The sequence below is a fragment of the Bacillus sp. B1-b2 genome (assembly GCF_009183415.1).
Taxonomy (GTDB): domain Bacteria; phylum Bacillota; class Bacilli; order Bacillales; family Cytobacillaceae; genus Niallia.
On record NZ_WEHU01000013.1, the window covers coordinates 1 to 57,671 of the forward strand.

Below are 57,671 nucleotides of genomic sequence, written 5' to 3' on the forward strand. Positions count from 1 at the left end.
TGCGCTTAATAAAAGAAGAAACCTTCTCCATGAATAAGTGGAACGATTTAAGAAACGATAGACCGCGTCTTTAGCTGGAATATCGGTAGATTTCTTACTTTCAAGTGTTCGAAACCAGTTTTTATTTTCGAAGATCAAACAGAAAATGAGCTGAAATAAATAAGCGCAGGTAAAGCCAAAAGACTTGGTAATTCCAGCTTTTCTAAGATGTTTCAATACTTTTAATTCTTTAAAGGTAGATTTTATTTCATTTGGTAGTTGCTTAGTTTGGTCATTATTCGCTATCATATAGAGGACACCTCTTCTGTATGGAATGTTTGATTCTAGACAAATCAACTATACCAAACGGATAGGTGTTTTTTCATGTGTTTTTATTGTGTCAATGATCGTACTTGAATGACATCAGCAACTACTGCTTGTTGAACTTATCCCACATTTTTCGATGCGAAAGTTGAGTTACTAATTATTTAGTGAATTATAAGAAAGGAAATGCAAAGGCTATGATATATTTAGACAACAGTGCAACAACTATGCCATTTCCAGAAGTTATTCAATCATACGCGACTGTATCGCATAAATATTTCGGAAATCCCTCCTCCATTCATCGCATAGGAATGGAAGCAGAGAGGCTATTAATACAGGCTAGAGAACAAATAGCTAAAATGCTTGAAGTGAAAAGTAATGAAATCTACTTCACTTCTGGTGGAACAGAGGGAAATAATACGGCGATAAAGGGCATTGCCTATCTTAACAAAAATAAAGGCAATCATATTATTACATCTTGTATAGAACATGATTCTATTTATAAAGTAATGGAACAGTTAGAAAAAGACGGCTTCTCTATTACTTATTTACCTGTAAATGAATTTGGTCAAGTAACTTTAAGTGATCTACAGCAAGCAATACGAAAAGATACGATTCTTGTCTCCATTATGCATGTGAATAATGAGATAGGCTCTATACAACCAATTGAAGAAATAGGAGCATTGCTTCAGAACTACCCAACTATTTTTTATCATGTAGATGGAGTACAAGGTATAGGAAAAAAAGAATTAGCCTTAAGTAAAGCAAATATTGATGCATATACCATATCTGCTCATAAATTTCATGGGTTAAAAGGAAATGGTGTATTGTATGTAAAAGATGGAAAAAGACTGCCTGCTTTGCTGTTAGGTGGTGGGCAGGAAGGTAACTTTAGAAGTGGAACAGAAAATGTAGCGGGAACTGTTTCTACAGCCAAAGCACTTCGAATGCAAATGGAAAATCAAAAGAATAAGTTGGAGAAGGTGCGCGAGCTTCAGTTATTCATGCGGAAGCAGCTTGCGAGTATGGAAGGAGTAACCATCCATACTCCTAGTGAGGATAAGAGTATCCCTCATATCCTTAACTTCTCTATAGATGGTATGAAAGCGGAAGTGTTTGTACACGCATTAGGGGATAAAGGTATTTTTATATCTACTACGAGTGCCTGTTCTTCAAAAACAAATAATGTAAGTAAGACGTTGTTGGCGATGGGGATACCAATCCCTCTAGCAGAAAGTTCCTTCCGAGTAAGCTTTTCGTATGATAATACAATGGAAGAAATGAAAATGGTAATAAAAGAAATCAAACAAGTAATGGAATGGCTAAGAGGTGTAACGAAGTGAATTATGATCGTATATTAATTAGATATGGTGAATTATCTACAAAAGGAAGAAATAGAAAACAATTTGTTGATAAATTAAGAAGAACAATAGCGCTAGCTTTAGAAAGCTTTCCTCAAGTAAGGATAGAAGCGAAAAGAGAAAGAATGTATGTGTTATTAAATGGGGAGAAGAATGTAAAGGATATTACCAAAATTCTTACCAATATATTCGGAATTCAATCCTTCAGCCCTGCTATAAAGCTAGAAAGAGATTTAGACAAGCTGAAAGAAGTTTCCTTGGAGTTAGTTTCAAGTGTATTTTATGAAGGAGCATCCTTCAAAGTTAGTGCTAGAAGAGCAGATAAAACATTTGAATTAGATACAAATGAGCTTAACCATTTGGTAGGTGGTTATCTACTGAAAAACATGTCTACTCTAAAAGTCGATGTCAAAAAACCAGATATCAATCTACAAGTAGAAGTTAGAGAAGAAGCGATTTATTTATCATGCGAGAATATCCAAGGTGCAGGAGGATTGCCTTCTGGGACAAGTGGAAAGGCAATGTTAATGCTATCAGGTGGTCTAGATAGTCCAGTTGCAGGCTACTTATCCATGAAAAGAGGATTAGAGGTAGAAGGAGTTCACTTCTTTAGTCCTCCTTTCACGAGTGAGAGAGCTAAGCAGAAAGTAATCGATCTATCAAGCAAGTTAGCTCAATTTAATGGCCATTTTGTTCTGCATATTGTGCCTTTTACGGAAATACAGCAATTAATTCATAAGCAAATCCCTGAGAATTATACGATGACAGCTACAAGAAGAATGATGTTAAGGATTACAGATGAATTAAGAAAAAGACAAGAAGCACTTGCTATTATAACTGGAGAAAGTTTAGGTCAGGTTGCAAGCCAAACGATTGAAAGTATGTATGCAATAAATGATGTAACTAGTACTCCTATTATTCGACCATTAGTTACATCAGATAAAACGGAGATTATCGAGATTGCAAGACAAATTGATACACATGATATATCTATTCGTCCATTTGAGGATTGCTGTACAGTTTTTGTGCCAGCCTCGCCAAAAACAAAACCCAAAAAAGAAAAAGTGCAGTTTTATGAAAGCTTTGTGGATTTTGAGCCTATGATACAAGAGGCAGTAAAGAAAGTAGAAACAATGATCCTTAAAGGAAACACAGATTCATTAGAAAAAGAAATAGAAAACTTGTTCTAATTAAGCGTTAGTTTTTATTGTACTATAGGAAAAGTGCCTGCCACCAGTTTTTCCCTATAATAATGTGAACAATTACCAGTCAATATAGCGAATGAATGCCATGTGTATTACACATTCTATTATCAACAAGGAGGTGATACACATGGCAAACAACAACAGTTCAAACCAATTATTAGTTCCTGGTGTTTCTCAAGCACTAGATCAAATGAAATATGAAATCGCTACTGAATTTGGTGTAAACCTAGGTGCTGAAACAACAGCTCGTGCTAACGGTTCAGTTGGTGGTGAAATCACTAAACGTTTAGTTCAAATGGCTGAACAACAATTAGGTGGTTATACAAAATAATTGAATACTTGGCTACAAGGAGTAAGGCAACTGCCTTACTCCTTTTCTTCGTTTATATTCATGCTAGTAGTTAAAATTAATGGAAGAAAAATAACCATGTGTGTAAACGCTAGAGCTCTTTAATAGATAGGTATGAAAACGCTGTATTATATCCGATGAATCTCGGATGAAAAGTAAAAATATTTCAAAAATAATAGGTAAAATAGTATAATGATAAAAGTATTTTTACTGAATTTGAAATAGGGGGATTCACCATGTTGAATCAAGAGGATTTAATTGCTCCAGAACAATATAATTTTGTATCAGAAATTGAAAAATATGCCCAAAATCCAGATAGATTGGCATTAAAATGGGAGAATGAAGAAGGCAATATAAAGGAAGTTACATATGCTTCCATTATGGAACAAGCAAATAAAATAGGAAATGTATTAAAAGCGGAAGGATTAAAAAAAGGTGATGTTGTACTAGTTGTAGTACCCCGTATTGTGCATGCATACGAAGTATATTTAGCTGCATTAAAACTAGGTATGATTATTTTGCCAAGCTCAGAAATGCTGCGTGCAAAAGATCTTCAGTTCCGAATCAAACATGGAGAAGTAAAAGCGGTAATTAGTTATTACCCATACATAGAGGAATTAAATTTAGTGGAGGAAGTAAGTACAATTAAGCGCTTTGTTTTAGGCAAGCCTTTAGATGGGTGGATTCATTTAGAGGAAGCTGCAAATAGCGCATCTAATCAATTAGAGATTGAACCTACATTACGAACGGATACGGCTTTTATCTCTTATACATCCGGAACAACGGGTAATCCAAAAGGTGTAGTGCATACACATGGCTGGGCATATGCTCATTTACGCACAGCTGCTCCTAATTGGTTATGTATTGAAGAGGGTGACTTAGTTTGGGCTACTGCAGGCCCAGGATGGCAAAAGTGGGTTTGGAGTCCATTGTTATCTGTTTTAGGGTCAGGGGCAATAGGTCTTGTCTATCATGGTAGATTTAATGCACGTAAATACTTGCAACTTTTAGAAAAATACGAAGTGAATGTTCTTTGTTGTACACCAACAGAATATCGATTAATGGCAAAAGTAGAAGATATACATACTTTTCGTTTACCTAGCCTTCATAGTGCTGTTTCTGCAGGGGAACCATTAAACAGAGAAGTTATTGATGTTTTTAAAGAGCATTTTCAATTAGATGTTAGAGATGGATATGGTCAAACAGAAAATACATTACTATTAGGAATTACAAAAGGGATTGATTTGCGTCCAGGATCAATGGGGAAACCTACTCCGGGAAATATAGTAGAAATTGTGAATGAAGACGGAGAAGTATGTGCAGTAGGAGAAGTTGGAGACATTGCTGTTCATAAAGATACTCCGGCATTATTTAAAGAATATCTAAAAGAGCCTGAAAGAACGAAGAGTCAATTTAGAGGAGACTACTATATTACAGGAGATCGTGCGAAGAAAGATGAAGAGGGATATTTCTGGTTTGAAGGAAGAAGTGATGATATTATCATTAGTTCTGGATATACAATAGGGCCTTTTGAAGTAGAGGATGCACTTGTAAAACATAAAGCAGTAAAGGAATGTGCGGTTGTAGCGAGCCCTGATTCTATTCGAGGCAATATTGTAAAAGCCTTTGTCGTCCTTCAAGATGGTATAGAGGAAACTGAAGAATTGACAAAGGATTTGCAAAATCATGTGAAGAAACTGACTGCACCTTATAAATATCCACGGAAAATAGAGTATTTAAAGGAGCTTCCTAAAACTACTTCTGGAAAGATTCGAAGAGTAGAGTTAAGAGATAATGAATGGAAAAAGAAATCTACTAATTAATAAGAGTATGTGCTAGAAAATGCATGAAAAAAAGGGGTTTCTCAATAATCTATTAGGTTATGAGAGTCCCTTTTTATAATATAAGAGGAGGATTAACATGGGAAAGCTAATTTTTGGTGGTATTATTTACACGATGCAAGAAGAAGGACATATGGTTGAAGCTATTTATACGGAAGGATCCCTCATTGTAGATTATGGAAAGAAGAATGAATTAGAAAAAAAATATGGTGACGCGATTCAAGAAGGGTTAGATCTTAAAGGCACAGTGTTATTCCCAGGTTTCGTAGATAGTCATATGCATTTAGTAGGTCATGGGGAAAAATTAATGCGATTAGATTTATCCGCTTGCTCATCTAAAAAGGAAGCATTAGTGCTATTGCGGGAATACGCCAAAAATAAACCAGAAGGAGAATGGATTATTGGGGATGGTTGGAATGAAAATCTTTGGGAAGAGCAAAGTGTACTTTCTAAAACGGATATTGATGAGTATGTTCGAAATCACCCTGTAGTTCTAAACAGAGTTTGCAAACATGCTATAGCAGTAAATTCATATGCTTTAAAGCTTGCGACTATCACAAGAGCAACGCAAGAGCCTTTTGGCGGTGTTATAGAAAAAGATAGGGAAGGGGAGCCAACGGGATTACTGAAGGAACAGGCCCAGGAATTAATAACGAAGATCTTACCAAAAGTGTCAGATGAGTATGTACAAAATGCCCTACGTTTAGGGATTAAAGATGCTTATCGATTAGGATTAACAGGTGCGCATACAGAGGATCTTTATTATTATCATGGGTATGAAGGAACATATCGTTCATTTAGAAAAGTTATAGATGAAGAAGGAAATCATTTTAGAGCTCATTTGCTCGTTCACCATGAGGTTTTTCAAGATATGATTAATAGTGGTGGGAAATACTTAGGAGGAAGTGAATGGGTAGAACTGGGAAGCATGAAGATTTTTGCTGATGGAGCATTTGGTGGACGAACTGCCTTGTTAAGTAGGCCATATCATGATGATTCAAGTACAAATGGTGTTAGTATTTTCACACAGGAACAGTTAAATCAATTGGTAAAAAAAGCAAGAGACAAAGAAGTGCCAATTGCTGTTCATGCTATCGGTGATGAAGCATTTGATATGGTAATTAGGGCAATAGAAGCTAATCCATTAAGAGGTTTTGGAAGAGACCGACTCATTCATGCAACTATGCTTCGTGAAGATTTAGTAGAGAGAATAAAAGGTTTGCCTCTTATCCTTGATATTCAACCAAGCTTTGTTACTTCGGATTTTCCTTGGGTGATAGATCGATTAGGAAAAGACCATTTATCTTATTGTTATGCATGGAAAACACTACTTCAGGAAGGTTTACATTGTGCTGGAGGTTCAGATGCCCCAATCGAAAGTGTGAATCCATTGGCAGGTATTCAAGCTGCAGTAACGAGAACGAATCAGGAGGATAAGAGTGGGCAAGGATATATACTTGAAGAAGCTTTGAGCATTTATGAAGCAATAAGTTTATATACATTAGGAAGTGCTTATGCTATTTGCCATGAAGGAGATAGAGGGAAAATTGAAAAAGGGTATCTCGCAGATTTTACTGTACTTCATGAGGATATTTTCGATGTACCACCTTCTCAAATAGAAAACATAAAAATTGCTAAGACGATTGTAGGAAACCAAATAATGTATGAGAATTCCTTTAATTAAATAGAGGAGTATTATATCTTCATATCTAGGATGGAGTTATTTTTAGTAAGATTTGTAACTATTTTCACCAAAAGCATTGTAACTATTTCTATTTATCTATATAATATGGAATATTTCGATAATAGAAAGAAGAGATGATAATGGAAAAAAATAATATTCGAAATGGAGTACTTTATGCAGCAGTTGCTTATCTAATTTGGGGTTTATTTCCTATTTATTGGAAAAACCTCCAAGGAGTTGGAGCTGACGAGATATTAGCTAGCCGTGTACTCTGGTCCTTTGTTTTCATGGCTATCATTCTTACATTTACACGTAAATGGAAATTATTCTACCAAACTCTACTGTCCTTTAAAAAAAACAAAAAACAAGGACTGATGCTTTTTATTGCCTCCATATTGGTATCATGTAATTGGTTTATCTACATATGGGCAGTGAATTCCAATAAAATTATTGAAACAAGTTTAGGGTATTATATTAATCCACTTGTGAGTGTACTTTTAGGAATAATAGTGTTAAAAGAGAAGCTTTCTAAAATTCAATATGTGTCAGTCGCGTTAGCAGGTATTGGCGTATTCATTATTACTTTTTCTCATGGGGCATTTCCGTGGGTAGCTATTTCACTTGCACTCACCTTTGGATTATATGGGTTAGCGAAAAAGTTAATAAAAATAGATTCAGAAATTGGCTTAACATTAGAAACGATGTTTATTACGCCATTTGCGCTATTATATTTAGGGTATTTGTTTATCAAGGGTGACCATGCTTTTCTTAATGTTTCAGCTAGTTTAGATGTATTACTAATGACTTCGGGTGTTTTAACGGCCATTCCTTTATTATTTTTCGCTAAAGGAGCACAAAGAATCCCATTATCTATGCTCGGATTTATTCAGTATTTAACACCTACACTAACATTAATTCTTGGTGTATTTGTTTATCATGAACCATTCACATCTTCGCACCTTTTATCCTTTATGTTTATTTGGTTAGCACTAACGATTTATTCTCTATCTAAAACTAAATTATTTTCTAAATCAAGAAAGCATAAGGAAGTAAAAAGTATTGCTTAAGAAAGAGATTTTCTCCTTCTTTTTTTTTATAAATACACATTTTTTTTAGTTGTAACCAAGGCGAGAAATTTGTAAAATTATCTAAAAAATTTACTGATGGTAAATAGGGCATTTCACTTTAATGAATAAGGAATGAACACGGTGGTTTAAGTAAAGTTTATACAATAAGGAATTTTCTTGAAACATTTTGTATGGATATTCGTATACATAATGGAAATAAAAAGGAGGTAAAAATGAAATGAATGGAAAACGCTGGGCAGCAGTCATTATTGCTGCATTTATTTTTGTAGTTTCAATAGTAACAAGTCTTGCATCTGTCGCATTAACAACTGACTTAGAAGGAATGTTTAGTGAAATGGTCGGAGCAGAGGATACTCCTTTCTTAGAAGAATACATAGAAGAAGGTACGGGTTTTGATAAGATCGCTGTTTTAGAAGTGAACGGAACTATTCAAGATACGGGAGAATCTGGTTCTTTCTTTTCAGCAGAAGGATATAACCATCAGGCATTTTTAGAAGAGCTTGATTATGTAAAAGAAGATCCTGATGTGAAAGGGATTATACTGAAAGTAAACTCTCCTGGTGGAGGAGTAGTGGAAAGTGCTGAAATTCATGATAAATTAGTGGAGATTAAAGAAGAAACAAAGAAACCTATTTATGTTTCTATGGGTTCAATGGCTGCATCGGGAGGATATTATATTTCAGCACCTGCTGATAAAATCTTTGCTAGTGCTGAAACATTAACAGGATCCCTTGGAGTTATAATGAGCGGATATAATTTTGAAGGACTAGCAGAGAAATATGGAGTAGAGTTTGTCACAATTAAAAGTGGACAATATAAAGACATTATGAGTTCTACTAGAGAAATGACAGAAGATGAGAGACAAATTCTGCAGACAATGATAGATAATTCTTACAGTGGTTTTGTAAAGGTTATTGCAGATGGTAGAGGAATGTCAGAAGAAGAAGTAAGAAGCATTGCTGATGGAAGAATATATGATGGTCGCCAAGCAAAAGATTTAAAATTAATCGATGAATTTGGTTATTTTGATGACGTAGTAGAGCAAATGAAAACTGACTTAGATATAAAAGATGCATCGGTTATTAGTTATTCTGATAATGTTGGATTACCATCCTTATTTTCCATGACAGCTCAAAAACTGATGACTGGTGAGGACAGAGAATTAGCGAATATATTAAAAGTTGTGACAAATGCTAACTCTCCTCGCATGATGTATTTATATGCAGAGTAGGAGGGGAAAAGATGAATCAAGAAAATAGAAATGAAAATAATGCACCACAATTTGAGCAGGAAGTAAAGGATATAACGACTACATCGCCAATAATGAGTCAAGAAGTAGAAGAAACTCTATCTTCCCCAGAAAAAAACGAAATGCAATTGGATACGGATAGATATGCAGGCTTTTGGATGCGTTTTTGGGCTTATTTAGTCGACTTAATTATTATAGGTAGTGTGAATCGTATCCTAATTTATCCTGTATTACGTGTACTAGACGTCCCTTTACATGAAGGGGGAATTTTCTCTATTGCAAATATCTGTACAGCTGTTATTTTTTATTTGTATTTTGTACTAATGACAAAATTTTTAAAGCAAACCTTAGGAAAAATGATATTCGGTTTAAAAGTAGTTTCCTTTGAGAAGGAAAAATTATCTTGGAGCACTATTATTTTTCGAGAATGGATTGGAAGATTCATCTCTGGAAGTCTATTAATTCTGTATGTACTTGTTGCCTTCCTACCAAGAAAACAAGGCTTGCATGATATATTTGCAGATACAACAGTTATACATGATCGATGAAATTTTTTGCAAGAGTTGCTATAGTTGATTATTATGCCATCCTTTTATAAAAAATAAAAAATAAACCTGCGTGCATGCAGGTTTATTTTTTTCTATTTTATCCAATAATAAAAGGCTGAAGGGAAGTGTTTTTTATGAATATTCTCTACATCATACTTATTATTATTGGTAGTCTGGTCTTATTATCTCTATTCATTAGTATTTTGAAACTTACAATATATGTTAGGTATTATCATAAAAAGGATAATGATGATTTAACAATTGAAGTTAGGTTATTCTTTGGATTGATAAAAATAAAAAAGAAAATACCCTTAATAAAAATAGATGATGATTCTCCAACCATTGTAGTGAAGGACGAAACGGAAATAGGTAATGCAGAAGAACCAATCCAGAAGGACACAAAGCAATTTGGAGCACATGATTTAATAAATATTCTTTCTAATACAAAGGAAGTTTTACAGCATGTTGTAAATCTTCACCGTATCGTGAAGTATTTCTTATCTAAGCTAACCATCAAGAATATGGAATGGAGTACAATTGTTGGCTTAGGAGACGCGGCTCATACAGGGATGGTGACAGGTGCAATATGGGCAGGTAAAGGAGGAATTATCGGGATTATTAGTCAATATATGAAGCTTGCTAATATGCCGAAAATAAACATTTATCCACAATTTCAAGGAGTTGCTTCAGAAACTTTATTTACGTGTATGATTCAATTTCGCATAGGGCATGCTATGATGGCAGGAATTAAACTAGTGAAATTTTGGAAAGATGGATTCCCAAATCTAAAGACAAATGAAACATCTATCCCAAAATAGTAAATTAAATGGAGGAATAGTACATGTCAGATCATCCAATTCAAGGGCTAATGACTACAGCAATGGAAAACTTAAAAGAAATGATTGATGTTAATACAATCATAGGAGATCCTGTGGAAACTCCGGACGGTAGTGTTATACTAACTGTATCAAAAGTTGGATTTGGTTTTGCTGCTGGTGGAAGTGAATTTACTCTAGAGAATCACTCTGTAAATGAACCTCTAACAAAGCATCCATTTGGAGGAGGAAGTGGTGGTGGAGTTAGTATTACACCAATTGCTTTTTTAATTGTAAACGGCCAAGGAGTAAAAATGGTTCATCTTGATGAAAGTACACATCTCTATGAGAAATTATTAGATATTGCTCCACAGGCAGTAGATAAAATTCAACAAATGTTTGCGAAAAAAGATAAAGATTCTTCTTCATCTGCAAATCAAAATGAACAACCGAAGGAAGATATTGAATTCTAATAAAATTTCATTCGTTTCACAGCAGTACTGAAATGCTTACTGCTTGTGAAACGAATTTTTTATGTAGAAGCTAGCATACTTCTAGTTCAATTTCTTTTCAAATGAAGCTATATAGGATATGATGTGATTAAAAGAACATTTGTGGGAGGAATTTGGACAATGCCATCTATTACATTTAAGCATAATCCAGTTACTATAATTGGTAATGAAGTAAAGGTTGGGGATACAGCTCCTGATTTTACAGTACTTGCAAATGATATGTCTGAAGTAACTTTAAACAGCTCAGCAGGTAAAGTTCGTCTTTTTAGCGTCATTCCATCCATTGATACAGGTGTATGTGATACACAAACAAGAAGATTCAACGAAGAAGCTTCCAAATTAGAAAATGTGGAAGTAATTACAGTTAGTGTAGACCTTCCATTTGCACAAAGAAGATGGTGTGCTTCAAGTGGGTTAGAGAATGTCACAACAGTTTCTGATCATAAAGAATTATCATTTGGAGAAGCTTATGGCGTATTAATGAAAGAATTGCGTCTACTCGCTCGTGCGATATTTGTAGTTGATTCTAATAATAAAGTTACTTACGTAGAGTATGTAAGCGAAGGAAGTAATCATCCAGATTATGAGGCTGCAATCGAGGCCATTAAAACTGCAAAATAGTAATCGTACATATACACAAAAAGGTGAATCTTGGTGAAAGATACTCACCTTTTTGTAAGGTCTTTTAGAAAATATTTATAGTCAATAATATATTAGTTTAGAGAGGCGACCGGTAGATTACTACCGGATTTACGCAACAGATTGAGAGGAATTCAGAAGCGTAAGTGCAGACCGCGGCTCGTAGATGTACCCCCATGGAAAGCACCAGTCTCGGAAAGATATAGGCTAAACGAGTTTGCCCAAATAAGCGGACAAGCTCTTTTTCTTTGTAAATATAGTAGTTAGTAGTGTTTGTTTCTTTAAGGATTGGTTCTGAAATACTGAGAACAGTCAAAAAATTAGATAGTTAGGTGATGAAGAAATGCAAATATCTCCAGTCGAGGAATTATTCACTGTCTTTAATGAGACGGCATTAATTATTCAAGAGGAATTAGAATATTCTTATTTAGAAGCATTAGCTTTAACAGGAGAAAATATTTTTCAAGAGGCTATCCTTCAAGAAGAATTAAGTGAGTTAAACAAAAAAAGATTAAAAAAGCTTTATGAGTCTGTAAATCTTTCAAAATATAGTAAAGAGGAATTAAGGAAGAGCTTTCAGCTTGTCATTTTAAAGGGAATGAAAGAAAATACACAACCAAATCACCAAATGACACCAGATACAATTGGCATGTTCATTGGATATTTGGTACAAAAATTTAATACAGCTACTCATTTTCGATTAATTGATTTAGCAGTTGGTACTGCAAATTTATTAACAACCGTAATGAATCATCAGCCTGACAAGCAAATTTCTGCATACGGAGTAGACGTCGATGATTTACTTTTACAATTAGCCTATGTAAATGCCAATATGCAGGAGCAACCGATTGAGTTTTTTAACCAAGACAGCTTAGAGCATTTGTTCATTGATCCAGCAGATATTATTGTTAGTGACTTACCAGTAGGTTACTATCCAAATGATATACGCGCAAATGATTATCAATTAAAAGCTGATACAGGACACAGCTATGCTCACCATTTATTTATAGAACAAAGTATAAATTATCTTAAAGAAGGTGGTTATGCATTTTTTGTTATACCTAATAATTTATTTGAAACAGAGCAGGCTCCAAAGCTACATGCTTATTTTAAGGAAACTGTTCATATACAGGGGATTTTACAACTACCTTCCACCTTATTTGTCAATAAACAGTCAGCAAAAAGTATATTGATTCTCCAAAAAAGGGGGAATGATATAAAAGCACCAAAACAAGTTTTACTTGCAAATGTGCCTAGCTTTTCTAATATGAAGGCAATGGAAAAAGTGTTAGGGGAACTAGAAACCTGGATAAAAGAAAATAAAAATGACTAAGCTTTGTTATAAAACAGTTTCTTCTATTATATAGAAGAAATTCAATGGAATTCATGTCATTTTTGCGAAAAAAACCTAAAAAAGCCAAAAATTGCGGAAATACAATCATAAACGGCTTGAAATGTTTCTAGTACAATGTTTTAATGGAAAACTGAGAGAAGTCATATTGTCTGTAAGATAAGGCAAACTGTTCAACGTCAGACAAATAAAATAAATTGTTGTTATACAAAAGGGGAGTAAAATATTTTATGGCAAAAGTTATTGCAATTAATGCTGGTAGTTCTTCACTAAAATTTCAATTATTCGAAATGCCTTCAGAAGAAGTAATTACAAAAGGTCTAATCGAGCGTATTGGATTAAATGATGCAGTTTTCAATATTTCTGCAAACGGAGAGAAAATTAAAGAAGTAACAGAAATTCCTGATCATGATGTAGCTGTTAAAATTTTATTAGGAAAGTTAACTGACCTAGGAATTATTGAATCATTAGATGAAATTCAAGGTATTGGACACCGTGTTGTTCATGGAGGCGAAGAGTTCGCTGATTCAGCTCTAATTACAGATGCTGTAATCGATAAAATTGAATCTCTTTCTGAATTAGCACCACTTCATAATCCAGCTAACTTAACAGGAATTCGTGCATTCCAACAAGTTTTACCAAATGTACCTGCAGTTGCTGTATTTGATACTGCATTCCATCAAACTATGCCAGAAAAATCTTATTTATATAGCCTTCCATACGAATATTATGAGCAATATGGAATTCGTAAATATGGTTTCCATGGTACAAGTCATAAGTATGTATCACAACGTGCGGCAGAACTTCTAGGTCGCCCAATTGATCAATTACGCCTAATCTCTTGTCATTTAGGTAATGGAGCAAGTATTGCAGCAATCGAAGGTGGTAAATCTGTAGATACATCTATGGGATTCACTCCACTTGCAGGTGTTACAATGGGAACACGCTCTGGTAATATTGACCCAGCATTAATTCCATTCATCATGGAAAAAACAGATCAGTCTGCTGATGAAGTACTACAAGTATTGAATAAAAAGAGTGGATTACTCGGTATCTCTGGATTCTCAAGTGACCTACGTGATATAACAGAACAATCTGAGTCAGGTAACGATCGTGCAGAATTAGCACTTCAAATCTTTGCAGACAATATTCATAAATATATTGGTTCTTATGCATCTGGAATGAATGGAGTAGATGCTATTATCTTTACTGCAGGTATCGGAGAAAACAGTGAAGTAGTTCGTGCTCGCGTTCTTAAAGGCTTAGAATTTATGGGAGTTTATTGGGATCCAACACTAAATAAAATCTCTGGAGAAGAGTCATTCATTAACTATCCTCACTCTCCAGTAAAAGTTTTAGTTATTCCAACAAACGAAGAAGTAATGATTGCTCGTGACGTTGTAAGATTCGGAAATATCTAATCTTAAATAGCTAAATAATCCTTAATTGAAACAAAGACAATCTATTTTACAGTATTTTTTGCTGTAAAAGGATTGTCTTTGTTTTCTTTTCTACCAACATCTGTTTAAAATATATACATAGTGTTAAAAACTTACATAATTAAAGATAAAAATCGTAAGTGGTTGTTACAGAAAAAGTACTTACATGTACAATCAAATACCGATAAGATGGTTTAAGGATTTAATTAATCAATCTTGATTCGTTTTGAATACTGTATTTCATTTGATTCCTAAATGGATAAAGATATGGATAGTTAGAATCTATAAGTAAAGCTTATGTTGCAAAAAAAGAATCAACCTACTTCATTATAAGAAAAAAACATCATAAGGTTAAAAATTGATTGAAAGAAAGGAGAATAACATGGAAGATTTATCTAAACAAGAATGGGACCAAGAAAAAGATAGACTGGAATATACAAAGAACTACATGAATTTAGTTTTAGAAGAAGCACAAATAAACGAAGGAACACTAAAACAAAGTGTGAAAGAATCCATTAGTAATGAAGAAGCATTAGATAGTAGTTTAAGTTATATTAACTATTTAACAAATAGTAAATTTCTTCAGCTCGCTACGACAGAATTAAACATCCTAAAAAGAATAATGAATGCTCCCTATTTTGCTCGAATTGATTATCAAATAAAAGGTAAACAAAACAAAGGAGTTTATTATTTAGGAAAAACCTCTCTTTATGAAAAAGATACACAAAAACCTATTATTGTAGATTGGCGATCCCCTATTGCCAATGTGTATTATGATGGTCGTTTAGGAGAAGTCTCTTATGACGTAAACGACGAAACCATCGATGGCTATTTATCCTTAAAAAGGCAATATAAAATAGAACAAGGAGAACTAATACACTATCAAGATATTGATTTAACCACTACGGATGAGCTATTACAACAATCTCTTGCTGGAAAGGCAGATCAGCGTTTAACAGAAATAATATCAACCATTCAAGCCGAACAAAATGCTATCATTCGAGCAGATCTTAATAAGCCTATTATTGTTCAAGGTGCAGCAGGAAGCGGAAAAACGACCATTGCTCTTCATCGAATCTCTTACTTTATTTATCAATATGCCAAATATTTTCAACCAGAACAGCTAATGATTATTGCTCCAAACAATATGTTCATTGGATACATAGCAGATGCTTTACCAGATTTAGGTGTAGAAAAAATAAGACAGACTACATACAAGGACTATGTATTAATGTGCATTGGAAAGAAAGTAAAGGTAATAGAATCAAATAAGAAATTAATCGCTCTTATTCAACATAAGCATAAGTCAGAAGAAATGATCAAATGGCTAGCAGAATTCAAAGGATCCTTAATGTTTAAAACTATTCTGGATCAGTATTTAATAGATATACTTGATGGAATGAGCCCAAAGGAAGAATTTCGCATAGAGAAATTTCCTCTTTATGGTGCAAGGAAGTTAGAAAGGTTATTTAAGGATGAATACGATTATCTTCCATTTATTAAAAGGAAGGAAAAAATTAAGAGCATTCTTCAGGCTGATTTAAAAAGAAAGAAAAAAATTATCCTAGATAAACTAGTAAATAAATATGAAGATGCCTTAGATAGAGCACTAAAAATTACAGAGGACGAAATAAGAAAAGAAAAAGTAGTTTATTTCCTAGACACAAAAGAAGAAAGAATTATACAAGTAAAAAAAGAAGCAGCAAGTGCTGTTAGGAAATATATGAACACGATGAAGACGAATACTTTATACGGCTACTATCTACAATTATTTGAAGATAAAGAGCGATTAAAAAAATATGCTAACAATTCTTTGACGGAAAAGCAATTAGATTATTTAGTAACTTTTCAACAAAAAATGTTGAAGAAAAAGCAAGTAGAAACAGAGGATTTAGGTGCGCTTTTCTATATGCAATCAAAGATATTTGGGATTGATAAAGAATACAGAGCCAAAAATATTGTCATTGATGAAGTGCAGGATTATAGTGAATTGCAATTATATGCTTTAAAGGAAGGATTAGAAACAGATATGTTTACCCTTGTAGGAGATTTAGCTCAAGGAATCCATTCCTATAGAGGGTTAAAAGATTGGAAAACACTACAAACCAAAGTTTTTCCAAGAGCTAATTATATGACTTTACAAAAAAGTTATCGTACTACAATAGAAATAATGAATGTAGCAAATGGGATTTTGCATTTAATTCAGAAAGAATTGCCAAAAGTTATACCAGTTGTAAGACATGGTTTACAACCAGTTTATCAAGATTATTCAGAGAAAGCAGAGTTAGTGGATTATATGATAGACAGAATTAATCACTTACGAAAGGAAGGCTACTTGTCTATTGCATTAATTGGGAAGACAGAGGAGGAATGCCGAAGTATCTTTACAGAATTGGCAAAAAGAAAGATCTCTCAAATTCAGCTATTGCAGGAGAACGAAGAATTAGAAAAAAATCATATTATCATTGTACCAAGCTATCTTTCTAAAGGTCTGGAATTTGACGCTGTGATTATTTATACATTAGAAGAGGTTTATGCATTAGAGGAATTAGAGTTAAAACTTCTCTATGTCGCAATGACAAGACCTATGCATAGACTTTACTTATTCAGTAAAGATCAAGAGCATTTACTATTACAACATGTAGAATCGAAGCATTTGGTTATAAAGACTAATTAGTAGGAGGCTAATGTGAATAAATTAACTCATATTTCAGAGGCATTTACTACCGTTCGATGCAAAATTATTACGGTAAGTGATACAAGAACAATGGAAACAGACAAAAGTGGCCACTTAATAAGAGATTTACTAGTACAGAATAATCATGTAGTAAAAGAGCACGTAATTATAAAGGATGAAAAAGAACAAATAGCAGCAGAGGTTTTACAAGGGGTAAATGCAGAGCATATTGATGTATGCTTAGTAAATGGTGGAACTGGTATATCGAAACGAGATGTAACAATAGAAGCTATTGCTCCATTGTTAACAAAAGAGTTACCTGGGTTTGGTGAAATATTTAGATTACTGAGCTTTACAGAGGATATAGGCTCAAGTGCCATTTTATCAAGGGCTATTGCAGGAAGTATCCAAACTACAGCAGTATTCTCTATGCCAGGTTCCTCAGGTGCTGTACATCTTGCTATGAATAAATTAATCCTTCCAGAAATAACTCATATAATAAGTGAATTGCATAAAGGCTGAGCTGTTGCATAACGGCTCTTTTTTATATATATGCATAAATTTATGCATGGTTTAAGTTGTTTAGAAATATGTATATATAGAGGGTATATAAAAAATACTGCGTTATATAGTGTTTCTTCCTAAGCTGTAACAGTGCTTTTAACTTATGTATATTGCATAAAAATAAGTTTTTTTATATTTTTATAGATTTCTATTGAAATTATTAGCAAAACTTGTTAAAGTGATTAATATAGTTTTTTTGAATAAAAATATAAATTAATGAATAAATATTCGTATATATAGGAGGAACAAAAATGGCAAATCCAAAAATAGTATTAGCTTATTCTGGTGGTTTAGATACATCTGTTGCAATTAAATGGTTACAAGATCAGGGTTATGATGTAGTAGCATGTTGTTTAGATGTTGGAGAAGGGAAAGACTTACAATTCATTCAACAAAAAGCATTATCAGTTGGAGCTGTTCAATCATATGTAATTGATGCAAAAGAAGAATTTGCCAATGATTTTGCTCTTACTGCTATGCAGGCACATACACTATATGAAGGGAAATACCCACTTGTATCAGCTTTATCTAGACCGTTAATTTCTAAAAAACTAGTAGAAGTGGCAGAAAAAGAGAATGCGGTTGCGGTTGCTCATGGTTGTACTGGAAAGGGAAATGACCAAGTAAGATTTGAAGTGTCCATTCAAGCTTTAAATCCAAACTTACAGGTTCTTGCTCCAGTGCGTGAATGGGGTTGGTCTCGTGAAGAAGAGATTGCTTATGCAAAAGAGAAGAATATTCCTATTCCGATTAATCTAGATAGCCCATTCTCTATTGACCAAAACTTATGGGGAAGAAGTAATGAATGTGGAATTTTAGAAGATCCCTGGGCTGCACCTCCAGAAGATGCTTATGACTTAACAGTAAGTCTTGAGAACGCTCCAGACACAGCTGATATCATTGAAATAGAATTCAAAGAAGGAGTACCTGTAAGTATCGATGGAATATCTTATAAACTATCAGATTTAATCCTAGAATTGAACAAGATTGCTGGTAAACATGGTGTTGGACGTATTGACCATGTAGAAAATAGACTTGTGGGAATTAAATCAAGAGAAGTTTATGAATGTCCAGGTGCATTAACATTAATTCAAGCACATAAAGAGCTTGAAGATATCACTCTAGTAAAAGAAGTAGCACATTTTAAACCGGTAATCGAAAAGAAAATCACAGAAGTAATTTATGATGGTTTATGGTTCTCTCCAATTACAAAGGCTTTACAGGCATTCCTAAAAGAAACGCAAAAAAATGTAACTGGAACGGTACGTGTTAAATTATTTAAAGGTCATGCTATCGTAGAAGGAAGAAAATCACCATATTCATTATATGATGAAAAGCTTGCTACTTATACTTCTGACGATGAATTTGATCATGCAGCAGCTGTAGGGTTCATTAAACTTTGGGGCTTACCAACAAAAGTACAAAGCATTGTGGAATCTAACAAGAAGGTGACTGTGTGAAGAAATTATGGGGAGGCAGATTCACTAAGTCTGCTGAAGAATGGGTAGATGAATTTGGAGCTTCCATTTCTTTTGACCAAGAATTGGTTTTAGAAGATATTGAAGGGAGCATTGCTCATGTGACAATGCTCTCTAAAACAGGGATATTGACTGAAGAAGAAGCAGTTCAAATTAAGAATGGCTTACAACAATTAAAAGTTAAAGCAGAGAATGATGAACTTGAATTCTCTGTTAAACTGGAAGACATTCATTTGAATTTAGAGTCCATGTTAACTGAGTTAATTGGACCAGTTGGAGGAAAACTGCATACTGGACGAAGCAGAAACGATCAGGTTGCGACTGATATGCATTTATACTTAAAACGTCAAGTGAAACAAATAGTCCAGCTTGTAAATGACCTACAGGTGGTTCTATTGGACAAGGCTGAGCAACATATAGAGACATTGATGCCTGGGTATACCCACTTACAACGTGCACAACCCATTTCTTTTGCTCATCATCTAATGGCTTATTTTTGGATGTTTGAAAGAGATAAGCAGAGATACCAAGAAAATTTAAAAAGAATTAATGTGTCGCCATTAGGTGCAGGTGCTTTGGCGGGAACTACCTTTCCAATTGATCGCACACTTAGTGCAGAATTAATGAGCTTTGATAATATTTATGAAAATAGTATGGATGCTGTGAGTGATAGAGATTTTATCCTAGAATTCTTATCTACAAGCTCTATTCTAATGATGCATTTATCTCGCTTTAGTGAGGAAATCATTCTTTGGTCATCACAAGAATTTAAATTTATTGATTTAGATGATAGCTATTCAACTGGTAGTAGCATTATGCCCCAAAAGAAGAACCCTGATATGGCAGAGTTAATTAGAGGGAAAACAGGTAGAGTCTATGGAAATCTAATGGGATTATTAACGGTGTTAAAAGGATTGCCTTTAGCTTATAACAAGGATATGCAAGAGGATAAGGAAGGTATGTTTGATACTGTTAAGACAGTTGTAGGTTCATTAAGAATCTTTGCTGGTATGGTGGATACAATGAAAGTAAATGTTCATCATTTAGAGCAAGCTACGAAGAATGATTTCTCTAATGCTACCGAGTTGGCAGACTATTTATCGAATAAAGGAATGCCATTTAGAGAGGCACATGAAGTAGTAGGTAAATTGGTCCTTTATTGTGTAAATAAAGGTTGCTACTTACAGAATTTATCGCTTATTGAATTTAGAGAAGCGAGTGTTTTATTTGAAGAAGATATCTATCATGTCTTAGATCCTAGAACAGCTGTACAGAGAAGAAATAGTGCAGGTGGAACAGGGTTTAAACAAATAGAATTAGCTATTGAGAAGGCAAAGCATTGCGTTTCCTTTCAAAAAGAGGCAATGAAATAAAAGAGTCCCCCCACCAATTAGCTGCTTTGCTAACTATTTAGTGGGGGACTTTCTATTTAATCATTTCTAACTACTAATACATCACATGGAGCGTTACGTGTAATTCCATCCGAAACACTACCAATAATAAATTTTTCTACTGCGTTTAAACCAGTTGCTCCACAAACAATAAGATTTGCATCGTATTTTTTGGAAATTTCTTTTGGGATAACAAATCTTGGAGAACCAAATTCTATTGCTTTCACAACATGCTCTAGCCCAGAAGATTTAGCTTCATTTTCATATTTGCCTAATAAATCATTAGCAAATTCATCTGCTCTAGAAGCAATAGATTGATCATATGCTGCTACTGTAGCAAAGGAACGTGTATCTATCACATGAGCAATAATTAGTCTGGCTTGATTTTCTAATGAAATAGAGAGTGCTTTATGGAATGCCTTATCTCCTTCCTCTGATCCATCTACAGCTACAATGATATTTTTATACATGTTCTTCATTAAGATCCAACTCCTTTTCCTTCTTTTATTTATCCATACCCTTTCTTGCATAAGATTAACTTCTCGTTGTCATAATAATGAAGAATTTATTAAAGCATTGTATATATGCTGCATTTATTCACATATAAGGATAGTAGATGTACTATCAAATATTTTATAAACTGCCATTCGGTTGGTAGATTTACTTTATGAAAAATAAGGAGAGAATGTCATGGAAAAAAGAAAAAGCAGTATAGGTGCATTCGAGTTAGAAGAAAAAGGGATGGAAGAAGTAACGGCACAAGTGATGGATGTATATAATGATGGAGCAATTGATTCTGTTTATTTAAAAGAAAAAGAGGCTGAATAAGAAGTATTTCAGAACAAACAAATCCCGAATTATTAAGCAGTATTCACAAGAGAATTTGCTTAATAATTCGGGATTTTTATATCTGTAATTCGTATAAGTAATCAACAAACAAAATATTTGTTGATAGCGGATATGCCCTAAGAAAATTTAACCAATAATTTGTAGTTCTTTAGGGAATTTAGTTAATATTTCCACACCATCTTTTGTTACATAAACGTCATCCTCTATGCGTACTCCAGCTACATGAGGTACATAAATGCCAGGCTCTATTGTGTATACCATGCCTTCTTGAAGCAGAAGAGAGTTTGTTTCTGTCAATGATGGAAATTCATGCACACTAATTCCTAAGCCATGTCCTAAACGATGAGGGAAGTAATCCCCATATCCTGCGTCTCTAATCGTGTTTCGTGCAGCCAAATCAACAGTTGAACAAGCTACTCCAGGTTTAGAAGCTTCTAAAGCAGCTAGCTGGGCTTTCAAAACAGTATCATATATTTCGTGCTGCTTATTAGTTATATCTCCGTATGCTACGGTTCTAGTAATATCAGAACAATATCCGTCTACAACTACTCCTAAATCAAAGAGAACTAAATCCCCTTTCTTTATGACAGTTTCGCCAGGTGTTCCATGAGGTGATGCGCCGTTTGTTCCAGTTAGCACCATAGTGGAGAAGGACATTTTGCCTATCCCTTTTTTCTTTAATTCATATTCTATGCTTGCTAGAACTTCCATTTCGGTTTTACCCTCTGAAATTTCGTTACAGCCCACTTCAATAGCAAAATCAGCCCATTTACATGCTTCTCTTATTTTCATTAATTCATCAGGAGATTTAAGCATTCGTTGTTTATTAATAACCTCTTCAACTGATAAAAAGGTTTTAATTTCTGGAAATGTTGACTGAATAGCATTAAATCTAGCAACATTCATATGGTCCTGTTCAATGGCGATTTTATGTGTTTTGTTTACTCTAGCGTTTACTTTTTCTTTTATAGCTAGGAATGGATCTTCTGTATCGCTATAACCAATAATTTCATAACTCCATCCAGCATTTCTAGCATCTGTCGTTTCCATAGAAGGGCAGATTAAAATAGGTTCTTCTTTAGGGAAAAGGATTAATGCTAATAATCGTTCATGTGGGTCGCTATAAAATCCACTGAAATAAAAAATATTATCTGTAGAAGTTAAGAACGTAAAATCTATATCTTCTTGTTCCATCCAATTTGATAGTGCTTCTAGTTTTTTCATATACATACCTCCAAATAATCATGCGTAAAAAGTAGCTTACTCTAACAATAAGTGTGATTATTTTTTTGTTTATTTCAATACTTTTATAGCTTAACAACAATAAGTAGCCTTGTAAATGTTTAGTAAGACGAAATGGTTGTCAATTAGCAAAGCTTTATGAATGAATAGATACTTTTTTCTAGGTTGTCCGCATAGACTATGCTAAGGAGGTTTTGCTGGCATGAATAAAAACAGATACTTACTGTGTATTTTATTAGGTGGAGTCTTATTATACTATGGAGTTCCAAGGCTCTCCCCACTTGCAGATGGGATGGAAGGGCTTTTCTCTATATCTTGGCTCGTCTTTGCATTATTGGTGATGGCAGGGAATTTAACTGCTTTACTTTATACACCAAAAAAGCAAAAGCAAGCTACAAGTAAATCTACAAATAAGGTTCAAAGAAGAAAGCGAATTCAGTACTATCAATAATAAAATAATAGCTAGTATAACTAGAAGAAACTTCTTTTGGTTGTACTAGCTATTATTTTCTACTATGGTTATTATCTCTTAAATGGATTAGATACAACGGAATAAGTAATTGAATTCCACTAGTAAATACAACTATAATAAAGATATAAAGGGCTTGAAGAAATGATAAAAAGTTTTTTCTTTCTATATAGGGAATATATTATATAAAAAGTTGTTCTTAATAGATATGCCTATTAAGGACTGCTTGTTAAGATTTATAGAGGTACTTACATCGAGGAATAAGTAAAACAACGATAAACAATAACAATTAAAAGATGGCGTCTTGTCTTTGCAACAGACAATAAATACGATGCCTGCGCTTTTCTAATAGAGGGTGGTTTTTTGGCGACAAAACATGAACAAATATTAAATTATATTGACGAACTTCAAGTAGGAGAGAAAATTTCTGTTAGACAAATTGCGAAGGCACTTAGTGTTAGTGAGGGGACAGCCTATAGAGCAATTAAAGAAGCAGAAAATAAAGGGTATGTTAGCACTATCGAAAGAGTCGGAACAATTAGAATAGAGCGGAAAAAGAAGGAGAATATTGAAAAACTAACGTATGCAGAGGTAGTTAATATTGTAGATGGTCAAGTGCTTGGTGGAAGAGCAGGACTACATAAAACGTTAAACCGATTTGTTATTGGCGCAATGAAATTAGAAGCTATGATGAGATATACAGGAGCAGGTAATTTACTGATTATTGGTAATCGCGTTCGCGCACATGAGCATGTTTTAAAAGCGGGTGCAGCGGTTTTAATAACAGGTGGTTTTGATACAGAAGAACATGTGAAACGTTTAGCAGATGAATTAAAACTCCCAATCATATCTACAAGTTATGATACCTTCACTGTTGCGACGATGATTAATCGAGCCATTTATGATCAATTAATAAAGAAAGAAATTGTTCTAGTTGAGGATATTCTAACGCCATTAGAAAAAACAATTTGCTTAAGAACAACGGATAATGTGGCGCTGTGGCATCAGTACAATAAGGAAACCTTGCATGGAAGGTTTCCAGTTGTTGATCACAATATGAAAGTACTTGGAATGATTACTTCTAAAGATATTATTGGAAAACCTTTGGATATGACAATGGATAAAATTATGACAAAACAGCCAATGACTGTAAGTGGGAAAACAAGTGTAGCATCCTGTTCCCATACGATGGTATGGGAAGGTATTGAAGTACTTCCAGTGGTAGATGACTATAATAAACTAGAAGGAATAATAAGCAGGCAAGATGTTTTAAAAGCCTTGCAGATGAATCAACGTCAGCCACAAATTGGGGAAACCATCGATGATATTGTAACAAAGCAATTATTACTTGCTAAAGAAAAGTCGCATGGAAGCACAACCTTTACTTGTGAAATCACTCCGCAAATGACTAATCATCTTGGTACCATTTCTTATGGAGTATTTACCACAATCGTTTCTGAAGCTGCCAATCGTATATTACGAGGATTTAAAAAGGGAGACTTAGTTGTAGAGAATATGACAATCTACTTTATAAAACCTGTACAAATGGATAGTGTCATTGAAGTAACTCCCAATATTCTAGAAGTGGGAAGGAAATTTGGGAAAGTAGATGTAGAAGTTTTTAATCAAGGTACATTAGTAGGTAAAGCAATGATGATGTGTCAATTAATTGATCGTCATTAAGTGTTGCTGATAGGAGGAAAATAATGAAAGAGAAGATACTGCAAGCGATAAAAGAACATGACACGATTATATTACATAGACATGTAAGGCCAGATCCTGATGCATATGGATCTCAAGGTGGTCTAGCAGAAATAATTAAAACTTCTTTTCCTGAGAAAAAAGTATATACAGTTGGGAAAGAAGAAAAATCACTTCATTTTTTGAGAAGACTAGACATAATAGAGGATAGTGTTTATGAAAATGCCTTAGTTATTGTTTGTGACACAGCAAACCAAGAAAGAGTATGTGACCAAAGGTACACTTACGGCAAGATGCTCATTAAGATAGATCATCATCCAAATGACGATTCTTATGGAGATATTGTATGGGTGGAAACAACGGCTAGTTCTACAAGTGAATTAATTTATGAATTTTATTTATTTGGTAAAGATAAAGGATTACAAATGAGTGATGAAGCAGCTAGACTTTTATATGCTGGGATTGTAGGAGATACTGGCAGATTTTTATATCCTAGTACTTCTGAAAAAACATTTAGTTATGCAGGAGACTTAATTAACTATTCTTTTTCTAGAACGGAAATGTATGATCAAATGTATGAATTAGAACCAAATATTGTAAAGTTAGGTGGATATATTTATCAGAATTTTGAAGTTCATTCTAATGGCGTAGCTGCAATGAAATTAACGAAAGAGATTTTGCATCAGTTTAATGCCATTCCATCTGAAGCTTCCCTTTTAGTTAGCTCTCTAGGAAGTGTAAAAGGCTTGAAGGCTTGGGTGTTCTTCATTGAAGAAGAGGATCAAATAAGAGTAAGATTACGTTCTAAAGGTCCAGTTATTAATGGAATAGCCAAAAAATACAACGGTGGTGGCCATCCATTAGCATCTGGAGCTAGTATTTATCATTGGAATGACTCTATCTCGGTTATCCATGATTTGGAAGAAATCTGTAAATAATGCCTTAAGAGTGTCTATAACAAGGTTTGTAGGCACTTTTTTCGTTAATCTGCAAAGGTTACGCTTAGTTCTACATGAACAGTCGTATAGATGATTAATTCCGTTACTTTAAATTTGTAACGCTTTTTATCAGAGGTCACTACTTTGTTCTCAATGGATTTTTTTAATAATGCACGACTTTTATACACCATATCAAGATCCTTTGCCATAATGGCAGTTAAATCTTCTTTAATTGCATCTTCCATTTCTACTGCATTAAATGGTTGAATATTGTATTTTTCTTTATCCTTGCTGTTTATTTTTACTACTAAGCTTTCAACTGTCAACTTTTCTTCTGTCGATTTATTCTGTTGGGAAAATTCCTCCTGCCAGATTTTTTTTTCTTTCTCTAAATCTTCAATGGTAGCTTTTTGAGTCTTTAATTCTGTGCTATATCTTTCTTGCCATACACCAAAGATAAACACAAATATACACCAACTAATTACGCCTCCAATTACCATACCTGCAAATAATCGTTGTATTGCTCGATTGTTATATAAGGGTGGAATACGCATAATTAAACATACTCCTGAGTAATCCATTTAATAATAGTAATCCCTGTGTGTGCTCCTCCAAATGCAGATACAATTAATAGAATTTGTTTAAATAAATCTTTCGTACCAGCATCATAGATCCCTTTTTCAATCGTATCTATGGCATCAAAGGTACCGCCAATAGCTGTTACTATAGCCCAAATTTTAATCATACTAGATATTCTAATGATTTCAGTAAGTAATGGTTTTCCAGTTAAAAAAGCGGCTAGTCCACCTAATAGGGCTCCACCTAATATTACACCTAATGCAATAAAGTAGCTTTCAATGAAAGTAGGGAAGAAGGGTTGTTGATTCATAATTTAACCGCTCCATTTCGTCATATTATAATAATTTTTTCTAAAAAAGATTGTTCCGATATCTTTTGCGGGTTTAAATGATATATTGTTATAAATATGGACGAGTAATCAGGAATATGATTATTTTCGTAAAGGTATTATTGATAAAAGGTTGCTTCTAGTATCTCTAACTGCCTAATAACCTCCAACTATATTTCTTTTCTCTTCTGTTCCAAAGAACCGAGTAGTCAATTGTGTATTATCCTTTTTATAATGAAAATAGAACATATTTTCTTTTTTTAGCTTAAACAACTATAATTAATAAAAAAATAGATTCATGTCAGATAAGTGTTAATCATAAAAAATAATGTGTAGTGAGTGTGGTGAAAATAAGTGTCTTTCGTACATTTGCAAGTAGCTAGTAGCTATAGTCTCTTATCTAGTACTATCTCGATTAAGGACTTAGTTACAAATGCTAGTAAAATGGGATATAAATCTTTAGCATTAACAGATCGAAATGTGCTGTTCGGTGCACAGGCATTCTATAAAGAAGCAGTCAAAAATAATATAAAACCAATACTTGGATTAACAGTAGATGTAATAAGTGAATGGGAAAAAGAAAAGACCTATTCCTTATTACTATTAGCAAGAAATAATGTTGGATTTTCTAATTTGTTAAAAATATCTAGTGCAGTTGCGACAAATAACCAAGGTGGTATACCAGTTAAATGGTTAAAAGCCTACTCAAAAGGATTAATTGCGATCTCTCCAGGGTTGGAGGGAGAAATAGAACAATATATCATTCAAGAGAATATAGAAATGGCAACAAAAGTGTTACAATTATGGACATCTGTTTTTGAACAAAATCAATTTTTCTTATCTATTCAACGACATGGTTTGACTATGGAGGACGAACTAAATCAGCATATAGTAGAGCTTGGTCATTCTCACGAAATAAAAATTGTGGCAACTAATCATGTTTGTTATTTACAAGAAGAAGATCATTTCGCTTATGAATGTCTGCGTACTATTAAACAAGGGGAAAAATTAGCAGATGTTGATCAAAATGAATGGACCACTAATCAACAATATTTTAAAAGTTCTGATGAAATGGTTGAACTATTTAGCGATATACCATTGGTGCTAGAGAATGCGTGGTATATAGGACAAGAGTGCCAAGTTACAATGGACGAATTTCAAACTTCCTTACCGAAGTACCCTGTTCCATATCAGGAGGTATCTGCGGAAGCCTTTTTACGAGAATTATGTATGGAAGGGTTAAGGAAAAGATACTCGAATATAGAGCCAAAGCATGTAAGTCGCTTAGAATATGAATTAGAGATTATTAATAAAATGGGTTACAGTGATTATTTCCTGATTGTTTGGGACTTTATGAAATATGCAAGAGAAAATGGGATACTAACAGGACCTGGTAGGGGTTCAGCGGCTGGATCTATAGTAGCTTATGTTCTATTTATTACAGAAATTGACCCTATTAACTATCATTTATTGTTTGAGAGATTTCTAAATCCAGAGCGTATCTCAATGCCTGATATAGATATTGATTTTCCTGATAATAAAAGAGATCATGTCATTCAGTATGTGAAAGCAAAGTATGGAGAAATGCATGTTGCCCAAATTATAACGTTTGGGACATTTGCAGCTAAAGCATCCTTGCGGGATATTGGAAGAGTATTTGGACTTTCCGTAAAGGAATTAGATGCGTTAACTCGAACCATACCTTCCAAACTAGGAATATCACTAAAAGACAGTTATAAAGAATCAAAGGAGCTTCAACAGTTTGTTGCAGAATCTCCGAAGAATAAAAGGATTTTCGAGACAGCATGTAAGATTGAAGGACTTCCTAGACATACCTCTACACATGCAGCAGGAGTCGTATTAAGTCATAAGCCTTTAGTGAACGTCATCCCCATTCTTCAAGGACATGAGGAAATCTACTTAACTCAATATAGTATGGAATATTTAGAGGAACTAGGATTATTAAAAATGGACTTCTTAGGATTAAGAAATTTATCTTTCCTACAGAACATACTAGATATGATTAGTCGCTCTAACCATAAAAAGGTGGATATCAAAAACCTACCATTAGATGATCCGAAAGTATATAACCTGTTAAGTAAAGGGCAAACTACAGGAATATTCCAATTAGAATCAGAAGGAATGAGAAAAGTATTAAAAAGCTTGAATCCAACTGAATTTGAAGATATTGTAGCTGTTAATGCTTTGTATAGACCAGGACCAATGGAGAATATCCCTCACTATATTGATCGCAAGCATGGGAAAGAGTCCATTAACTTTTATCATCCAGATTTAGAAGAAATTTTAAAAAGTACATATGGAGTGATAATCTATCAAGAGCAGATTATACAAATAGCTTCAAAGATGGCAGGCTTTTCTTTAGGAGAAGCAGATTTATTACGTAGAGCTGTTAGTAAAAAACAAAAGGACGTACTAACTAAAGAAAGAGTTCATTTTGTAAACGGAGCTAAACTAAAGGGCTATGCGGAACAAACAGCTAATGAAATTTATGAATTAATTGTGCGATTTGCTAATTATGGATTTAATAGAAGTCACGCTGTAGCATACAGTATGATTGCTTATCAGTTGGCCTATTTAAAAGCAAATTACCCTACCTATTTTATGGCAGCTTTAATGTCTTCAGCTACAGGGAACGAAGGGAAACTAATACACTTTATTAATGAATTAAAGGAAATGAATGTAGATGTAATTCCACCATCCATTAATAAAAGTCATTATCATTTTCAAGTAGAACAGGGCAAAATTAGATATAGTTTAGCGGCTATAAAAGGAATTGGGGGAAATGTTTTAAAAGAGATTCTTAATGCTAGAAAGCATAAAAAATTCGAAGATATATTTGATTTTTGCATAAGAGTATCACCAAAAGTGATTAATAGAAAAGTACTAGAATCTCTCATATATGCTGGTTGCTTTGATGAATTTGGTCAGGATCGTGCAACCTGCTTGGCGACAATAGATGTAGCCATACAGCATGCACAATTAGTTCATCCAGAAGAAGCGGATCAACATGACTTATTTAATGAAGAAGATTTCTTCTTCAAGCCTAAATATGTTGAAGTGGATCCAATGAAGCAAGAAGATAAATTGACATATGAAAAAAGTGCTTTAGGATTATACTTATCTGATCACCCAGTATCAATTTACAAAGATTTCATCAAAGATTTAAAGACAACTTTTATTATAGATATGCAGCATGGACAGAAATATCAGTCTGTTCTATATGTAACGGATGTGAATAGTATTAGAACGAAAAAGGGAGAACCTATGGCTTTTTTGCACTTTAGTGATTCAAGTGGAGAAATGGAAGGGGTAGTGTTTCCTACTGTTTATAAAAAAGGACAATCTGTTCTGGCTAATGGCAAAATTGTTTATATTGAAGGGAAAGTGGAAGAAAGGTTTAATAAAAAACAGTTAGTTGTTCAATTAGTAGAATCTATGGAACAAAAAGTCCAAGCACTTCCAAAAAGTACACATAAGTTATTTATTAAATCAAGAAATGAAAAAGAAATGGAATCTTTAAAGGGGGATATACTCCGAATTATAAAAAAATATCCAGGTTCTACACCAGTTATTATTCATTATGAAGATACTGCAAAAAATATAATATTGAATAATGAATATAAAATTTTTCCGAATGGGAAATGCCTTGAGGAACTAACAAAACTCCTTGGAGCTAACCATGTTATCTTGTCAGAATAACTTTACAACTTCTTAAAGTTGTTATATTGTTTAAGAAGCTAACTGGTCAGACCACTTGTTTGATAATACTAATCAGTATACAAGCAGAGAATATATTCATATATCTATTAATGGCCAATTAGGCAAAAGAAGTGAGTGATGACAAAAAGTGAATGAAACTGCTTCTAAAAACTCCAAATTATATGTCGATATTGTTAATCATCTTCGAGATATGATTAACACAAATGGACTTCAACCTGGCGATAAACTTCCTTCCGAGCGAGCCTTAAGCGAGTCCCTTCCAGCAGGCAGGTCTTCTATCAGAGAAGCATTAAGGGCATTAGAGTTATTAGGCCTTATTGAAACAAGGAAGGGAGAAGGAACGTTTCTACGGAATTTTGAAGGACATAATTTGGTTGAGTTGATCAGTACATTTATTTTGCAGAATGAAAAAGCAAAGAGTGACGTATTAGAAACCAAAAACTATATCCAATTAAATGCATTAGATATTGCTATGGGAAAAATCGCAGATAATGAAGTAGAGGCCCTAAAAAATTGGGTGAAGCATCATCAGGATATCAACGAAAATGAATTTTTTATTAAAATAATAAACATTGCAGATAACTTTCTTATTCATCGCTTATGGACAATATTAAAGGAGTATTATCAATCTTTAAAATTTCCTGAAATTATATGGGCGAAAGAAGATTATCTAACCATTTTGCATGCATTAGAAAAGAAAGATCAAAAAAAACTATGGCAAGTGTATAAAGAATTGAAAGAAAGATCATAAAGCACTAATATAATCATTATTTTTTATAAACATATTACTAATATTTTTTATGCGAAATAGTATATTTTTTGAATGTCTATATGCAAGTGTTTTATTTCCGACATGCAGTAATTGCATCACTAATGGATTAGTCTTGGAAAATAATACAAAATGTTAATAATGGGGAGGGTTCCATTTGATTAAGGGAATTTTTTCTAAATCAAAAAAAATGAAATATGCAACATTGCCTTCAGAGTTATCAAAAAATGAGTTACCAGAAGGTATTATGACTAAATGCTCTAACTGTAAGAAAATTATGTACACGAAAGAGTTACAGAAAAACTTAAAGGTTTGTTTGAATTGTGGCTTTCATTTACCGATGAATGGCATGGAGAGAGTAAGCAGTATTATAGATGATTCAACTTTTGTTGAAATAAATAGTGAAATTAAGACAGGCAACCCTTTGAATTTTCCAGGATACGAAGAAAAAATTGCTGGAGATATTAAAAAGACAAAAATAAACGAAGCTGTTGTTACAGGTACAGGGAAAATAGAAGGTAAGGAAGTAGTCATTGCTGTTATGGATTCTACTTTCCGTATGGGAAGTATGGGTTCCGTAGTAGGAGAAAAGATTACATTAGCTATTGAAAAGGCAGACGAGCTTTCTGTACCTTTTATTATCTTTACTGCTTCTGGTGGAGCAAGGATGCAGGAAGGAATTCTTAGTTTAATGCAAATGGCTAAAACAAGTACTGCATTAAAACGATTCAGTGATAATGGTGGTCTGTATATTACGATCATGACACATCCAACTACTGGTGGAGTTTCGGCTAGTTTTGCTTCTCTTGGTGATTATAATTTTGCTGAACCAGGGGCTCTTATTGGGTTTGCTGGTAGAAGAATTATTGAACAGACAATTAGAGAAGAGCTTCCAGAGGACTTCCAAACATCGGAGTTCTTACTGAAGCATGGTCAATTAGATGCAGTAATACCAAGGCTAGAATTAAAAGAGAAGTTAAGCTTAGTATTAGATATTCATCAGAATGGTGGTGATTCTGAATGGTAGAATTAGCTTTTGATAAGCCAATTAATGAACTGAAAAGCAAAATTAGCGAGCTAAAAGAATTCTCCGCTAATGCAAATGTGGATTTAAGCATGGAAATTGACAAGTTAGAAAAAAGACTAGAAAAACTTGAAAATGATATCTACAATAACATGAAGCCTTGGGATCGTGTACAGATAGCAAGACATCCAAATAGACCAACTACACTAGATTATATTTCTCACTTGTTCACTGATTTCTTTGAATTGCATGGAGATAGAGGGTTTGGGGATGATGAAGCAATTGTCGCAGGTGTTGCAAAATATAAAGGTTTACCTGTAACAGTTATTGGTCATCAAAGAGGGAAAGATACGAAAGAAAATATTCGCAGAAACTTTGGAATGCCACATCCAGAAGGGTATCGTAAGGCATTACGTTTAATGAAACAAGCGGATAAATTCAATCGCCCAATTATCTGTTTTATTGATACAAAAGGAGCATATCCTGGTAAAGCTGCAGAAGAAAGAGGACAAAGTGAAGCAATTGCAAAAAACTTGTTCGAAATGGCTTCTATGGAAGTGCCAATCATTTGTATTGTCATTGGTGAAGGTGGAAGTGGTGGAGCTTTAGCACTTGGAGTCGGAAACCATATACACATGCTGGAGAATTCTACTTACTCTGTGATTTCTCCTGAAGGAGCTGCATCTATTTTATGGAAAGATGCTGGACAGGCGAAACAAGCGGCAGAAAAAATGAAAATCACAGCTCCTGATTTAAAAGGATTAGGAATTATTGATTCTATTATAAAAGAAGTAAAAGGTGGAGCTCACCAAGATATAAAAGAACAAGCCGAACAAATGGATAAGGTTCTATACCAATCTTTAAAAGATTTAAGAACAATGACTAAGGAAGAACTAGTTAGTCATAGATATGATAAGTTTAACAAAATGGGTTCATACTTGAGTAAATAACAATAATAGGAAAGATTCAAATGCAGTAATCCAGCTAAAAAGGGGAATACTATTATTTGAATCTTTTCTTATGAATAGATGAAAGAGGTTTACATAAGCACGAATTAGTAAATGATAATATTGTTATCGATATCATCCTATAAATTTGCCTTGATATTTAGCTTCTAATAGGTTTAAAATACTATTGTATAGGAGAATAGAATAATAAACATAGACAAATATTATTTTGGATTTTACTAATTATTCCGTCTTTATTTTTTTTATCATAATAAGTTGAGATACAAGTATCTTCATGATATGTTAGAATGGTTTATAGTATAGAAAAATAGAAATATCAGTAGTTTCTATATTACTGGAAAATGCTGGCCATGCATATCTTTTATATGGACAATTTGTGAAAAAGGTTGCAGTTTAATATTTTGTTATATAATAGTATATGTATATTTTGTTACATAGTTTTTCTAGAAGAACTTTAGAGGTGATTAATTTGACAGTAAAGAGAATTGGCGTATTAACAAGTGGTGGAGATGCACCAGGAATGAATGCTGCAATTAGAGCGGTTGTTCGTAAAGCAATATATCATGGTGTTGAAGTATATGGAGTAGTTGGAGGATATGCAGGATTAATCAGTGGTAACTTCAAGAAACTTGAAGTTGGTTCTGTTGGCGATATTATTCACCGTGGTGGAACATTCTTATTCTCTGCTCGCTGTGAAGAGTTCAAAACAAAAGAAGGACAACAAAAAGGAATTGAGCAACTGAAAAAGCACAACATTGATGGACTAGTTGTTATCGGTGGAGATGGTTCTTATATGGGTGCGAAGGCGCTTACTGAACAAGGTTATCCTTGTGTAGGTGTGCCTGGTACAATAGATAATGATATTCCTGGCACGGAGTTTACTATTGGATTCGACACAGCACTTAATACTGTAATTGATGCTATCGATAAAATTCGTGATACAGCTACATCTCATGAAAGAACCTTTATCATTGAAGTAATGGGAAGAAACGCTGGAGATATTGCTTTATGGGCTGGTTTAGCAGGTGGAGCAGAAACAATTTTAATTCCTGAGGAAGGCTTTAAAATTGACGAGATTATTGCTCGTCTGAAAAAAGGTCAAGAGCGTGGCAAAAAGCACAGTATTATTGTTGTTGCTGAAGGCGTGGCGAGTGGTGTAGAAGTAGGTAAATTAATTGAAGAAAACACTGATTTTGACACACGTGTTTCTGTTTTAGGACATATGCAACGTGGTGGATCTCCTACTGCATCTGACCGTGTATTGGCTAGTCGTTTAGGAGCATATGCAGTTGAGCTACTTGTAGAAGGTAAAGGCGGAAGAGCAGTTGGAATAGAAAAGAATGCTTTAGTAGATTACGATATCATTGAAGCACTTGGCCGCAAACATACAATAGACAGCAATCTTTACCACCTATCTAAAGAATTATCTATCTAATGATCCTATGAATGGGATTTAAGATTTTTATTCTTGTAGTAGAAGAATCTTAAATCCCTTCATTTATGTAAAAAAATATTTTATATCTAATATCGGAGGTTATTTGTAATGCGTAAAACGAAAATTGTATGTACTATTGGACCTGCTAGTGAAAGTATAGAGAAATTAACTCAACTTATGCAAGCAGGCATGAACGTTGCACGTTTAAACTTTTCACATGGTGACTTTGAAGAACATGGTGCAAGAATTAAAAATATCCGTGAAGCAGCTGAAATTACAGGTAGTAATATTGCTATCTTATTAGATACAAAAGGTCCTGAAATTCGTACAAACAATATGAAAGATGGAGCAATTGAACTTGTATCAGGAAACGATATTATCGTTTCTATGAAAGAAGTAGAAGGTACAACGGAAAAATTTTCTGTAACATATGAAGGCTTAATTGAGGATGTTCAAGTTGGAAGCAAAATTCTACTTGATGATGGCTTAATTGGTCTTGAAGTAACAGGTGTGGATAACGCAGCAGGTGAAATACATACAAAAATTCTTAATACAGGTACACTAAAAAATAAAAAAGGTGTAAACGTTCCTGGGGTTTCAGTTAAATTACCTGGAATCACTGAAAAAGATGCTAATGACATCCGTTTTGGTATTGAACAAGGTATTGATTTTATCGCTGCTTCATTTGTTCGTCGCGCATCAGATGTATTAGAAATTAAACAATTGTTAAAAGAAAACAATGCTTCCCATATTCATATTATCCCTAAAATTGAAAACCAAGAAGGTGTGGATAATATTGATGAAATTTTAGAAGTATCTGATGGATTAATGGTTGCTCGTGGAGATCTTGGTGTAGAAATTCCTGCAGAAGATGTGCCATTAGTTCAAAAATCTTTAATCAAGAAATGTAATACTCAAGGTAAACCAGTTATTACTGCTACACAAATGTTAGATTCTATGCAACGTAATCCACGTCCAACGCGTGCGGAAGCAAGTGACGTTGCGAATGCAATCTTTGACGGAACAGATGCAATTATGCTTTCTGGGGAAACAGCTGCTGGTACATATCCAGTAGAAGCAGTACAAACAATGAATAACATTGCTTCAAAAGCAGAGACGGCTTTAAACTATAAAGAAATCTTGTCTAAACGTAGCAAAGATTCGGAACAATCTATTACAGATTCTATCGGTCAATCAGTTGCTCATACTGCATTAAACCTTGAAGTTAAAGCAGTTATCACTCCGACTGGAAGTGGACATACTGCAAGAATGATCTCAAAATATCGTCCAGAAGCACCAATTATTGCTGTAACTTATGATGGGAAAATCCAAAGACAGTTAGCATTAGTATGGGGTGTGTATCCTCGTGTAAGTAATAAATCTGAGTCTACAGATGAAATGCTTGATGTTGCTGTACAAGAAAGTGTAAACAGCTCTATCGTAACACATGGTGATTTAGTTGTAATTACAGCAGGCTTACCAGTTGGCGAAGCAGGAACTACTAATATCATGAAAATTCATGTAATTGGTGATATTCTTGCTAAAGGACAAGGAATCGGACGCAAGACAGCTTTCGGTAAAGCAGTAATTGCTAAAAATGCAAAAGATGCTCTTGAAAAAGTAAAGCAAGGATCTATACTTGTAACAACTGGCACTGATCGCGATATGGTTCCTGCATTAGAAAAATGTAGTGCTCTAATCGTAGAAGAAGGTGGCTTGACTAGTCATGCAGCTGTTGTGGGATTAGAAATTGGTATTCCAGTAATAGTGGGTGTAGAGAATGCTACAAACATCTTAAAAGATGGAGTAGATATTACAGTAGATTCTCGCAGTGGCTATGTATATAGTGGACATGCTAGCGTACTTTAATATTAAAAAATAGATAGCTAAGGAATGTCTCTCATAGTGAGACATTCCTTTTTTCTATATTTATATTTAGAAAAAGGATATAATAGAAATATCCTTATTGTACAAGGTGGTGCTATACATCATGCGAGCATTCTTGATTTTTTTGCTAGTAATCCCTATTCTCGAACTGACTATATTTCTTATTTTAGGAAATTATTTTGGAATAGCAGAAACATTACTAATGATTATTGGTACTGGGATTATTGGCGGAATACTAATGAAAAAACAGGGTTTAAAGGCTGTTCAAAATGTGCAACAACAGATTCAAAATGGAATCATGCCAGGAGATGCCATTATTAATGGTTTATCTGTATTAATAGGTAGTATTTTATTACTATTTCCAGGATTCATTACAGATATAGTAGGAGTTCTTATCTTAATTCCTATTACAAGAAAGCTTTTTAAGGCTCTTTTAATACGATATCTTCATAGAGCAATACAAAAACGAAATAGAGTAACCATTATTCATCGCTGATAAAAAAAGAAGCCCTACAGAGAGGAGTTATTCTGTAGAGCTTCTTTTATTTTGTTATTTCGATATAGGTTTTTCTCCCTTGATATAATTCCATATATCTAGGAATACATTAGCCTTATGTAAGGTGGATAAAATAACAAGTGTAACAGGTCCGATGATTAATCCAATGAATCCTAAAACCTTAAATCCAACAAATAAAGCTATAAGGGTGGCTAAAGGATCTAACCCAATATTAGAAGATAATATTTTGGGCTCCATTATTTGTCTTTGTACAAGTACTAAAATAAACAATACTGTTAGGCCGACAGCTAATCCCATATTGCCAACAATCACTTCATAAATAATCCATGGTACAAAGATTAAACCAGTTCCTAAATAAGGAATAATATCAACTAGTCCAGTTAGGAGGGCAATGGTAATAGCATAGTCAACTCGTAATATTAAAAGACCGATTAATATAATAACAGTAGTGATGGAAATAAGGGTAACTTGAGCCTTTAAAAATCCGAATAGAGCCTTTTTTAAATCGAAAAATACTGTTTTCCCACTATTAATCCATTTAGAAGGAAATAATCTACTAAATTTATTAGATAATTGTGCCCAATCTTTACTAATGAAGAAGGTTGCTAATAAGGAGAAAATAATGACAGTTGCGGCATTTGGAAACCAGGATAGAATAATTGGGATATTTTGAAAAAAAGCTTGTAAGAAGTCACTCATTACTGTGCCAACTTCTTCTCCCACACTTTTAATATTATTTATTATGGTTTCTTGTTGGCCGGTTCCTAAGCTGTCAAAGGTTTGGGTGATTTTATTATAGATGGGAATCACTTGAGCTGCGATTAGATTCTCAATATATTGGATAATGGTATCTACTTGTTTAGGTACCACATCCGCAAGGTATGAAGCTCCTGAAACAATTTCGGCAATTAAAAAAAATACAATTCCAGCAAAAAGAGATAAAATAAAAAATATACTTAAAACTACTGCAAATGCACGTGGAAGCTTACATTTGAATTGAAAAAAATTAACAACGGGGTTCATTAAAAAAGCAATAAGAAATCCAATAATGAATGGATAGGTTACCTTGGATAAATAAATCGTGCTTACAAATAATACACTAATAACAGCAATAACAATAAAAAAGCGAATGGTACGATTAATGTAAGTTGAATTCAATTCATATCCTCCAGTAGATATTAGAATAAACGTCGGTGACTTATGACTAATTCTTGATAAAACTATATTTATGCATGTACAAGTAGAAATCCTTCTTTTTTAAGGTGATTTCACATACTTTTATTTTTTATCTTGTTGAGGTTCTTCTAGAAATTTGTTTAAAAGTGATTTATAATGTCGTGCAGCCTTTTTATAATGTTATAGCTTATTATAAGGGATAGTATGAGAGTAAGCATGATAGGAACAATGTGTTTGAAATGAAAAAGAAAATTTGGATATAAAGGTGGATGGAAATGTTCAGTCAACCAGCACTATTTCTATACTTATTACTTGGAATAGCCATTCTCGCAAAGAATAATTCATTATTAATAGCCATTGTATTCTTACTTGCTATGAAATTATTAGGATTGGATGCGAAAGTATTTTCCTATATTCAAACAAAGGGAATTAATTGGGGAGTAACAATTATTACGATAGCTGTTTTAATCCCAATTGCAACAGGAGACATTGGTTTTAAAGACTTATCAACCTCCTTTAAATCACCGTATGCATGGATTGCGCTTATTTCTGGTATCTTAGTTGCTTTGCTTGCAAAAGGAGGAGTGTCTTTATTGTCAGAAGACCCGCAAATTACCACAGCTCTTGTATTGGGCACAATACTTTCTGTTTCCCTTTTTAACGGTGTTGCTGTTGGACCGTTAATAGGTGCGGGCATTGCATATGCTGCTATTAAAATGGCAGGTTGGTTTACCTGATTACATGATGTTATCAGGTGTTAGGGCATAAGGTATTCATCCATGCCCTAACAAGATCTTATTAAATTAATGTGTATATTGGAATAAAAGGTTGAAAGAAGAATATAGTAAAAAAGAGTATTAAAAAAAAATTTTTACTATATCTACAGTTTTTAAGTATAAAATATGAGACATTTTCCTTTTTATTGTTTATAATGAGTATGTGGTTACAATCTTCTCAATTAATAAAATAGCAAGATAACTTATTTTTTTATTTAAAAATGTAAGCATTTTCAAATTAGCTATAATTCCATTATTTATCTTTTTTTAAGCTCCCTCCTTCTTAGTTTAAGACCCAAAAATACCTTTTTCATTGATTTTTAGGTACATTTTCATGTAATCTAAAAAAATAGTAAACTTTTAGAGTAATTCAAATTGTCTGTTTATATGTAATGGCATTTTTGGCTAACTACGATGTAAATAGAGGGGAGTTCGTTAAGCTTTATTTGTACTAACTAAAAGAGTAGATGTAAAGGAGAGATAGGTATGGCTGTAACTAAAGGTCTTGAAGGAATTATTGCTACTACATCTTCTATAAGTTCCATCATTGATGATTCACTAGCATATGTAGGATATGATATAGATGTACTAGCAAATAATTCTAGTTTTGAAGAAGTTATCTATTTATTATGGCATAAAAAGCTACCAACAATGGAAGAATTAAAGGAGTTTAAGCAATTATTAGCTCACAATGCTGAACTTCCACCTTCTTTAATAGAGCAAATGAAATTAATGCCTTTAAATGAAGTACATCCTATGGCGGTGCTTCGTTCTGCAGTTTCTTTGCTAGGTACTTATGATGAAAGTGCAGATTTAATGGATAATCATGCAAACTATATGAAAGCTGTTAAGCTGCAAGCGAAAATCCCAACCATTGTAACTACCTTTTCAAGATTAAGAAAAGGATTAGATCCTGTGGCTCCTAGATCGGATTTGGGTTTTGCTGCAAATTTCTTGTATATGTTAACTGGAAATGAACCTGAAAATATTTCTATAGAAGCATTTAATAAAGCTTTAGTCCTTCATGCCGATCATGAACTAAATGCTTCCACTTTTACAGCTAGAGTGTGTGTAGCAACATTATCCGATGTATATTCTGGTATTACATCAGCAATTGGTGCTTTAAAAGGTCCATTACATGGTGGAGCTAATGAGGCAGTAATGAAAATGTTATCAGAGATTGGTAGTGTTGACCAAGTAGAAGAGTATATTAAAGAGAAAATGGAACGAAAAGAAAAGATAATGGGATTTGGTCATAGAGTGTATCGAAAAGGTGATCCTCGTGCCAAGCATTTGAAAGAAATGTCTAGAAGGCTAACAGACTTATCTGGAGAATCTCATTTGTATGAGATGAGTATAAAAATTGAATCATTACTGAAAGAAGAAAAGAACCTGGTGCCTAATGTAGATTTCTTTTCTGCATCTGTATACCATAGTCTTGGAATAGATCATGATCTATTTACTCCAATCTTTGCAGTAAGTAGGGTTTCAGGTTGGCTAGCTCATATCTTAGAGCAGTATGAAAACAATCGTCTTATTAGACCTAGAGCCGATTATGTAGGTCCAGAACGCTTGGAATATATCCCTGTAAATCAACGTTAAATGAAAGATGATTCCAAAAATATAGAATTTTGTTATACTTGTATTGTAGGCTATTCACAAAGCTTCATAATTTAGAGCGTATAATTAGCTTTTTTAGCTTGTTATATATAGGTGTTAGTGCTTTTTCTATCTGTAACTTACAGTAGAAATAGTAATAAATATACGGAGGGATATGCATGCAAGGAGAAAAAATATCAGTAGTAGATGGAGTACTAAACGTACCAGCAAACCCAATAGTTCCCTATATTGAAGGAGATGGAATTGGACCAGACATCTGGGCAGCTTCTGAAAGAGTTCTAGATGCTGCTGTCGAAAAGGCATATAAAGGGGAAAAGAAGATTGTCTGGAAAGAAGTATATGCTGGAGAAAAAGCATTTAATAAAACAGGAGAATGGTTACCTTCTGAAACATTAGATGAAATTAAGGAGTACTTAATTGCTATAAAAGGACCTCTTACAACGCCAGTAGGTGGAGGTATTCGTTCTTTAAATGTAGCACTACGTCAAGAATTGGATCTTTTTGTTTGTTTACGTCCTGTAAGATGGTTTGAGGGTGTTCCATCTCCAGTGAAAAGACCGCAAGATACAGATATGGTGATTTTCCGTGAAAATACAGAAGATATTTATGCAGGAATTGAGTATGAAAAAGGTTCAGAAGCAGTAAATAAATTGATTACGTTCCTAAAAGAAGAAATGGGAGTAAACAAAATTAGATTCCCAGAAACATCAGGAATTGGTATTAAACCAATTTCGGAAGAAGGAACAAGTCGTTTAGTGCGTGCAGCTATTAATTATGCTATAAAAGAAGGACGCAAATCAGTTACTTTAGTACATAAAGGTAACATCATGAAATATACAGAAGGTGCCTTCAAAAACTGGGGTTATGAGCTTGCTGAAAAAGAATTCGGTGATAAAGTGTTCACATGGGCACAGTATGATCGCATTAAAGAAGAGCAAGGATCAGATGCGGCAAATAAAGCCCAATCAGAAGCAGAGGCAGAAGGTAAGATTATTATAAAAGATTCTATCGCTGATATCTTCTTACAACAAATTCTTACGCGTCCAAAAGAATTTGATGTTGTAGCAACGATGAATTTAAATGGTGATTATATTTCTGATGCACTAGCTGCTCAAGTTGGTGGAATCGGTATTGCACCAGGTGCGAACATTAACTATGAGACTGGTCATGCCATCTTTGAAGCAACTCATGGAACAGCACCAAAGTATGCAGGACTAGATAAAGTGAATCCTTCTTCTGTTATTTTATCTGGTGTTTTAATGCTAGAACATTTAGGTTGGACTGAGGCAGCACAATTAGTTATAAATTCTGTTGAGAAAACAATTGCATCAAAAGTTGTAACATACGATTTTGCACGTTTAATGGAGGGTGCTACTGAAGTTAAATGTTCTGAATTCGGAGATGAATTAATTAAGAACATGGGATAAGAATTAGTAGAAAGGTAGAAGGGAATTAAAGATGCCTTCTACCTTTTATTTCATTTGGGTGAAATTTTTGATTATGCAAGCAATGTTTTCATGGCTCACAAGGGGGAATGAATTATGGGTAGGCGCAAGAAAATTTCTATTATTGGTGGAGGATATACTGGTGCAACAACCGCCTTTCTATTAGCACAAAAAGAGATAGGTGATATTGTATTATTAGATACTCCTCGCAATGAAAAGTCTGTAAAAGGAAAAACATTGGATATGTTTGAAGCAAGTCCAGTTCTAGGATTTGATGCTAATATTATCGGTACTTCAAATTACATAGATACAAAGGATTCAGATATAGTTATTATTACAGCTGGAATTGCTAGAAAACCAGGTATGAGTAGAGATGATTTAGTTCAGACTAATCAAGGAGTTATGAAAGCTGTTACGAGAGAAATAGTAAAATATTCTCCAAATTGTATTATTATCGTATTGACAAATCCTGTTGATGCTATGACTTATACGGTTTATAAGGAATCAGGATTTTCTAAAAATAGAGTAATTGGGCAATCAGGGGTTCTTGATACCGCCCGTTTTAGAAGTTTTATTGCGATGGAATTAAATTTGTCTGTTAAAGACATAACTGGCTTTGTTTTAGGTGGTCATGGGGATGATATGGTACCGCTCATTCGATATTCTTATGCTGGGGGAATTCCACTAGAAAAATTGATCCCTTCACACAGAATAGAAGAAATAATTGAAAGAACTAGAAATGGTGGTGCAGAAATTGTCAATTTGCTTGGTAATGGAAGCGCTTATCATGCCCCTGCAGCCGCTCTTACTGATATGTGTGTGGCAATTATAAAAAATCAAAGAAGAATCTTACCTACTGTTGCTTATCTAGAAGGAGAATATGGATATTACGATCTTTATTTAGGGGTACCAACTATCTTAGGTGGGAATGGTATAGAAAAAATTATTGAATTAGACTTGTCAGATGGCGAGAAAAAAGCATTAGATAAATCTGTATCATCTGTTCGTAATGTATTAACAGTATTAAACTAAATTACATAGAAAAAGACTTGTTTCCAAAGAGATTTATCTTTCAGGAAATAAGTCTTTTTTTGACCAATGAAAAGTTAAAGGCTATGATTAAGTATGTTTCGTTCTGTTGACAACTAAGTATATATAGAAATGTAGAATTATGGTGATATTAGAGATATCTTATGTGAATTAGAGGATACAACCACTAGTAATTTTGTTGGATAAATACTTTTCTATATATACTCTTATATAAAAGGAGAGGTAAGCAATATATACCACTTTTTAGAGTTTGTTTACAGTCGGAAATGTTTTTTCCCATTTCCCTTGTACATTATATTATAATGAATATAAGTTATATGGGGACTTTAGGGGAATTCACATATTTGGAGGCTGAATATGAAGAAAAAAGTTTTAGTAGTAGATGATGAACAATCAATAGTAACGTTACTACAATATAATCTACAGCAGGCTGGATATGAAGTGCTTACTGCAATGGATGGGGAAGAAGGACTGCATCTGGCCCTCACTACTAATCCTGACATTATATTACTAGATTTAATGTTGCCAAAAAAAGATGGCATGGATGTATGTAAAGAACTTCGTCAGCAAAGAGTTTTAACACCAATACTAATGTTAACAGCAAAAGATGATGAATTCGATAAAGTACTTGGACTGGAGCTTGGTGCAGATGATTATATGACTAAACCATTTAGTCCTAGGGAAGTGATTGCTAGAATTAAAGCTGTTCTAAGACGTACGCAAATGCAGGCACTACCTATTACAGAGGAGCAAGAAGAAGAAAAAGAAACTATTAAAATAGGAGAATTAAAAGTATTACCAAACTTTTATGAAGCTTATTTTAGAGGAGATCTTTTAGAATTAACTCCAAAAGAATTTGAATTATTATTATATCTCGTAAAAAATCGAGGTAGAGTATTAACAAGAGATCAATTACTTAGTGCTGTCTGGAACTATGACTTTGTTGGAGATACAAGAATAGTGGACGTACATATAAGTCATTTGAGAGAAAAGATTGAAGAAAACACGAAGAAGCCAATTTATATTAAAACGATTCGTGGGTTAGGTTATAAATTAGAGGAACCGAAGTAAAATGAGAAGTTTTACATCTCGTCTATTAACGAGCATCCTTTTTACCATTTTTATCGTATTTTTAGTAGTTGGAGTTTTTATTAACGAATTCAATAAGAAGGCTTTTATTGATTCGTATGATGCTAGAATAAAACAAGAAAGCCAGCTGCTAGTGAATGTAATAGAAAACCAAGGGGACATTTTTTCTATACCAGCAGGTTTGATCAAAGATTATGCGAGTACGCTAGATGTACAAATAACCTTAGTTGATCAAACTGGGAAAGCTATTATTAACGAGGGAGATATCTCAGATAAATATTCAAAGTATTTGAATCAAGTAGAGGATTCTATCTCTAGTATAGGGAATCAAGAAGATACTACGGTTGTGGAAGTAAGTGGGGATTCAGATTTTCACTTTTACAAACAAAACCTAACGAGTGAAGGCTATTTAGTGATAGGCACTCCATTAGCTGATATAGAAAATACCTATAAGGTACTTGGTTGGGTTATTTTGACTTCTTTGTTGGTTGCATTCTTTAGTATTTTCTTAATATGTTATAAATTAATTAATCGATATATCCGACCAATCGAATTCTCTACAAAGGTGGCTGTGGATATAGCCAATGGAAATTATCATGCAAGAACCTATGAGGATCGAATGGATGATACGGGTATATTAAGTTCTTCTCTTAATAAAATCGCTAAAAATATGCAAGAGATTGTAAGAGCACAAGAAGTACAAGAAGATCGTTTAGGTACATTAATAGAGAGCATTGGAAGTGGCTTGCTTCTCATTGATAGTAGGGGATACATAAACTTAATTAATAAATCATATAAAGATTTATTTTCTGTTCGCTCTACGGATTATTTATATAAGCAATATTATAAAGTAATTCCGTATAGAGAAGTAATTGATCTAGCAGAAGAGATTTTTATGACAGAGAATAAGGTTATAAGAGAAATGAAGTTAGATATAAACAATGAGAAGAAGAATTTTCAAGTCTATGGTGTTCCTATCATTGGTACGAATGATAAGTGGATGGGAATATTAATTGTATTTAATGATATTACGGAACTGAAAAAGTTAGAGCAAATACGTAAAGACTTTGTTGCAAATGTATCTCATGAATTAAAAACACCGATTACTTCTATTAAAGGATTCTCAGAAACACTACTAGATGGAGCGATGGAAAATCAACATACATTGGAAGAGTTTTTACGGATTATTTTAAAAGAAAGTGATCGTATGCAAACACTCGTTCAAGATTTACTAGATCTTTCTAAGCTAGAACAACATCATTTCTCCTTAAACAAGGAGAAATTCAATATTATAGAAGTGTTGAACAAAGCAACCAAGATGCTTGAAGGAAAAGCAGAAAGTAAAAATATAGAATTGAATTTCTACCAAGAGAACGACATTATTCCTATTGAGGGAGATCGAAGTCGTTTAACACAAGTATTCTTAAATCTCATTTCAAATGCGGTTTCTTATACACCTAATAATGGAAAAGTTAACGTAAGTGTCATAGAGAAGAAAAAGAAGATAGATATATTAATAAAAGACACAGGTATAGGAATAGAGCAAGCAGAGATTCCAAGGATTTTTGAGCGTTTTTATCGAGTAGATAAAGCTAGAAGTAGAAATTCAGGGGGAACGGGTCTAGGCTTGGCTATTGTAAAGCATTTAATAGAAATTCACAAAGGAATTATTAAAGTGGATAGTAAGGTGGGAGAAGGAACCACTTTTACTATTACTTTAAACAAAGAATTTCCTTTTTAAAGAGTCACATTTCTTCATTGGATAAGTGGTGTTTCCTATATCTCATACGAAGTGCTCCAGTCCCTCCGTTCCTAAACGGGTGTCTGCCGCTTTTCGGATTGTCTAGCTACAGGCACCCAGGAACTCCAGGACTTCACACTTCTTCTTACGATAAGTCAACATCAGTTCACTAGCGTTCACTGTGTTTCCTATATCTCATACGAAGTGCTCCAGTCCCTCCGTTCCTAAACGGGTGCCTTCCGCTTTTCGGATTGTCTAGCTCCAGGCACCCAGGAACTCCAGGACTTCACACTTCTTCTTACGATAAGTCAACATCAGTTCACTAGCGTTCACTGTGTTTCCTATATCTCATACGAAGTGCTCCAGTCCCTCCGTTCCTAAACGGGTGCCTTCCGCTTTTCGGATTTACACTAGTTTTACATTTATTTTATGGGGGATTTACAATTGGTTGGTACAATAATTGATGAAGTCCCCCTTATCCATTAGGTTAAGGTCATAAGCTAAAAGCTACCCCGCTTTTGGCTTTCCCTATGTTGTATAACTTGTGAAAATATATAAAGGAAGCAGAGTTTGTTTCGTTTATGGTAAATATCATCCTCTAGTAGAGACAAATACTAGAGATGATTACCTTAGCGGAGTAATCTCTGCTTTTTTTACATTTAGTTATTGGTCATGTAAAATAGATAGTAATAAAAAGTACATACCAAATCGGATTGAGGATGTGATTTCTTGAAAAAGAAACTAATATTAATAGATGGAAATAGTATAGCATATCGAGCATTTTTCGCTTTGCCATTATTAAATAATGATAAAGGGGTACACACAAATGCCGTTTATGGTTTTACCATGATGCTTATGAAGATTTTAGAAGACGAGAACCCTTCCCATGTTTTAGTAGCCTTTGATGCTGGGAAAACTACTTTTCGTCATAAAACCTTTAGTGAATATAAAGGTGGGCGTCAAAAGACTCCTCCTGAATTATCGGAGCAGTTCCCCTATATAAGAGAGCTATTAAAAGCTTATGGTATCTATCATTATGAGTTACCAAATTATGAAGCGGACGATATCATTGGAACTCTTTCTCTTCAAGGAGAAAAAGAAGATTATGAAGTCATTGTTATTTCTGGAGATAAGGATTTAACACAGCTTAGCTCTAATAAAACAACCGTTTATATAACAAGAAAAGGGATTACCGATATAGAAGCATATACACCTGAACATATTAAAGAAAAGTACGGATTAACGCCTGATCGAATCATAGATATGAAGGGGTTAATGGGAGATAGTTCAGATAATATACCTGGAGTACCAGGAGTTGGAGAAAAAACAGCCATTAAGCTTCTAAAGGAATTTGATTCGCTTGAAAATCTACTAAGTTCTGTTGAACAAGTAAGTGGTAAGAAATTAAAAGAAAAGCTAGTAGAATTTAAGGATCAAGCTATTATGAGTAAAGAATTAGCGACCATTACCAGAGAAGCTCCATTGACTATTACTTTAGATAATACTGAATTTCCAGGAATGCAAACAGAGCAATTAAAGCCTCTTTTTAAAGAATTAGGATTTAATTCTTTATTAGATAAATTAGGAGTTACAACGGAAGAAGAAGATCTAGAATTAGATGAAATAGACTATACATTTGTTGAAGAGATAACACCTGACATTTTTGCTGATACAAATATCTTATATGTAGAAATTTTAGAAGATAACTATCATTATGCACCAATTTTAGGATTAGCTCTTTTAAATGACAATGGAGCATTCTATTTGCCATTAGATTTAGTACTTGACTCACAAGACTTTAAACAATGGGCTGAAGATGAAACAAAAGAAAAAATGGTATATGATGCGAAAAAATCAGAAGTATCACTAAGGCATAAGGGAATTCACCTAAAAGGTATCACCTTTGATGTATTAATAGCTGCTTATTTAGCAGATCCTTCTGCAACGATAGAAGATGTAGCCTCAGTCGCAAAATCGTATCATTATAAAGGTGTACAGTCAGATGAAGCTTTTTATGGAAAAGGTGCTAAAAGGAAGGTGCCAGAAGCAGAATTCCTTTCTGAACATATTGTGAGAAAAGCACTTAGCTTACAAGCAATAAAAGAACAAATGGAAGAAGAGCTAAAAAGAAATGATCAAGAATCATTATTTTATGATTTAGAATTGCCTTTAAGCCTAGTGCTAGCTGATATGGAATCAACAGGTGTAAAAGTAGATACAGAACGCTTGAAAACGATGGGTTTGGAGTTAACAGAACGATTAAAACAGATAGAAGGTCGTATTTACGAACTAGCAGGAGACACCTTCAATATTAATTCACCTAAACAGTTAGGTGTCATTCTGTTTGAAAAATTAGGACTACCTGTTGTAAAGAAAACAAAGACTGGCTATTCTACTTCAGCAGATGTGCTAGAGCAATTAGCTAGCTCACATGAAATTATTAGAGAAATCTTAGAATATAGACAGCTTGGGAAATTACAGTCTACTTATATTGAAGGACTACAAAAAGTAGTTCATAATAGCAGAATTCATACTAGATTCAACCAAGTCTTAACACAAACAGGAAGGTTAAGCTCTATTGATCCTAATTTACAAAACATTCCTATCCGATTAGAAGAAGGAAGGAAAATTAGAGAAGCTTTCGTACCTACTGAAGAAGATTGGGTTATTTTTGCAGCGGATTATAGTCAAATTGAGCTTCGAGTTCTCGCACATATTGCAAACGATGAGAGGCTAATAGAAGCATTTAAGGAAGATCACGATATTCATACAGAAACAGCTATGTCTGTATTTCATGTAGGTGCAGAGGAAGTAACCTCTAATATGAGAAGACATGCGAAGGCTGTCAATTTTGGGATTGTTTATGGAATTAGTGATTACGGTCTTTCTCAAAGTCTTCATATTACTAGAAAAGAAGCAGCTAAATTTATTGAACGTTATTTAGAAAGCTATCCTGGTGTGAAAAACTATATGGAGGAAGTAGTGATAGAAGCAAAACAAAAGGGATATGTTTCAACATTACTCCAAAGAAGAAGATATTTACCAGATATCACAAGTAGGAATTTTAATTTAAGAAGCTTTGCAGAAAGAACAGCTATGAACACTCCTATTCAAGGAAGTGCAGCAGATATTATTAAAAAAGCAATGATTGAAATGGCTAAAAGATTGGAAGCAGAAGGCCTACAAGCAAAGCTATTACTACAAGTACACGATGAACTTATATTTGAAGCACCTGCTGACGAAATTGAAAAGTTAAAAGAAATAGTACCAGATGTAATGGAGAATGCAGTTGAACTAAGTGTACCTTTAAAAGTAGATTATGCTTACGGAAAAACTTGGTATGATGCTAAGTAAAGGCTTTACTGTTTTTCTATTTTAATAATTGTTCTTATTAATTATGCAAGGAAACCATTTAATAAAAGGAAAGAGATGTTTCTATGCCAGAATTACCAGAAGTTGAAACAGTTAGAAAAACCTTAAAACAACTTACTCAATATAAAGTCATTAAAGAAGTAGTTGTATCTTGGGCGAAAATGATTAAGAAGCCTGAAAATGTCGAGGAATTCTCTGATGCACTTATTGGACAGAGGATAGAAGATGTTAAAAGAAGAGGGAAGTTCTTACTGATTGAAACAACAGACTTCACCATCGTTTCCCATTTGCGTATGGAAGGTAAATATGGGTTGTTTCAGCAAAACGAGCCTGTAGATAAACATACTCATGTTATTTTTTACTTTGAAGATGACACTCAACTACGATATAAAGATGTACGTAAGTTTGGAACCATGCATTTATTTCAAAAAGGGGAAGAGTTACATGCTATGCCTCTTTCCCAATTAGGACCTGAGCCGTTTGCAGAAGACTTTACAATTGATAATTTTACAAAGCAATTGGCTAAGACTACTAGAAGTATTAAAACTGCTCTGTTAGACCAGAAAATAGTGGTAGGGTTAGGGAATATATATGTGGATGAAGCACTGTTTCGAAGTAAAATACATCCTGAAAGAGTAGCAAATACCCTTACCACCAAAGAAATAGAAGGATTGTATAAAGAAATTATTTCTACGCTTTCTGAAGCAGTTGAAAAAGGTGGAAGTACCATTAGATCTTATGTTAATTCACAAGGTCAAATTGGGATGTTTCAGCTGGAGCTTTATGTATACGGTAGGAAGGGGCAAGAATGTAAAGTGTGTGGAAGCACATTAGAAAGAATCATAGTTGGTGGCAGAGGAACTGTTTTTTGTCCAACATGTCAAAAGTAAGTGACTTTACGGGAACACTTTAAATAATGCTAGTTACCTGAATAACATTGGATGGGCTCTTTCCATATAGTATATTACTATTTCTTTGGAAGGAGCTTTATCTTATGAGCCAGGTTATTTCCCTATTGTTACTTGCGATTGCTGTTAGTATTGATGGGTTTAGTGTTGGTCTAACTTATGGATTACGTAAAATGAAAATACCTTTAAATTCCATTTTAATTATTGCATGTTGTTCTGGACTTACACTGCTGTCAGCGATGTTCTTAGGTCATGTTATTACAAGGATATTTTCCCCTTCTTTAGCAGAAAGTATTGGTGGTATCATTCTAATACTTTTAGGTGGCTGGATCATTTATCAATTCTTTAAGCCGACGAAGGAAAAAGAGGTAGTAACGGAAGAAAAACACATTATTAATTTTGAGATAAAATCATTAGGTATTGTCATTAATATATTAAAGAAGCCTTTATCGGCAGATTTTGATAAGTCTGGGACTATAACAGGGCTAGAAGCCGTTATGCTAGGATTTGCTTTGTCGTTAGATGCTTTTGGTGCGGGTATTGGAGCTTCTATGCTTGGTTTTTCTCCCATATATTTAACACTTGCTGTTATTGTTATGAGTACGTCCTTTGTATCGCTAGGAATACTTTCTGGGAATTTATTATCAGCGAAAAGTCGGTTGGATAGGTTTGCCTTTATTCCTGGAATTATATTAATTATCATAGGCATGTTTAAATTATAAGATTATGTAAAGCTAATACATTTAAGTAAGCATGATGCAAAAAGAAGGCAATTAAAATCACTTTGTTGTCTTCTTGCTGCATGAGGCTTAGTAAGTACATATTGAAAAAATAAATTCAAGGAGGGGAAGATGTGACTTTAATAATTGGACTAACAGGTGGAATTGCTAGTGGAAAGAGCACCGTTTCTTCTTATTATAAATCATTAGGGATTACGATTATAGATGCCGATATAGAAGCGCGATTAGCAGTCGAAAAAGGGGAACCGGCATACATAAAGATTGTGGAACACTTTGGGAAAAACATCCTTCATGCAGATGAGACAATTAATCGACAAGCATTAGGAGAGATTGTTTTCAATGAGGAAAGGGAGCGTCAAGTACTTAATAGTATTCTTCATCCAGATATACGAAGAAGAATGGAAGAAAAAAAAGGGGAAGCTATTCATCTAGGTCTCCCATTAGTTATCTTGGATATTCCGTTGCTTTATGAAAACAAGTTAGAAGGCATGGTCGATAAAACGATTCTTGTGTATGTGGATGAGGATGTACAAATAGAGCGTTTGATGGATAGAAATCATTTAGATGCTAAACAAGCTAGGAATAGAATGGATGCTCAATTGCCTCTATCTTCTAAAAGGCTATTAGCAGATGAAATAATTAATAATAATCAATCAATAGAGAATGCTATAAACCAAGCGAAGGAAATATTAAAGAAATGGGATGTATTCCCTTGTGAATAGATATTAATACTTGTATAAGCAAATATTTTATTATAATATCAGAATTAAGAATATACAAGGAAAAAAGAATTCGGAGCTGATTCATAATGAGATGTCCATCATGTCAACATAATAGCACCCGTGTTCTGGATTCACGACCAGTTGATGAGTATAAATCTATTCGCAGAAGAAGAGAATGTGAAGTATGTGGATATCGCTTTACTACTTTTGAGAAGGTAGAAGAGATTCCTTTAATAGTTGTGAAAAAAGAAGGAACACGGGAAGAGTTTAGTCGTGATAAAATTTTAAGAGGTTTAATTAAAGCATGTGAAAAAAGACCTGTAGCATTAAAGCAGTTGGAAGAGATTACAGCTGATATAGAAAAAGAGCTAAGAAGTAATGCTGCTTCTGAAATAAATAGCGAAGCAATTGGAGAAATGGTGATGGATCGACTGGCAAAGATTGATGAAGTTGCTTATGTGAGATTTGCATCTGTATATCGTCAGTTTAAAGATATAAATGTCTTTATTGAAGAATTAAAAGAATTAATCAAGAAAGACTAAGTGCAACTAGTAGGTTAGCAATGTTTAAATTTATGTGTTCGTTATTTTGGTATATACACTCATGGGGTCTGAACCTTGTATTGGGACAGTCCCTTTTCCTTTTGCCTAAATGTATCACATAGTAGTATATTTATATGTACGAAAGTATGGAAAGGATATGATCATTATGTCTCAGCATTGGCATGATTTGTTGCCAGTAGACAGATATCAAGTGGCTGTCAATGGACTCATAAATGATTATGACCGTAAGATTATTACCTTTCTTTATCAACCTTTAATAGGTACTAAATGTTTAGGGTTATATATGACTTTATGGGCAGAGGTAGAAGAAAATCGTTTATGGGCAACATCTAATACACATCACAGTTTAATGAACTTTATGAGTTGTGGCTTAAAAGAGATTTATGATGCAAGAATGAAATTAGAAGGTATGGGACTTTTAAAAACGTATTTAAAGAAAGAAGAGGATAATCGTTCCTTTGTTTATGAATTACAGCCACCTCTATCTCCTGCACAATTCTTTCTAGATGGTATTTTAAATGTTTATTTATATAGAAAAATAGGAAAAAATCAATATAGTCGATTGAAAAAGTTTTTTTCAGATGGTCAAGCACCAGATATGAAAGAATATGTGTCTGTTACGAAAGCTTTCCAAGACGTATTTATGTCTGATCATATAAGCGCCATTCGTGCAAATTATGAGCTTGAGGATCTAGAAGAAGAGAGTGAAAAGTGGATAAGTCGAAAGGAACAGTCTGGAATTCAAATACAGGATGATTCCTTTGATTTTGAATTACTCTATGTAGGGATACATGAATCGTTGCTATCACAAAAAGCTTTTACTAAAAAAGTAAAAGATGCGATCCAAAACCTTGCTTTTATTTATGGAATTGATCCTATTCAAATGAAGAATATTGTTATTAGTGCCATTAATGAGCAGGATGAGATTGACATAGAAGAGCTTCGAATTGCAGCTAGAGACTGGTATCAATTTCAGCATAATAATTTGTTGCCGAAGCTAGTAGAACGAACACAACCACAAGCAGAGTATTCATCTATAGAAGCTCCTACGACGAAAGAAGAGGAACTAATTTATTATTTGGATCATACTTCTCCAAAGGACGTATTAAAAGATATTTCTGGAGGAGTAGAGCCTTCCAAAGCAGATTTGCAGATCATTGAAGAGATCATGTTTACGCAAAAATTATTGCCTGGAGTTATCAATGTCTTAATTCAATATGTCATGCTAAAAACAGATATGAAGCTTACAAAAGGTTATATTGATAAAATAGCAGGACAGTGGGTTAGAAAAAATATTAAAACTGTGAAAGACGCCATGAATCTTGCTAAAAAGGAACATAAGCAATATATGGAGTGGGCAGAAGGCAAGAAAAATCCAACAAATACGACAAAACGAAAAATTGTTCGATCAGAAAAAATACCAGAATGGTTTGGCCAAGGACAACAGAAAAATGGACAACCTATCGATACGGAAAAAGTAAATCAAATTCCTGATAATGAAGAGGGAATCTCAAAGAAAAAGCAAGAACTAGAAGAGCGGATAAAAAATTTAAGAAAATAGGTGGTGAAATCCCCAGTGGAAAAAATCAACGACACCCTGAGAAAGCTTGGAAAGGGTACAGGATTTCAAGAAAGATATCGAGCGATGAAAGAACAGGTGTTAGCTCATCCAGATGTACGTGCCTTTATACGAGAGCATGAAGACGAGATTACCTCACAAATGATGGAAGTGGGAATGGTTAAGCTTTTTGAATATGCTAATCAAAGTAAAGAGTGTAACAAATGCCCTAATTTGGGAGGTTGCATCAATATGATGAAAGGCTACCATCCTAAACTAGTGATTATACGAGGAAATATTGATATTCAGTATGAAGAATGTCCACGAAAGGTTATTCAAGATAACCAACGAAAAAAAGAAAAACTTATTCAAAGCCTATATGTCCCTAAAGATATTTTAGAAGCATCTTTCTCTCAAGTAGATTTAGATGATCAAAGGATGGAAGCGGTGGATGCAGCCATTCAATTTGTTGAACAGTATAAAGAAGGTCAAAGACAAAAAGGGTTATTTTTATACGGTGATTTTGGGGTAGGGAAATCCTATATATTAGGAGCTATCGCAAATGAATTATCTCTAAAGCAGGTATCTTCTATGATTGTGTATGTACCAGAATTGTTTAGAGAAATGAAAAGCTCTATTGCGGATAGTACATTAAATGAGAAGATTGAAGGAATTAAGAGAGAGCCTATTCTAATGTTAGATGATATTGGAGCAGAGACTATGTCTAGTTGGATTAGAGATGAAGTTCTGGGTCCTATTCTACAGTTTAGAATGCTTGAAAACCTGCCTACACTCTTTACCTCTAACTTTGACTTTTATGGTCTAGAGCATCACCTAACTTACTCCCAAAGAGGAGAGGAAGAAAAGATGAAAGCGATGAGAGTAATGGAAAGAATTCGTTACTTAGCTACTCCTGTACATGTAAAAGGAAACAATAAACGAAACTAGAATAAAGTATAATAATCGTACCTCGAGGAGAATTTTTCATTGAATGAAATAACAAATGCACAAAAGCAATTAATAAAAAAATACAAGATATTTTTATGGATTGTAGCTTTATCCCTGTTAATATTGTTTATCCCCTTGTTTCAACAATTTTATAGTCCTGGTTTTTATAAGTTAATCCTTTGGTTAGTTTTAATTGGTTTGGTGGTTACTTATATAGCAAGAAATAATCGATTGCTTTCCTATGTTAAGAGGAAAAGTGAGTTATATAAATTAAGTTTTAGAAAGCTTTATTTAGGTTATTTTGTTATATATATTATTATTTTTGGTGTTTTATTATTTTTATTATAGGTGGGAGATTTCTGTCTCTCGCTTCTTTTTTGTTTTTTTATTTTCACTTCTATTTTCAAGTATTCCTCCATATACATTTAAGCAAGGACTTCTTTAGATAAGGGGGGATTTTGTTGATAGAAATAGAATTTCAAAATGAAAAAGATGCACGAAACTTAATGAAAATAATGAAACGACATTTTAAATATATAGATCAACACATGATAATCGAAAGAAAAAAGGATGAGGGTATATTTCTTTCCTTAAAATCGGAAATAGAATTGTCTATGGTTAAGAAAAGTCTATCAGATTTTATTCTTCAGATTAAAGCAGATGATTGGGCGAGTGATACTTTACAAATGCAGTATTATTTTATGGATGAGCTAGAACAGCGCTGTATATTAGAAGTTATGCATAGCTTAATTGACGGGGAGAGAGAGGGGTTTATTCCTTTTACGAAAGAGATAAAAATAAAAGAGAGCCTAGAAAATAGTATGGATAATTTTTTGAAAGAAACATCCATGTGTTTTTCCTTTGATTCCTTTGTAAGATTCCGCCTAAAAGAGTTTCTAGAGAAGTTGGATCAATACATAGCATTATCGATAGATGAGTATAAAATGGAGCAAGATTACCAAGTATTTATTGATGCTTTAAGACATACTTTAATAGATAAAAATGCTAAGATTCAATGTATACATGTATTTATTGATTTAGAAATACAATTTTTTGATGCCGATTACCGTGAAATTACACAGCAAGAGTTAATGATGTTATACGAAAAGAGGAATTTTTCAAATAAGCCATTCTATATTGATCCATACTCCTTAGGCCCGCTTCTTGCACTAGCCCCTAAAATCATTTATATATATACAGAAGATAGAGAGCAAGCGATCGTTCGTACTATTACTAATATTTTTGAAGAGCGAGTACAATTAATGGATAAAGACGATTTTTTTCATCGGGTTATGACTCAATGGGAAACGAAATAACATTCTTTTAGAAGGCTTGATTTTATGTTTAGAGTAGCATATAATAACGTACATAAATGAACTATAATTTTACATGTAATGATAAGGATAATAGTTTTCTTGTACGGTTCAAAGAGAGGGAAGAAATGCTGAGAACTTCCTAACACGATAAGATAACTTACCACCTTTAAACTTCAATCAGGAACAGGGAACTTAGTAATGATTGACGGGATACAGCCGTTATTTGTATCTTCTAAAGCCATGCTTTTTTTGAAAAGTATGGGAATTAGGGTGGAACCACGTGTTTATAGATGAAAACTCGTCCCTTGTATTGGGACGAGTTTTTTTTGCGTGCTTAAATACGTTGAAAGTATTACATGTTAAGAATAGATGGATAATTTAAAGGAGGAAAATTCATGTCAGAGATTTTAAAAGTTACTTTCCCAGATGGAGCTATTAAGGAGTTTCCAAAAGGTACAACAACGGAAGATATTGCTTTTTCTATAAGTCCTGGACTAAAGAAGAAGGCTCTTGCTGGAAAAATTAATGGAGCATTATATGATTTAAGAAGACCTATTAATGAGGATGCTACATTTGAAATTATCACTCCAGACAGCCAAGATGCACTAGAAATACTTCGTCATAGTTCTGCCCATTTAATGGCACAAGCGATTAAGAGAATCTATGGTACAGTGAAACTTGGAGTAGGACCAGTTATCGAAAATGGATTCTATTATGATATCGATTTGGAGCAATCTGTAACACCAGAAGACTTACCTGCTATTGAAAAAGAAATGAAAAAAATCATTAATGAAAACTTAGAAATTATTCGTAAAGAGGTTAGTCGTGAAGAAGCGATGGAGCTTTTTAAAGAAATGGACGATGAGTATAAATTAGAATTAATTGAAGCAATTCCTGAAAATGAGACAGTTACTCTCTATCAACAAGGAGAATTTATTGATCTTTGTCGCGGGGTACATGTTCCTTCGACTGGGAAATTAAAAGAGTTTAAGCTTTTAAACATTGCTGGCGCATACTGGAGAGGTAACAGTGATAACAAAATGCTTCAACGTATTTATGGAACTGCATTCTTTAAGAAAAGTGATTTAGATGATCACTTACGCTTTTTAGAAGAAGCTAAGGAAAGAGATCACCGTAAAATAGGGAAAGAATTAGATTTATTTATGACTTCTCAAAAAGTAGGACAAGGCTTACCATTATGGCTTCCAAAAGGTGCTACAATTAGAAGGATTGTAGAACGTTATATTGTTGATAAAGAAGAGAGACTAGGCTATAACCATGTTTACACACCAATCATGGGAAGTGTAGATCTTTATAAGACTTCAGGACACTGGGATCATTACCAAGAAGATATGTTCCCAGTAATGGAAATGGATAATGAAGAATTAGTTCTTCGTCCTATGAACTGTCCTCACCACATGGTAGTGTATAAAAATGATATTCATAGTTATCGTGAATTACCAATTCGTATCGCAGAACTTGGAACAATGCATCGCTATGAAATGTCTGGTGCGTTATCTGGATTACAGCGTGTACGCGGAATGACTTTAAATGATGCTCATATTTTTGTTCGTCCAGACCAAATTAAAGATGAGTTTAAGCGAGTAGTTAACTTAGTACTAGAAGTGTACAAAGATTTTAATATTACAGACTACTCTTTCCGTTTATCTTATCGTGATCCACAAGATACAGAGAAATACTTTGAT

Annotated in this window: 49 protein-coding genes, 1 pseudogene and 1 other annotated feature (1 of these 51 running past the window's edge); of the genes and pseudogenes, 44 read left to right on the top strand and 6 right to left on the bottom strand. The window is 33.8% G+C overall.

Going from position 1 to position 57,671, the window contains the following annotated elements; all coding sequences use genetic code 11:
* Nucleotides 1-288, bottom strand: a pseudogene (locus F9279_RS13675) (IS4 family transposase); the annotation flags it as partial.
* 212 nt (nt 289-500) lie between these two features.
* Here F9279_RS13675 and F9279_RS13680 point away from each other — a divergent pair.
* The 17 genes from F9279_RS13680 (at nt 501) to argH (ending at nt 20,476) form a co-directional block, all read left to right on the top strand.
* Entirely contained in the window at nt 501-1,646 is a 1,146-nt protein-coding gene (locus tag F9279_RS13680) for a cysteine desulfurase family protein (protein WP_152113931.1), read from the top strand.
* A complete protein-coding gene (gene thiI, locus F9279_RS13685; protein WP_193224577.1) occupies nt 1,643-2,854 on the top strand; it encodes a tRNA uracil 4-sulfurtransferase ThiI in 1,212 nt (403 codons plus the stop codon). Before F9279_RS13680 ends, thiI begins: the two co-directional genes overlap by 4 nt.
* A gap of 142 nt (nt 2,855-2,996) precedes the next feature.
* Nucleotides 2,997-3,200, top strand: a complete 204-nt coding sequence (locus F9279_RS13690) for an alpha/beta-type small acid-soluble spore protein (RefSeq protein ID WP_152113935.1) — start codon at nt 2,997-2,999, stop codon at nt 3,198-3,200.
* Nucleotides 3,201-3,457: 257 nt separating this feature from the next.
* Entirely contained in the window at nt 3,458-5,041 is a 1,584-nt protein-coding gene (gene mbcS, locus F9279_RS13695; protein ID WP_152114154.1) for an acyl-CoA synthetase MbcS, read from the top strand.
* 97 nt (nt 5,042-5,138) lie between these two features.
* Nucleotides 5,139-6,743, top strand: a complete 1,605-nt coding sequence (locus tag F9279_RS13700) for an amidohydrolase (protein WP_152113937.1) — start codon at nt 5,139-5,141, stop codon at nt 6,741-6,743.
* A gap of 140 nt (nt 6,744-6,883) precedes the next feature.
* Nucleotides 6,884-7,810, top strand: coding sequence for an EamA family transporter RarD (rarD, locus tag F9279_RS13705; protein WP_152113939.1), 927 nt, complete (start codon nt 6,884-6,886; stop codon nt 7,808-7,810).
* A 238-nt stretch (nt 7,811-8,048) separates the two neighbouring features.
* Nucleotides 8,049-9,062 carry a signal peptide peptidase SppA gene (sppA, locus tag F9279_RS13710; protein ID WP_152113941.1) on the top strand — a complete coding sequence of 338 codons (1,014 nt, stop codon included), beginning with the start codon at nt 8,049-8,051 and terminating at the stop codon, nt 9,060-9,062.
* Between the two features lie 140 nt (nt 9,063-9,202).
* Nucleotides 9,203-9,628 (top strand): RDD family protein, encoded by a 426-nt coding sequence (locus F9279_RS13715; protein WP_226793526.1) that lies wholly within the window; start codon nt 9,203-9,205, stop codon nt 9,626-9,628.
* A gap of 134 nt (nt 9,629-9,762) precedes the next feature.
* Nucleotides 9,763-10,446 (top strand): DUF2953 domain-containing protein, encoded by a 684-nt coding sequence (locus F9279_RS13720; RefSeq protein ID WP_152113945.1) that lies wholly within the window; start codon nt 9,763-9,765, stop codon nt 10,444-10,446.
* A 23-nt stretch (nt 10,447-10,469) separates the two neighbouring features.
* The gene (gene ytfJ / locus F9279_RS13725) at nt 10,470-10,916 is read left to right on the top strand and encodes a GerW family sporulation protein (RefSeq protein ID WP_152113948.1); all 447 of its coding nucleotides are present in this window, start codon (nt 10,470-10,472) and stop codon (nt 10,914-10,916) included.
* A gap of 159 nt (nt 10,917-11,075) precedes the next feature.
* Nucleotides 11,076-11,576: a thiol peroxidase gene (gene tpx / locus F9279_RS13730; protein ID WP_152113950.1), complete on the top strand. Its 501-nt coding sequence runs from the start codon at nt 11,076-11,078 to the stop codon at nt 11,574-11,576.
* 361 nt (nt 11,577-11,937) lie between these two features.
* Nucleotides 11,938-12,927 (top strand): class I SAM-dependent methyltransferase, encoded by a 990-nt coding sequence (locus tag F9279_RS13735; protein ID WP_152113952.1) that lies wholly within the window; start codon nt 11,938-11,940, stop codon nt 12,925-12,927.
* Nucleotides 12,928-13,175: 248 nt separating this feature from the next.
* Entirely contained in the window at nt 13,176-14,366 is a 1,191-nt protein-coding gene (locus F9279_RS13740) for an acetate kinase (RefSeq protein ID WP_152113954.1), read from the top strand.
* A gap of 400 nt (nt 14,367-14,766) precedes the next feature.
* Complete coding sequence (gene helD, locus F9279_RS13745; protein ID WP_152113956.1) at nt 14,767-17,061, top strand: RNA polymerase recycling motor HelD; 2,295 nt, start codon at nt 14,767-14,769, stop codon at nt 17,059-17,061.
* Nucleotides 17,062-17,073: 12 nt separating this feature from the next.
* On the top strand, nt 17,074-17,583 hold the full coding sequence (locus F9279_RS13750) for a molybdenum cofactor biosynthesis protein B (protein ID WP_226793514.1): 510 nt from the start codon (nt 17,074-17,076) through the stop codon (nt 17,581-17,583).
* A gap of 293 nt (nt 17,584-17,876) precedes the next feature.
* On the top strand, nt 17,877-19,085 hold the full coding sequence (locus F9279_RS13755) for an argininosuccinate synthase (protein WP_152113958.1): 1,209 nt from the start codon (nt 17,877-17,879) through the stop codon (nt 19,083-19,085).
* A complete protein-coding gene (gene argH, locus F9279_RS13760; RefSeq protein WP_152113960.1) occupies nt 19,082-20,476 on the top strand; it encodes an argininosuccinate lyase in 1,395 nt (464 codons plus the stop codon). Before F9279_RS13755 ends, argH begins: the two co-directional genes overlap by 4 nt.
* A gap of 56 nt (nt 20,477-20,532) precedes the next feature.
* Here the strand turns inward: argH and F9279_RS13765 are convergent, their stop codons facing one another.
* Entirely contained in the window at nt 20,533-20,973 is a 441-nt protein-coding gene (locus F9279_RS13765) for a universal stress protein (RefSeq protein WP_152113962.1), read from the bottom strand.
* Nucleotides 20,974-21,184: 211 nt separating this feature from the next.
* Here F9279_RS13765 and F9279_RS25215 point away from each other — a divergent pair, with 211 nt between their 5' ends.
* Nucleotides 21,185-21,322 (top strand): hypothetical protein, encoded by a 138-nt coding sequence (locus tag F9279_RS25215; protein WP_193224573.1) that lies wholly within the window; start codon nt 21,185-21,187, stop codon nt 21,320-21,322.
* A 147-nt stretch (nt 21,323-21,469) separates the two neighbouring features.
* Here F9279_RS25215 and F9279_RS13770 read toward each other — a convergent pair whose 3' ends face one another.
* The gene (locus F9279_RS13770) at nt 21,470-22,567 is read right to left on the bottom strand and encodes a M24 family metallopeptidase (protein ID WP_152113964.1); all 1,098 of its coding nucleotides are present in this window, start codon (nt 22,565-22,567) and stop codon (nt 21,470-21,472) included.
* Nucleotides 22,568-22,787: 220 nt separating this feature from the next.
* Between F9279_RS13770 and F9279_RS13775 the strand changes: the two genes are divergently transcribed.
* The 3 genes from F9279_RS13775 to F9279_RS13785 all read left to right on the top strand — a co-directional run bounded on the left by F9279_RS13775 (nt 22,788) and on the right by F9279_RS13785 (nt 25,693).
* A complete protein-coding gene (locus F9279_RS13775; protein ID WP_152113966.1) occupies nt 22,788-23,036 on the top strand; it encodes a hypothetical protein in 249 nt (82 codons plus the stop codon).
* Nucleotides 23,037-23,417: 381 nt separating this feature from the next.
* Complete coding sequence (locus F9279_RS13780; RefSeq protein ID WP_152113968.1) at nt 23,418-24,737, top strand: DRTGG domain-containing protein; 1,320 nt, start codon at nt 23,418-23,420, stop codon at nt 24,735-24,737.
* Nucleotides 24,738-24,760: 23 nt separating this feature from the next.
* Nucleotides 24,761-25,693, top strand: coding sequence for a DHH family phosphoesterase (locus F9279_RS13785; RefSeq protein WP_152113970.1), 933 nt, complete (start codon nt 24,761-24,763; stop codon nt 25,691-25,693).
* Nucleotides 25,694-25,737: 44 nt separating this feature from the next.
* On the opposite strand, the gene ytrI is transcribed toward F9279_RS13785, so the two are convergent.
* Together ytrI and F9279_RS13795 are read right to left on the bottom strand one after the other, a co-directional pair.
* On the bottom strand, nt 25,738-26,247 hold the full coding sequence (gene ytrI, locus F9279_RS13790; RefSeq protein WP_152113972.1) for a sporulation membrane protein YtrI: 510 nt from the start codon (nt 26,245-26,247) through the stop codon (nt 25,738-25,740).
* 2 nt (nt 26,248-26,249) lie between these two features.
* Complete coding sequence (locus tag F9279_RS13795) at nt 26,250-26,582, bottom strand: YtrH family sporulation protein (RefSeq protein ID WP_152113974.1); 333 nt, start codon at nt 26,580-26,582, stop codon at nt 26,250-26,252.
* A gap of 372 nt (nt 26,583-26,954) precedes the next feature.
* Here F9279_RS13795 and dnaE point away from each other — a divergent pair, with 372 nt between their 5' ends.
* The 7 genes from dnaE to F9279_RS13830 all read left to right on the top strand — a co-directional run bounded on the left by dnaE (nt 26,955) and on the right by F9279_RS13830 (nt 36,920).
* Entirely contained in the window at nt 26,955-30,320 is a 3,366-nt protein-coding gene (gene dnaE, locus F9279_RS13800) for a DNA polymerase III subunit alpha (protein WP_152113976.1), read from the top strand.
* Nucleotides 30,321-30,468: 148 nt separating this feature from the next.
* Nucleotides 30,469-31,092: a FadR/GntR family transcriptional regulator gene (locus F9279_RS13805; protein WP_152113978.1), complete on the top strand. Its 624-nt coding sequence runs from the start codon at nt 30,469-30,471 to the stop codon at nt 31,090-31,092.
* Nucleotides 31,093-31,267: 175 nt separating this feature from the next.
* A complete protein-coding gene (gene accD, locus F9279_RS13810) occupies nt 31,268-32,137 on the top strand; it encodes an acetyl-CoA carboxylase, carboxyltransferase subunit beta (RefSeq protein ID WP_152113980.1) in 870 nt (289 codons plus the stop codon).
* The gene (gene accA, locus F9279_RS13815) at nt 32,131-33,084 is read left to right on the top strand and encodes an acetyl-CoA carboxylase carboxyl transferase subunit alpha (protein ID WP_152113982.1); all 954 of its coding nucleotides are present in this window, start codon (nt 32,131-32,133) and stop codon (nt 33,082-33,084) included. The genes accD and accA overlap by 7 nt, the downstream gene beginning before the upstream one ends.
* Before the next feature lie 487 nt (nt 33,085-33,571).
* A complete protein-coding gene (gene pfkA / locus F9279_RS13820) occupies nt 33,572-34,537 on the top strand; it encodes a 6-phosphofructokinase (RefSeq protein WP_226793517.1) in 966 nt (321 codons plus the stop codon).
* A gap of 108 nt (nt 34,538-34,645) precedes the next feature.
* On the top strand, nt 34,646-36,406 hold the full coding sequence (gene pyk, locus F9279_RS13825) for a pyruvate kinase (RefSeq protein WP_152113987.1): 1,761 nt from the start codon (nt 34,646-34,648) through the stop codon (nt 36,404-36,406).
* Between the two features lie 121 nt (nt 36,407-36,527).
* Nucleotides 36,528-36,920 (top strand): FxsA family protein, encoded by a 393-nt coding sequence (locus F9279_RS13830; protein ID WP_152113989.1) that lies wholly within the window; start codon nt 36,528-36,530, stop codon nt 36,918-36,920.
* A gap of 54 nt (nt 36,921-36,974) precedes the next feature.
* Here F9279_RS13830 and ytvI read toward each other — a convergent pair whose 3' ends face one another.
* Nucleotides 36,975-38,099 carry a sporulation integral membrane protein YtvI gene (gene ytvI, locus F9279_RS13835; RefSeq protein WP_152113991.1) on the bottom strand — a complete coding sequence of 375 codons (1,125 nt, stop codon included), beginning with the start codon at nt 38,097-38,099 and terminating at the stop codon, nt 36,975-36,977.
* A 293-nt stretch (nt 38,100-38,392) separates the two neighbouring features.
* Between ytvI and F9279_RS13840 the strand changes: the two genes are divergently transcribed.
* From F9279_RS13840 to thrS, 16 genes are all read left to right on the top strand, one after another.
* On the top strand, nt 38,393-38,854 hold the full coding sequence (locus F9279_RS13840) for a DUF441 domain-containing protein (RefSeq protein ID WP_152113993.1): 462 nt from the start codon (nt 38,393-38,395) through the stop codon (nt 38,852-38,854).
* A gap of 525 nt (nt 38,855-39,379) precedes the next feature.
* Nucleotides 39,380-40,495, top strand: a complete 1,116-nt coding sequence (gene citZ, locus F9279_RS13845) for a citrate synthase (RefSeq protein ID WP_152113995.1) — start codon at nt 39,380-39,382, stop codon at nt 40,493-40,495.
* A gap of 176 nt (nt 40,496-40,671) precedes the next feature.
* Nucleotides 40,672-41,940: an NADP-dependent isocitrate dehydrogenase gene (gene icd / locus F9279_RS13850; RefSeq protein ID WP_152113997.1), complete on the top strand. Its 1,269-nt coding sequence runs from the start codon at nt 40,672-40,674 to the stop codon at nt 41,938-41,940.
* A 114-nt stretch (nt 41,941-42,054) separates the two neighbouring features.
* Complete coding sequence (mdh, locus tag F9279_RS13855; RefSeq protein ID WP_152113999.1) at nt 42,055-42,990, top strand: malate dehydrogenase; 936 nt, start codon at nt 42,055-42,057, stop codon at nt 42,988-42,990.
* Nucleotides 42,991-43,365: 375 nt separating this feature from the next.
* Nucleotides 43,366-44,079 carry a response regulator transcription factor gene (locus F9279_RS13860; RefSeq protein WP_152114001.1) on the top strand — a complete coding sequence of 238 codons (714 nt, stop codon included), beginning with the start codon at nt 43,366-43,368 and terminating at the stop codon, nt 44,077-44,079.
* Nucleotide 44,080: 1 nt separating this feature from the next.
* Nucleotides 44,081-45,838: a two-component system histidine kinase PnpS gene (pnpS, locus tag F9279_RS13865; protein ID WP_152114003.1), complete on the top strand. Its 1,758-nt coding sequence runs from the start codon at nt 44,081-44,083 to the stop codon at nt 45,836-45,838.
* A 729-nt stretch (nt 45,839-46,567) separates the two neighbouring features.
* A complete protein-coding gene (polA, locus tag F9279_RS13870; protein WP_152114005.1) occupies nt 46,568-49,192 on the top strand; it encodes a DNA polymerase I in 2,625 nt (874 codons plus the stop codon).
* A gap of 83 nt (nt 49,193-49,275) precedes the next feature.
* A complete protein-coding gene (gene mutM / locus F9279_RS13875; protein ID WP_152114007.1) occupies nt 49,276-50,100 on the top strand; it encodes a DNA-formamidopyrimidine glycosylase in 825 nt (274 codons plus the stop codon).
* A 104-nt stretch (nt 50,101-50,204) separates the two neighbouring features.
* The gene (gene ytaF / locus F9279_RS13880; RefSeq protein WP_152114009.1) at nt 50,205-50,840 is read left to right on the top strand and encodes a sporulation membrane protein YtaF; all 636 of its coding nucleotides are present in this window, start codon (nt 50,205-50,207) and stop codon (nt 50,838-50,840) included.
* Between the two features lie 131 nt (nt 50,841-50,971).
* Nucleotides 50,972-51,580 (top strand): dephospho-CoA kinase, encoded by a 609-nt coding sequence (coaE, locus tag F9279_RS13885; RefSeq protein ID WP_152114011.1) that lies wholly within the window; start codon nt 50,972-50,974, stop codon nt 51,578-51,580.
* 86 nt (nt 51,581-51,666) lie between these two features.
* Nucleotides 51,667-52,122, top strand: a complete 456-nt coding sequence (gene nrdR, locus F9279_RS13890) for a transcriptional regulator NrdR (protein WP_152114013.1) — start codon at nt 51,667-51,669, stop codon at nt 52,120-52,122.
* Between the two features lie 166 nt (nt 52,123-52,288).
* Entirely contained in the window at nt 52,289-53,704 is a 1,416-nt protein-coding gene (locus F9279_RS13895; RefSeq protein ID WP_152114015.1) for a replication initiation and membrane attachment family protein, read from the top strand.
* A 15-nt stretch (nt 53,705-53,719) separates the two neighbouring features.
* Complete coding sequence (gene dnaI / locus F9279_RS13900) at nt 53,720-54,649, top strand: primosomal protein DnaI (RefSeq protein ID WP_152114017.1); 930 nt, start codon at nt 53,720-53,722, stop codon at nt 54,647-54,649.
* Nucleotides 54,650-54,688: 39 nt separating this feature from the next.
* Complete coding sequence (locus tag F9279_RS13905; RefSeq protein WP_152114019.1) at nt 54,689-54,997, top strand: hypothetical protein; 309 nt, start codon at nt 54,689-54,691, stop codon at nt 54,995-54,997.
* Nucleotides 54,998-55,110: 113 nt separating this feature from the next.
* Entirely contained in the window at nt 55,111-55,965 is an 855-nt protein-coding gene (locus F9279_RS13910) for a putative sporulation protein YtxC (RefSeq protein ID WP_152114021.1), read from the top strand.
* Nucleotides 55,966-56,034: 69 nt separating this feature from the next.
* Nucleotides 56,035-56,274: a binding site (T-box leader), on the top strand.
* An 86-nt stretch (nt 56,275-56,360) separates the two neighbouring features.
* Nucleotides 56,361-57,671 carry the 5' portion of a threonine--tRNA ligase gene (gene thrS, locus F9279_RS13915; RefSeq protein WP_152114023.1) on the top strand. Its footprint extends 627 nt past the window's final position, so only the first 1,311 of its 1,938 coding nucleotides appear in the window; it begins with the start codon at nt 56,361-56,363; the stop codon falls past the right edge of the window.

Bases quoted from the DNA above. Each gene is read 5' to 3' on its own strand.
- icd (WP_152113997.1), top strand. From the start codon at position 40,672: ATGCAAGGAGAAAAAATATCAGTAGTAGATGGAGTACTAAACGTACCA.
- F9279_RS13755 (WP_152113958.1), top strand. From the start codon at position 17,877: ATGGCAAATCCAAAAATAGTATTAGCTTATTCTGGTGGTTTAGATACA.
- F9279_RS13740 (WP_152113954.1), top strand. From the start codon at position 13,176: ATGGCAAAAGTTATTGCAATTAATGCTGGTAGTTCTTCACTAAAATTT.
- F9279_RS13765 (WP_152113962.1), bottom strand. From the start codon at position 20,973: ATGAAGAACATGTATAAAAATATCATTGTAGCTGTAGATGGATCAGAG.
- F9279_RS13860 (WP_152114001.1), top strand. From the start codon at position 43,366: ATGAAGAAAAAAGTTTTAGTAGTAGATGATGAACAATCAATAGTAACG.
- F9279_RS13795 (WP_152113974.1), bottom strand. From the start codon at position 26,582: ATGAATCAACAACCCTTCTTCCCTACTTTCATTGAAAGCTACTTTATT.
- helD (WP_152113956.1), top strand. From the start codon at position 14,767: ATGGAAGATTTATCTAAACAAGAATGGGACCAAGAAAAAGATAGACTG.
- F9279_RS13770 (WP_152113964.1), bottom strand. From the start codon at position 22,567: ATGAAAAAACTAGAAGCACTATCAAATTGGATGGAACAAGAAGATATA.
- ytaF (WP_152114009.1), top strand. From the start codon at position 50,205: ATGAGCCAGGTTATTTCCCTATTGTTACTTGCGATTGCTGTTAGTATT.
- F9279_RS13690 (WP_152113935.1), top strand. From the start codon at position 2,997: ATGGCAAACAACAACAGTTCAAACCAATTATTAGTTCCTGGTGTTTCT.
- F9279_RS25215 (WP_193224573.1), top strand. From the start codon at position 21,185: ATGGAAAAAAGAAAAAGCAGTATAGGTGCATTCGAGTTAGAAGAAAAA.
- citZ (WP_152113995.1), top strand. From the start codon at position 39,380: ATGGCTGTAACTAAAGGTCTTGAAGGAATTATTGCTACTACATCTTCT.
- F9279_RS13720 (WP_152113945.1), top strand. From the start codon at position 9,763: ATGAATATTCTCTACATCATACTTATTATTATTGGTAGTCTGGTCTTA.
- pyk (WP_152113987.1), top strand. From the start codon at position 34,646: ATGCGTAAAACGAAAATTGTATGTACTATTGGACCTGCTAGTGAAAGT.
- rarD (WP_152113939.1), top strand. From the start codon at position 6,884: ATGGAAAAAAATAATATTCGAAATGGAGTACTTTATGCAGCAGTTGCT.
- F9279_RS13840 (WP_152113993.1), top strand. From the start codon at position 38,393: ATGTTCAGTCAACCAGCACTATTTCTATACTTATTACTTGGAATAGCC.
- F9279_RS13735 (WP_152113952.1), top strand. From the start codon at position 11,938: ATGCAAATATCTCCAGTCGAGGAATTATTCACTGTCTTTAATGAGACG.
- accA (WP_152113982.1), top strand. From the start codon at position 32,131: ATGGTAGAATTAGCTTTTGATAAGCCAATTAATGAACTGAAAAGCAAA.
- F9279_RS13775 (WP_152113966.1), top strand. From the start codon at position 22,788: ATGAATAAAAACAGATACTTACTGTGTATTTTATTAGGTGGAGTCTTA.
- F9279_RS13715 (WP_226793526.1), top strand. From the start codon at position 9,203: ATGCAATTGGATACGGATAGATATGCAGGCTTTTGGATGCGTTTTTGG.
- mutM (WP_152114007.1), top strand. From the start codon at position 49,276: ATGCCAGAATTACCAGAAGTTGAAACAGTTAGAAAAACCTTAAAACAA.
- tpx (WP_152113950.1), top strand. From the start codon at position 11,076: ATGCCATCTATTACATTTAAGCATAATCCAGTTACTATAATTGGTAAT.
- ytrI (WP_152113972.1), bottom strand. From the start codon at position 26,247: ATGCGTATTCCACCCTTATATAACAATCGAGCAATACAACGATTATTT.
- mdh (WP_152113999.1), top strand. From the start codon at position 42,055: ATGGGTAGGCGCAAGAAAATTTCTATTATTGGTGGAGGATATACTGGT.
- F9279_RS13700 (WP_152113937.1), top strand. From the start codon at position 5,139: ATGGGAAAGCTAATTTTTGGTGGTATTATTTACACGATGCAAGAAGAA.
- pnpS (WP_152114003.1), top strand. From the start codon at position 44,081: ATGAGAAGTTTTACATCTCGTCTATTAACGAGCATCCTTTTTACCATT.
- ytfJ (WP_152113948.1), top strand. From the start codon at position 10,470: ATGTCAGATCATCCAATTCAAGGGCTAATGACTACAGCAATGGAAAAC.
- F9279_RS13830 (WP_152113989.1), top strand. From the start codon at position 36,528: ATGCGAGCATTCTTGATTTTTTTGCTAGTAATCCCTATTCTCGAACTG.
- F9279_RS13680 (WP_152113931.1), top strand. From the start codon at position 501: ATGATATATTTAGACAACAGTGCAACAACTATGCCATTTCCAGAAGTT.
- nrdR (WP_152114013.1), top strand. From the start codon at position 51,667: ATGAGATGTCCATCATGTCAACATAATAGCACCCGTGTTCTGGATTCA.
- sppA (WP_152113941.1), top strand. From the start codon at position 8,049: ATGAATGGAAAACGCTGGGCAGCAGTCATTATTGCTGCATTTATTTTT.
- F9279_RS13895 (WP_152114015.1), top strand. From the start codon at position 52,289: ATGTCTCAGCATTGGCATGATTTGTTGCCAGTAGACAGATATCAAGTG.
- F9279_RS13785 (WP_152113970.1), top strand. From the start codon at position 24,761: ATGAAAGAGAAGATACTGCAAGCGATAAAAGAACATGACACGATTATA.